The following is a 50,796-nucleotide window of genomic DNA, read 5'->3' on the forward strand; positions in this document are numbered from 1 at the left end:
AGTCAAGGCGGCAAAGTGACGCTGCAGGCAAAAAAAAGCCCCTTCGCCAAAGTGGTGAAAGCGTTGCAGTATGGCAAAAAAAAGCCCCTTCACCAAAGTGGCGAAAGGGGCAGGCTTTACCAGGTGCGCGGACCGATCAGGTCGGTCACGGTTGTTGTTTTGGGATATGACTTCGTAAGTCCCATGCCGCTGCGGGCCTGGGTACGAATAGCCGTAAGATTCGAGCTTGAGTAGAAGAACAGCATCTTCTCGTCCCTGCGGTCAGCAGGCTTCACCGGCTTGTCGTACAGTACAAAGGCTGCCCAGGCATCGGCGATATCCTCCTGTACCTGATAGGCGCTTGCTTCGCGGAAGAACAGCTTCGTATATAACGTTGTCATCGGTTTGCCAGCGCGGGCCGCCGATATAACCTCTGGCGTCCAGAACTTGGTATAAAATCGGGTCATGAGCGAGTTCTTGTGGTAATAGGCCCACTGGCTGCTGCCGGCGGCTGGACCGGCGAATGCGGAACCGAGCATCCCTCCGCCGCCATCTAGTCCACTGGATGCGCTGCCGATATGGTCGAGCTCCGCTCCAGCCGGACCTTGCTGGGTGACAAGCTTGCCAAGCTCGCGAACGAGCGCCCAGCGTGTCTTTTCCTTCGCAGTTGGAGTGAGGTCGGAGGGATCGATTACGAGCCTGACCTGACCTTTGCCGAGTGTCTCGACACGGGAGATTCCGCCGCGATGAACTTCAAGCCGTAGCTGCTTCACCAGTGACAGATAGGACTTTGGATAGATCAAGCGTACCTGCTTCCAAAGCTGATCGGCGGCAGTTTGCTGCGCGGATGTCATCGCATAACCCGTTTCTTTGCGAGCCTTCAGTAATCCATCAACCGTGATGTCATAGAGGCCGACGGAAAAAGAAGAGCCATAGATCTCGCCGCTCTTCACGCCGATGCGGCTCAGCTCGGTTGCGGAGAGCGCTTCGATAGAATCGAGAATTTCCTCATGAGTGGCTAACATCTCAGTGTAGCGTCCCTGCTCGTACTGCTGGAAGGCGAGGTTAGCCTTTTCTTCTAGACGGTTGTAAGTCGATGCGGACAAAATGGGCTTCGCTTTCGAGAGAAAACCCGTTATGCCCTTAAAGTAAGTCGTTGCGTGCATCGTCGAGCCTGCATTCGAGCCGGAACCACCGGCGTTGCCGTTGCTGGACCCGGAACCTGAGCCTGAGCCGGCATTACCATTACTGGAACCCGAACCGCTGCCGGCGTTACCATTACTGGAGCCTGAGCCGCCGCCAACGTTACCGTTGCCCGTCCCAGCATTCCCGCCGTCTCCTGCGGAGCCTCCCGTCATACGGCGGGCTCCCGCATAACGCTCCTGCCAATAAGGCGAGCTGAGTGCGGACAGCTTCACGCCGTCCACTGTGGCAGCCGCGAACTCGCGGTTGCCGATGTAGATACCAGCAAAGCTGACAGAGCCGTTATTATGGAAAAAGACGGCGTCGCCAGGGAGCAGCAGGCTCTGTCCGCCAACTGGCGAACCGCTCTTGAACTGTTCCGCTATCGTGCGGGGCAGTTCAATCTCCGCGGCGGAATTGCGGTAAATATAATAGAGGAAGCCGGAAGCATCCAAACCTGCTGGAGAGCTTCCGCCATATTTATATGGCGTGCCGAGATAGTCGAGCGCGTAATCGGCGATTGCTCCTCCGAGCGCTTGCAAGCTAAGCGGTCCCTTTTCGGAGATGGGGGAGTCGGATTCGGCTGACAGAATGCTTACGTTTCCGTCTGTTGTTTTCCCCGCCGACGAATCGGCAGTACCGCCGCCCGTTGCGGCTGGAGCTATTGTTGATGGGGCCATGCCCGCCAGTATGCGGGCTGTATCGGCATCGGCATAGGGAGCGGATGAAGCGCCGTGAGCGTCCGGTCCTGGAATGTTTTTTGCTCCTGATGAAAGTCTTGAGGGCTCCGCATAAACGGTTCCTCCTGCTGCTGCAAGCATGGCAAAAGCGGTTCCGGTCCATATCAAACGTCGCATGATCTCACTCCTGGTCCTAGTCTAGGTGCAATTGAATAGGCAAAATTCGCCAAAGTCTCCCGTATTATAACAGGATAATAGTTAGTGTTAATCGGACTTGCGACACATGAAATCTTTTATATCGATTTAATTCAATCAGCATCTAAAGTCCTTTATCTCGTCTTTAAAATAAATCCACGACCTTTCTTTCCTAAGATAATAGAAGTTTAATGGAAAAACTGAGTCTATAGGAGTGGGACTTGCGACATATTGGCGCAAAAAAGCGAGACAGAATTACATGGAAAAACAGTTCCAGCGATGGCGGATTAGGTTATAATGGTGGAATACATAGGCCCGTCTCTTCCTTGCCGGATTTTCTTGGCTTGGAGGGATTGACAGGCCGCAGGAGGAGGTAAGACTGCAGCATGAATCAGGTACCGGTCATTTCATTCCGGGGAGTAACCAAGCAATTTGAAGACGGGGTTCCCGTGTTGAATGATGTCTCTTTCGACATTGAGCGAGGCAAATTCTACACGCTTCTGGGCCCGTCAGGCTGCGGCAAAACGACCATTCTCCGGCTCATCGCCGGATTCATGGAGCCGACAAGCGGAGAAATTCGCATGGACGGCAAGCTTATTAATGACGTTCCCGCCAATAAGCGGCAGGTCAATACGGTTTTTCAGGACTACGCGCTGTTCCCGCATCTGAACGTTTTTGATAATGTTGCCTTCGGCCTGCGCATCCGCAAGCTCAAAAAGGACGATATCGAAAGAAAGGTCAAGGAAGCACTGCGCTTTGTCAATTTAGAGGGTTATGAAAAGCGGGAGATCCGCGAGATGTCCGGCGGCCAGCGCCAGCGCGTAGCGATCGCCAGGGCGATCGTCAACGAGCCGAAGCTGCTGCTGCTCGACGAACCGCTGTCAGCGCTTGACCTCAAGCTGCGCACGGAGATGCAATACGAGCTCAGAGAGCTGCAGCGGCGGCTTGGTATTACGTTTATTTTTGTTACGCATGATCAGGAAGAAGCTCTCGCCATGTCGGACGAGATTTTCGTGCTCAACAGGGGCAACATCGAGCAGAGCGGAACACCGACGGATATTTACGATGAGCCGATCAACCGCTTTGTGGCGGACTTTATCGGGGAGTCGAATATTGTGCCTGGGCGGATGCTGGAAGACTTCCGCGTGGAATTCGCGGGCAAGGCGTTTGAATGCGTGGACGGAGGGCTGCGGCGAGGGGAGCCGGTTGAGGTTGTACTGCGTCCCGAGGATTTGCAGATCACTCCTGCGGGAGCTGGCAAGCTTTCGGCAACGGTGGACACACAGTTGTTCCGCGGCGTTCATTACGAGATCATTTGCATGGATGACGCTGGCAACGAGTGGATGGTCCATTCGACGCGCAAAGCGATCGTAGGCGAAGTCATCGGCTTGGACTTCGACTCAGAGGCGATTCACGTCATGCGCTTTGGTGAGTCCGAAGAGGACTTTGACCGCCGTCTGGAGGCGTACGGGGAACTGGACGAGGAAGAGGAGCTGGATACAAATAGTTCCATTTCCCAGGGGGCCAGCACGGCCCGAGTTCAGACAACCGATCTAGGCGCGGCCGGAGCTGCGAAGGAGCCATCCCGCAGTGACAGCGGGCCGATGACTGGACCGTCTTCCGCTCAGACGGGCCGGCCGGGAGGGAATAGCTAGTGCCCGTTCGGAGCCGCAACTTTTTCCTCGTACCCTATATGCTGTGGATCATCCTGTTCGTGGCGGCGCCGATCGCGCTGATTGCGTACCGGTCGTTCTTCGACGTCGAGGGCTCATTGACGCTGGACAACTACGCGCGCTTCTTCACGCCGGTTTACTTGCGGATGACGTTCAGCTCGTTTTGGTACGCTTTTCTAATCACATTGTTCTCCCTTTTGATTGCCTATCCGGCGGCTTGGCTGTTGACGCGGACAAAACATAAACAGTTATGGCTGCTGCTCATCATTTTGCCGACCTGGATCAATTTGCTGCTCAAAGTGTACGCGTTTCTCGGCATTTTTGGCACATACGGTGCGATCAACAAGTTTTTGGAATGGATCGGCATCGGCACACAGCAAATTCTGTTCACCGACTTCAGCTTTGTGTTTGTGTCGGTTTATATTTTCATTCCGTTCATGATCCTGCCGATCTTCAACGCGCTTGAGGAGCTGAATCCATCGCTCGTGTTCGCTGCGCGCGATCTCGGTGCTTCCGCGTGGACGACGTTCCGCAGAGTTGTGTTCCCGCTGACGCTTGATGGTGTAAAAGCGGGCTGCCAGGCGGTGTTCATCCCCGCGCTGTCGCTGTTCATGATTACGCGGCTCGTCGCCGGCAACCGGGTTATTACGCTCGGCACGGCGATCGAGCAGCATTTTCTCGTGACGCAGGACTGGGGCATGGGCTCGACAATTGCCGTGTTCCTGATCATCGTCATGGTGCTGATCATGTTTGCAGCCGGACAGAGAAAGGCGGGATCTAGATGATCGAAGCCCGCAAATGGCGCTGGTCCCATCTGTACCTAATCGCTGTATTCGCGGTTATGTATGCGCCAATTTTCTATCTGATGTTCTATTCGTTCAACAGCGGCGGCACTATGCACGGCTACGAAGGTTTCACGCTGGACTGGTACCGCGAAGTATTCGCCGATACCCGTCTGCTGATCATCGTGTTGAATACGCTCGTTATCGCCCTGTTGTCGGGGCTGCTGTCCACAGTGCTCGGCGTAATGGGTGCACTGGCGATTTATGAGGTGCGCCGCCGGCGCACCAAAAACACGCTGCTCAGCTTCAACAACGTGCTGATCGTCAGCCCTGATGTGATTATCGGTGCTTCGTTTCTGATCATGTTCACGATGATCGGCATCAAGCTCGGTTTCATCTCCGTGCTGCTGTCGCATATCGCGTTCAGCGTACCGATCGTTGTTCTGATGGTGCTGCCTAAGCTGCAAGAGATGAGCACTTCGCTCATCGATGCGGCGCGCGATCTCGGCGCTAATCGCTGGCAGGTGTTGACTGGTGTTGTGCTGCCGTTCATCCGCCCGGGTATATTCGCTGGCTTTTTCATGGCGCTGACCTACTCGTTGGATGACTTCGCCGTGACGTTCTTCGTGACGGGCAACGGCTACTCCACCCTCTCGGTGGAAATCTATTCACGCGCCCGGCAGGGCATCTCACTGTCGATTAATGCTCTGTCCACGCTGATCTTCCTATTCACGACTCTGCTCGTAGTGGGGTATTATTTCATTACCCGGCGCAGCGCAACAGGTGCGCAGTCTGCTGCGGGACGCGGCGGATCAGCCGCCGGAGCCGGAAAGGGGGGAGCGCGATGAAAAGCCTGATTCGTTCGTTCGCGGCAATTCTCGTGGCTGCCCTCGGCTGCCTCTACCTGGCTACTTATCTTAATACCAGCGAGGGTTATTCCGGCTCTAATACGCTGACGATTTACAATTGGGGCGACTATGTTGATCCCGAGCTGCTCGAGAAGTTCCAGAAGGAAACGGGCATTACGGTTATCTACCAGACGTTCGACTCCAATGAAGCGATGATGACCAAAATCCAGCAGGGCGGCACGACCTATGATGTAGCGATGCCCTCGGAGTATGCGATTGACAAAATGAGGCAGGAAAACCTGTTGCTCCCGCTGGATCAAGCCAAGCTGCCCAATCTGAAGCATATCGACGAACGCTTCCTGGATCTGGGCTTCGACAAGGGCAATAAGTATTCCGTGCCTTACTTCTGGGGCACGGTAGGCGTTGTATTCAATCCGGAGCTTGTGCCCGAGGGATTGACGTTTGACAGCTGGGATGATCTGTGGGACCCGCGGCTTGGCAACAGCCTTATGTTGGTCGATGGAGCTCGCGAGGTGATCGGCTTTGGACTCAACAGTCTCGGCTACTCGCTTAACGATACGAATGAAGCTCATCTGCAGGAAACGTTAGCCAAGCTACAAACGCTCACGCCCAATGTGAAAGCGATCGTTGGCGACGAGATCAAGATGCTGCTAGCAGGCGAGGAAGCCGCTGCTGGAGTGGTCTGGTCGGGCGATGCCGCAGAGATCATGGACGAGAACGATAAGCTCGACTATGTAATCCCTAAGGAAGGGTCCAACGTTTGGTTTGACAACATGGTCATTCCCCGGACGGCGAGCAATCTGGATGGAGCACATAAGTTCATGAACTTCATGCTTGATCCCGCAAATGCTGCCCAAAATGCCGAGTACGTCGGTTACTCCACGCCGAATAAGGATGCAATTCCGTTGCTTCCGGAGGAGATTTCCTCCGATGAGCGCTTCTATCCGCCGGCTCAACTGACCTCGCGGCTTGAGGTTTATAACAACCTCGGCAAGCGCATGTTGTCGCATTACAACGAGCTGTTCCTAGAGTTTAAAATGCATCGAAAGTAAGCGGGGGCGGGTCGTAGCCCCATCCGCATAGCGACGCCGCAACAGCCATCCCGCTGTTGCGGCGTTTTCTTTTTCCAGAGCGCATCCTAGCTGTCAAAAGATGAGCCGCGTTGACAAAGCGAAAAGGGGCTGGGATAATATTGAGAATGATTATCAATTGGGAAATAATAATGACTCAAATAGGAATTCACGAGGAGGTTGTTCAATGGAAGCAGGTTTAACTTCTCCTCCGTCTGGAACGCTGCTCGGTATGCCGACTCGCTTGCATAAGCTGGAGGGAAAGGAACTGGAAGCGGGTGATCAGGGTTCATGCAGCCTGCTTTTTGTCTTATGGCGAGGCAGTTTACAGCTGCAATATGCAGAAGAAGATGATGGGATAGTGAATATGCCACTTAGGCTGGAGGCTGGCGAACTGTTGCTGCTTCCGCCCGGGCGTCCTATTAGGCTTGAGGCGACCGCGCCTCTTGCAACAGAAGGTATGCTTCTTGAGCTGGAGCTGTATGGCTCGGATAGCTTTGATGGTTTGCATGTGTCGCAGAGCGGACTACGGCTCAAACAGGCGGACGAAGGTTTGCTTGCAGCGGCCAGGCAGCTGCTTCACGGCTGGAGCTTGACCCGGCAGCAGCCGTGGCAGCTTCAGGCATTATTCGTCGAACTGATGCGCCGTGTGTATGAGGCGGCTGAGCGAAACGATAAGGGACTGGAAGCATGGATGGAAGATAGCCTTGCCTATATTCAGGCCCATTATCAGGGGGAACTGAGCCGCGATCTGCTGGCCAGGCGGGCTGGGGTCAGCCCGGAGCATTACTCTCGTTGTTTCCGCGCCTGGACAGGATCGACTTTGACTAATTATCTGTCGCTGCTGCGCGTGCGCCGTGCTCAAGAGCTGCTGCTGTCGGGACAGGGGAGCACTTTGAACCAAGTCGCGCGTGAGGTCGGGTATAGTGAAGGCTTGTATTTGAGCCGGAAATTTAAGCAAGTAACAGGCATGTCCCCTTCCCGCTACAGGAAATCTGTCTTACGTACGGCGGCGCTGAACATCAACCACAGCGCTTCTCTATGGGCGCTGGGTGTTGAGCCGCAGTGGGGTGTATTCTCCGATTGGTTCGCCGGGTCGCAGGGAGCGCGGGCGAATCACTCTGCGGATCAGCTGCTGGCAGGACGGGAAGGGCTTGATGGACTGGAAGGGCTTCAAGGACTGGAAAAAATGCGGGCTTCAAGCGAACAGCCGGATGTCATTTTGAGCTATGAGCTGTCCGAACCCGCGGGCAGGCTGCTCGAGCTTGCTCCTGTTGTGCAGCTGTCACATCTCCGAATGAGTTGGCAAAGCCAGTTCCGCCTAATTGCCGATATTATCGGGCGTCGCAGTCAAGCGGAGGAACTGCTCGGACCAATCGGTGAAGCAGCCGATCACTTGCGTCATCGATTATCGCAGCGTTATGGAACGGCGCGAAGCGCGGTCATCTGGGAGATCGGTCGTGACAATAAAGCGTACGCGATCGCCGCAAGTCATGGAAGGGGAGGGCAGCTTTTGTATGGAGAGCTCGGCTTGCGGATGCCTCAGGCTTTGCTGGAGTTAGGTGCGGAACGGACAGGTTTTGTGGAAATAACAATAGAAGACATCGCTCAATACGATGCGGATTTTATTATCATTACGGGACCTCCTAGCTGTAGGCAAGCGGCTCGCAAGCTAGGGGACATTTTTCGCTCGGAGCAGTGGCTCGGTCTGGAAGCGGTGAGAGCCGGCAATGCCCATTTGCTGGAGGCGGCGGATCTGTTCCACGGGTATGATCCCCTGTCCAGTCGGGAGCAGCTTCGCGTCCTGAAAAGGACATTGCTCTAATCCATCGGATCACAAAAGTCCATCCTGTCTTATCATGGACAGGCATGGTCAAAGGCTGCCGAGCTGTGTACCCTTAATTGAGAATCAATATCAGTTAGACATGGGGGCTTATGGATATGAAGAAGCGATTGGGTCAAGCAGCGAAAACAAGGAGTAGAACAGGACGAACAATGCTGCTGCTTGGCTGTGCGCTGCTGCTTATCGTGCTTACTGCATGCGGAGGCGGCTCGGATTCGACAACGAATGGAGCTAACCAGACGGCGACAACAAATAGCGCAACGAATGGAAGTAATCAGGCGGCGAATGCGGGAGGAGCAACGAATGCTGGAGAAGCAGGAGTGTCACCATCTCCGTCCCCGGCGGCTGAATCGTCCGAGTTTAAAAAAATAAAAACCGTAAGCGGCGAAATCGAAGTCCCCGTAAATCCGAAACGAATTGTAGCGGAGGAATATTTGGGCAGCTTGATCCCGCTGGGAGTCATTCCGGTCGGAGCGCCTGGACTGACGCTGCAAAACCTCTACTTTAAGGACGCGCTTAAAGGAGTTGCGGATACGGGAACCTATGGCAAGATGAACCTTGAGAAAATCGTTGAGCTGAATCCAGACCTGATCCTTTCCTCGAGCAGCGACAATTATGCTCAATTGAGCAAAATCGCGCCAACGGTCGTTGTTCCTTACGGTAATCTGAAAAATGCGCATGAGGAGTTGACCTATTTTGGAGAGCTGCTTGGCAAGCAAGAGGAAGCAGAAGCTTGGCTGAAAAATTATGATGCTCGCATTGCTGCTGCCAAAGAGCGGGTGGATAAGGCTGTACCGGCAGGAGCGAGCTTCTCGATCCTTGAAATTGCGGATAAAACGATATATACGTATGGAGACAACTTCGGCCGGGGCGGACAGCCGATCTATCAGGCGCTGGGTCGTAAGCCTCCTGCCAAAGTGGCGGGAGTGATCATGGAAAAGCAGTGGGCTGAGCTAAGTCAGGAAATGGTTGCGGAGTACGCTGGCGACTACTTAATCATTACCTCAAACAGCCGAACACTGGAAGAACTGAACAAGGATCCACTGTGGAGCACGCTGCCTGCCTTCAAGAACGGAAAGGTTTATGTTTGGAAGGAAGAGCGCTCTTGGTACTATGATCCCATTGCCGTACTTTCCCAGACGGAAGAGCTGGCCAATTGGCTCGCCCCTGCAAATTAAGTCCGGAGTAGATGAGAGCTGTCGGCGGCTCAGTGACTTAGTGATTTAGTCGTCGAGAGGAAGAGGGATCTCCTTGAACCAGAGTTTGTGGCCGGTATCCATTTCGTTTCCGTGTGCGTAATACAGTCGTACCTTTTGGACGTCCGTCCCCGGCGGAAAGGAGAAGGAAACCGTTTCCGGCTGCCGCGCGTTGACGGGAATCATATAAGCAGGAGCGCCTTCTGGAGCATCCGGCGACGATTTTAAATAGCTGGAAATGCTGCTGCGCAAATAGCTTGTTACCGAGTTTTCTTGCAGCGGCTGCGGCTGGGCTTCGAGCGGTTTTGTTCCATAAGGCAGGTAAAACAGGATGTGATCCTGTCCGCTGTTGTCAGAATCCCACTGGCGAATCCATTGGAAGCGGATTTCATACTTTGCTTTTTGCTGGCTTACGCTGAATTTGATGTCCTTCGGCTTGGCCGGGTTGTCGTCTGTAGCAAGGATAAATTGGAACAGAAAATGCCATAACACGGCGAAGCCAAGAAGAAGAAACAAAAGAATAGCGATAAATGAAGGACTTATAATCAGCAGCGTCCTGGCAAAACCGGGCAGTCGACTGTTTTCGCCGTCTGAAGGTTCTCTTTTGAGATCATGCAGATGCAGCAAGCGGAAGAGGAGCCAGTTTGCTGCCGCGACGAGCAGCAGGATAACTGCAACGAAGATGAGGATAAAAAACATCGGACTCATGATGAGAAACTCCCCTTTGTAACCTTTGCTGGTATGGATTGATTTGATGAAATTATTTCTAGTATTGAACGCCTTGATGCGTCAAATGGTTTTAATGGCCACGAAGACCGGTAGCTTTACCACCACCGCCTAACGAAAAAAGCTTGCTCCCTGCCCATTCAGCGGGGAAGCAAGCTTTTTGCGGTGGAATGGGATTACCGGACCGAATACAAAGAAGGACAGCTCCCATAGTTGCTTTTTCTCGCAGGTTAAAATGGTAAGTAGGAAACTAACCATTTCAGAGCTGCAAAGCAAAGGGAGCCGTCCTACTATGCAGTCTCTCCCCTAATTCATAGATTTATACCAAGCTATATAAGATGAATAAGGCTGGTTGGCGACATCATCCGATTGAGGTAGGATATAGTCTGGAGTAATTAATGGACGAGAGAAACGAGGTAACGGAACATGTCATCATCATCTTCTAATACAGCAGACGGCGTGGAGTCGGCATCCCCTGCGCCAGCGGCCCGCCGTTGGGGGCTGGCCATCATGCTCGGTTCGCTTACGGCCATCGGCCCATTTTCGCTGGATATGTATCTGCCTGCGCTGCCAGAACTGACTCGGGAGCTTGGCGCGACGGACTCGCTCGGTCAACTGAGCTTGACCGCTTGCCTGATCGGTCTGGCGCTCGGCCAATTGCTGGCTGGACCGCTCAGCGATGCTAGAGGCCGCCGAGGACCGCTGCTCGTTTCGCTCGGAATCTATGCAGCGGCTTCGCTGTTTAGCGCATTCAGCAGCTCGATCGCCATGCTGCTAGTATGCCGCCTCGTACAGGGGCTTTCCGGTGCAGCCGGTATCGTCATCGCGCGCGCGGTCGTCCGCGACTTGTATTCCGGCAAAGAGATGACGCGCTTTTTTGCCCAGCTCATGCTTATCAACGGCGCGGCGCCTATATTAGCACCGATCTTCGGCGCACAACTGTTACGGTTCGTGAGCTGGCGTGGAACATTCGTTTTCCTGGCGCTGCTTGGTGTTGTTTTATTCGTATCGGCTATGATTGCGCTGCCTGAAACACTGCCAAAAGAGCGCCGCGTCACCGGAGGACTGAAAGGGACGGTAGGCAACTTCGGCTTGTTCATAAAGGACCGCTCCTTCATGGGTGTTGTCTTGACGATGAGTCTTGTTTCCGGCGCTATGTTTGCGTATATTTCGGGGTCATCCTTCGTGCTTCAAGGTGTATATGATGTTTCTGCTTCTACGTATGGCTTTATTTTCGCTGCGAATGGCGTCGGCATCATCCTTGCATCACAGCTGACCGGCAGACTGGCGCTGCGTTATAGCACGGAGAGACTGTTCCGAATCGGTGTTCTGATTGCACTGTGCGGGGGCGTTTCGCTGCTGCTGTCTGCACTGCTGGATGTCGGACTATGGGCCGTGCTTGTCTCGTTATTCATCGTTGTGTCCAGCGTTGGTATCGTCGGCACCTGTGCTTCATCGCTAGCGATGGAAAATGCCGGCAGTGCCGCAGGCAGCGCCTCGGCACTGCTCGGAATGCTGCAATTCCTCGTCGGCGCGCTGCTCTCGCCGCTCTCTGGACTTGGCGGTAGCGGTAGTGCGCTGCCTCTTGCACTAGTTATCGCCTGCGCGCATGTACTGGCGCTGGCCTCGATGTTCCTGCTGCTCGGCCGCCAGAAAACGGCCCGGCAGTGAGCAATGCCATAAAGTGATGATCTAGCGGCGCCTTTGGGCGTCGTTTTTTTGTGCAACAACTCGCATCTGTCGCAACCTTTGCCGCTAAAAACATCCAGAAAACGGAACTTATCCTGCTACAGGATGAGATCGCGGGCCGACTTCGGTTGGAGGGCAAGTTCAATCTCGCGCCCCTTAAGCATGCCTGCAAACCATCCTATACTTAACATACAAATTAACCAAACGAGTCCGATTATGAAAGGATGGTTTGAAAGTTATGATGGAATTGTTCCGTAACCGCGCCTTTACCCGGCTATTTTTTGCTACAGTCAGTTCGCAGCTTTCTTCTACGATCGGCGCGATGGCATTCGCTTTTTATCTCCTAGACCGCTTCTCCAGTCAGCCGGCCTATGCTTCTATTGCCGAAATGTTATACTCGGCCCCAACGGTTCTTGTTTTCCTCTTCATCGGCGTGTTTGCCGACCGCTTCGACCGAAAGCGCATTGCTGAGAATACCGGATGGATTCGAGCCGTACTCTCAATCCTTATGCTGGCTGCTCTGGCCGCAAATGTATGGATCCCGATTGTGTTCCTGCTGCTGTTTCTGCGCAGCGCGGTAACCAAGTTTTATTTCCCAGCTGAAAGCGCTATGATCCAAGGGTTATTAAGAGAAGACCAGTATGTAAAGGCAGCTGGCCTCAACCAATCTTTAAATGGGGTTTTCACCCTGTTCGGTACGGGACTCGGAGCTCTTGTTTATCATTCGGTCGGCGTGCTCGGGGCTGTAACAATTGATGCGATTGGCTTCCTCATTACGGCTCTGTTGGTGCGTTCCGTTAGTGTACCGGTCCAAGTCAGGCTACCTAATGGCCCCACCTCGTTTTCCTCACTCAAAATGAAATCAATCTGGGGAGATTTCCGAGACGGCTTCCACTATATTGTCAGCAACAAACTTCTCTTGTCCCTGATCAGCGGCTTCGTTTTGTTCGGCCTAATCGGCGGTTCCTTCACGATGCTTCCGATGCTCACCATGAAATATGATTTGGCTCCTGACAAATATCCCTTTTTTGTTTCGCTCTACTCGGTGTTTCTTGGTGCAGGTTTCGTCGTTGGGAGTGCTCTCGGTTCCAAGCTGGTGGAAAAATTCAAGCTCTATCAAATTCTGATCAGCAGTTTATTTTTGACCGGCTTCTTAATCCTCTTGCTCGGTTTCACATCCTCTCCTTGGGCCTACTTGGTTTTAGCCTTCGTCACAGCCTGTATTTTGGCTCCGCTCAATATGGCTATCGGTGGATGGTTGCCTAAGCTGGTCGAACCTCATAAAATGGGCAGGGTTTCCGCTTGGATCGATCCCGTTATGATGGCTGGGCAAACGCTTATGCTGGGCTTGATTGCTTGGTTGTATCCGTCCTCTTTCACCCTGCTCGGACTTTATATATTCATTGCCGTTTTGTTGTTCCTGACTTCTCTGATTTATGTTTTGACACTGCCGAGATTCGCTCGTCAGGAAGAAAGTGCTCAAGGCCAGACAAAGCAAGGCGTGAGTTTGGGAGCCTGATTCTTGAAATGGAGCTTCTTTTTCCTCAACTATAAGAGCTGCACGGAAGGTCGTCCGCTTTCCTATTGAGATATGGTACAATAAGGAAATAAATTGAATGAGGTTAGCGGCAGAAAATTTGCTCTAGCCTCGTTTAAGTAACGGAGCGGATGGGGGAGCGGAGCATGGCCAAGGCGAGGGTATTTATCAGTTCGGTGAACGAGGACGGCCTGAAGCCGCTGCGACGCAGCGTGTTCCGCGTATTAGAGGGACTCGGCCATGAACCTCTGATGTGGGAAGAGAATTTGGGGCCGTGGCCGTCTTACCAGAATCCGGTTGAAAAATGCTTGGAGGCTGTGGAGCAGTCCGATCTCTACCTGCTGTTCATCGGTACGAGGGGCGGAACTTTCGATGCCGCCGCAGGCGTGACGGTGACTCATTCGGAGTTCATTCGTGCGGTTGATAAGGGCAAAACGGTGTTAGTCTGGGCAGATGCGGAGACAAAGGCTATTTTCTTTTCCGGCATCGCCTGGAAACTAGATGAATACATAGCACATACAGTGCAGGAGAGCGGTAGTTATCCGGCTCCTATGCAGGCACTGGATTTTCTGCGCTCCTGCCAGGAAGCGCCCCCTCACATCGATCCCTATGTCTGGTTGCTTCTGCATGATATTCGCCAGCGGGGCATATACGTGGAAGATCTGGCGCGAGGCGTCGAGACGGATTGGAGAGGTTATTTCAGTGACCTGTTGCGCCGAGGGCTGCTGCTTCTGCCGCTTGAGCCGACGATTGCTGAGAATAGCAATAGGCTTGAGGAGGCCGAAACGAGTTTTGATTTGCTCGCGGCTTTACTCCCACAAGTGACGCTTGAACCGCCGCATGATTGGAAGGTGTGGCTGAACACGATCCGCGAGCGGCTGCAAGGTCGAACGATTGAGCATCGTTATGGACGTTGGAACCGAGAAACCGTTGGCAGCTATGAAGCTTGCAACGCGGCCTCGTTGTATCGGCGGGATGGCGATTCGATGCGTTTCATCTCCTGCTGTGGACGGGCTTCCGCTGTGCGGAGCTTTGCGCTGAACGACCAAAGTTCCTATATCGCTCTGACTTACGCCATGGGACCGCGCGCAGAGCAGGTCTATTACACGGAGTCAGGGCAGAAATTTTTTTACTGCGTCAGAAGCGGACCTTTTGTGGCGACTTTTCATTTTCCGGCAGGATCTTCCTGGGATCAACTCCGCTATATCCGCTACAAAGACAGTGTTGTTAGTGCTATAATAGGACCAAACACGAGATTGGTGAAGCTAGTTCGCTTATTGCTGGGAGGGATGAGGGCATGAAGAACGGCATATGGGTATCCAAGAACGGCCGTGTCAGCGAAGCATCCGGGCTGCAGCCCAGAGACGCGCTTTTGTTCGCACCGCACGGTATGACCTCGGAGGATCTGTTGCAAGAGCAGCGCTCCGCATTACAGCAGAATATTAAGCTAATCCGAACAAGGCTCGCCGAGGCGACCCGTCGGTAGCGCTTCCATTAATCCGTCCTTGGGCGGATTTTTTGTTGCGTATCGGGTTGGCAGATGAGGAAGTCAGGGGGCAATGGGATGGAATCCAGGCTTGAGCTGGTCGTCCGCTCTACCGAGATCGACGTGAACGGGCATGTGAACAACGCTAAATATTTGGAGTATTTGGAATGGGGCCGGGAAGACTGGTATGAGAGTGCCGGTCTTGATTATGCCGCGTTTCTGGAAATGGGAATACAGACGGTGACAGTTAACATCAATGTGAACTATCGCCGCGAATGCGTACAAGGAGAGCGGCTCATCGTGCGTACCGAACCGCTGCGCGCGGGTCGTACAAGCTATGCGCTGAAGCAGGAGCTGCTGGACAGCAAGGGCGTGGTTCGCGCCGATGCGGAAGTGACCTGCGTTTGCATGGACTCGGTCGAGCGGCGTAGCCGCGAGCTGCCTCAGCGGCTGCGCGAGGTTCTGGAGCGCGGCGGGCATGAGGATCAAGTAGCGGAAGCTACTTGAAAGGCGGGATCTGGGCTGTGCGGTTGGGATCAAGTAGTCGAAGCTACTTGAGAAGCGAGTGCAGAGCCTCGTGGTTGGAAGCAAGTAGTCGAAGCTACTTGAAAGGCGAGCCCCGGGCGAAAAAGCCTGAAGCAAGTAGCCAAAGCTACTTGAAAGGCGATGCCCCAGACCGAAAAGCCCGAAGCAAGTAGTCAAAGCTACTTGAAAGGCGAGCCCCGGGCGAAAAAGCCTGAAGCAAGTAGTCAAAGCTACTTGAAAGGCGAAGCCGCGGGCCAAAAAGCCTGAAGCAAGTAGTCAAAGCTACTTGAAAGGCGAGCCCCGGGCGAAAAAGCCCGAAGCAAGTAGTCGAAGCTACTTGAAAGGCGAGCCCCAGACCGAAAAGCCCGAAGCAAGTAGTCGAAGCTACTTGAGAAGCGAGTTTCAGGCCGCGCAGCCGTAAGCAAGTAGCCAAAGCTACTTGGAACGCACATTCGAGGCCGCGCAACCCGAACAAAGTAAAACAATTCATTCAGACATAAGGAAAAGGGGAATTCTCACTATGACGGGCAAACTTATTTTTTTTGATGTAGACGGTACACTTCTGGATCATGACAAGCGGATTCCGGCTTCGGCGAAACAGGCGGTACGTGAGCTGCAGGATGCCGGACACGAGGTGGCCATCGCTACGGGACGAGGTCCTTTCATGTTCAAGGAGATTCGCGAGGAGCTGGGCATCGACTCTTTTATAAGCTACAATGGCCAATTCGCAGTCCGCAAAGGTGAAGTCATCGTGCGAAATCCGATCCAGCCGGAGTTGCTCCAGCAGATTACGGACCGTGCGGCTGAGCTGGATCACCCGATTGTATACATGAACGATGTAACGATGAAAGCGAATATCGAGCGCCATGACTATATCGAAGCGAGCATGGCTTCGTTATCGTTGAAGAATAAGGTCATGGAATGGGACAAGGAGTTTTACCTGGGCCGCGAGATTTATCAGTGCCTGTTGTTCTGCACGATCGGCGACGAGAAGGGCTATCGTGAGGCATTCCCGAATCTCGGCTTCATCCGCTGGCATCAGTTCTCTATGGACGTGCTGCCACTGGGCGGTTCCAAAGCACAGGGTATTGAAGAATTCGTTCGTCGCGCCGGCGTGCGTCCAGAAGATGTGTATGCATTTGGCGACGGCTTGAACGACATCGAAATGCTGCAGTCCGTGCACAACAGTGTGGCGATGGGTAATGCAATCGAGACGGTGCAGAAAGCCGCCAAACATGTGACGAAGGATGTAACTGAAGATGGTATCCGTCACGGGCTGGAACTTGTCGGACTGCTGTAACCTATCGCTTCGCTTCAACACTAGCGCTTCTGCTTGTCCACGAACATCCTTACGGAACTGAGAGAGCTTATTTCGCCTCAAAACAGGCTACAAATGATGTAACGGAACTGAGAAGCGTTATTCGAGTAAAAATGATGATAGTCCCGAGAAATACCCTCAATTAGTGTCTCTCAGTTTCGTTACGGCTTGAAAACCCTCCATTTGGTTGAAATAGGGCTTCTCAGTTCCGTTACGCTACCGAGGGAGCGGTTTGAATTAATGGACGAGCGGAACTCAGAGCGTGAGCGTATAGCTTGACCATTCCTATAAAAATGAAAGCTCAAGACGCCTCAGATTCGAAAACGATGCAGCGCCGTCCGCCTAGATTAAACTGGCGGCCTAAATAGGGGCAGCTCCGAAATCATCTAATAGATGACTTTTGGGGCTGCCCCTTATTTACCATAAAATCTTGTCACCGCAGGTTACAGTCAGTAATTGAAATTCCCCTTAACCTGCTCCTAAGCTCGTTCCGCCGCCAGCTCCGCATGCCGTTCCAAGTGGCGGCTGCGAATCAGCAGAGCGGCGATGATCAGCATCGTGCCGTTGAGCACGAATACCCAGCGAATTGGAATGACGCCGCCCAGCGCGCCGCCGATAATCGGCCCCATCATCGTTGCAAGCTGCGTCGCAGATTGGTTCAAGGCAAAGGCGCGGCCGCGGAACTCCGGCGCAGTCACTTTTACGATCAACGCGTTCAAGGAGGGGTACACTCCAGCGAAACATAACCCGTATAAGAAGCGCAACGCGCCGAAAGCGACAAAATTATGCGCGAAAAATTGCAGCAGATTGCCAATCCCTCCGCCCATCAGGCCGATGACGAGCACATTCGTGTAGCCGATACGCGGGCCGAATTTACCCCACTGCGGCGCTGCAATCAACGTGGCGATACCAACTGCGGAGAAAACAACTCCAGCCAGCAGGCTCGCATTGCCGTCGCTGCCGCCAATATCCATCATATAAACCGTAAGAAGAGGCTCCAGAATCATCACGGAAAACGTGCCAAGCGATACCAAGCCGAGCATCGTTACTAACACTTTGTTGGAGAATGCTTCCTTTAAATCCTCACGGATCGGGGAACGGACAGCACTCCGGTTGAACTTATGTTCCTTGACGAAAAACACTGCGATCAGCGCGGACACAAGTACGATGAAACCGGAAAAAATAAAGCTCTCCCGATTGCTGAAATAATGGCTGACCAAGCCACCAATCAGCGGACCGATGATACCACCTGTCGCACCAGCAGTAGCCATTATGCCGAGCGCATAACCTGCCTTGTTCTCGGGTGTATTCGTGGCGACTAGAGCGATTGCCGCCGGGACGAATCCAGCGAGCAGACCTTGGCCGACGCGCACTCCGAGGAATACATAGGGATCATGCACGAAATAGGTGACCATATAAAGTGCTGCGAGCGCGAAGCCAGAGCGGATCAGCATTGGCCTGCGGCCGTATTTGTCCGAGAGAGAACCCCAGTAGGGAGCGATTAATGCGCTGGCGAGGAAGGTGATGCCAAAGGCGAATCCCGACCAGAGCGTGAGGTTGTTCGTGATTCCGAGGTCATTGCGCAGAAACAAGGGCATGAAGGGGATGGATACGGTATAAGCGGTGCTGCAGAAAAAAACACCGATCCATAAAACGAGCAGATTTCGTTTCCATAAATATGAATCCGCCATGTAAACATCAAGTCCTTTCCGGGGCTGGCCGGACCCTGTTGCAAAGCCGAAACTAAGCCGAAACTAAGAAGCATGTTCAAGGAATAAAAGTGGTTTTCCGCACATTTCTGTCCCTTATATTGTACTCCTCCTCTCCGAATAATCCAAGTTGGATGCGGAAATTCGGGCTTAACGCTCAAGGAGGGCTCGGATTAGAGGGGGGCATGATACGGTAATAATACGAAAAAGGCAGGTTCGGAAAGGGTGTAAACGATGCGTTATGATGCACTCATTGTCGGCGGCGGGCTGGCGGGTTTAAGCGCTGCGGTGCAGCTTGGACGGTATAACCATAAGGTTCTTGTCATTGATTCGGAGGACGGGCGGTCGAGCTTTTGCCTTCGTTACCATAATTTAATTGGCTGGCCGGATGGGGTGAGCGGACCGGAACTTCGCAAGGCGGGGAGAATCCAGGCGGAAAAGGTAGGCGTGCATTTTGTACATGACAAGGTAATTGAGGCTTCGGCGCTAAACGGTGAGGGCTTCTCCGTCCACACGGAGGCTGGCGAAACGTATGAGGGCCGGCGGTTGCTGCTGGCGACCGGCGTCATGGATCGGCTTCCGCCGCTAGAGGGGCTGCGCCCCTGCCTTGGCATCAGCATTTATGTATGCCCGGACTGCGACGGTTACGAGCTTACGGGCAGGCGCGCGATTGTGATGGGCTCGGGTAACCCCGGGGCGCATATGGCGGATATTTTGTCCTACTGGACCAATGAACTTGTCTACATCAACCACGAGAACGCGGAGGTAAAGCCGGAGCTGCTCGCTAAGCTGGAAGAAAAGGGCGTTCGGATCGTGGCAGAGCGAATCGAGCGATTGGTGGCAGAGGGCGATCAATTGCAAGGCGTAACGCTCGCTACGGGTGAATGGGTCGAAGGTGGCCGGGCTTTTGTTGCTTTTGGCGGCAATGAGGTGCGCTCTGGTCTCGGCGCGCAGCTTGGGGTCAAGCTTCATGGCAACCGTCATATCGAAGCCGACCCTCGCACCAAAATGACCAATGTGAAACATGTGTGGGCGGCGGGAGATGTGCTGGCACACTCCGAGCAGGCGTCTATCGCTATGGGCGACGGCTCGCAGGCAGCAATCTGGATGCACAAAAGTCTGATTGAAAAGCCAGGAAGCCCGGCGCTGCGGCCGCTCCAGGATGCTGTGCGGCATGCACAGCAAGAGGGCATTTAAGCGCTAGCTTCAGATCCGCCGACTTTCCTCTACAGAAATGGCTTGCCGAGTTAACCATGCTTCAATGGAGGGACTGCGCCGAAAGGTCAGCAGAGACAGCAGCGACAGGGCGACTAAAGTCAGGTAACGGCCATCAAAAATGCTTGGTTGGCATGCATCCTTTTCGATGAGATACTGCTTGGGCATAGGAGTGTTCCCCCTCGTATTAGGAATGGGCAGTTAGAGCCTCCGACAATGTTCACTATTCTGTAAAAGTATACCAAATGACGGCGTCGTCTGTCTTTCCTTTTCCGGCAGCCGGGGGTACAATTAGGTTCCTGGAACATGTGTTTGGTTCACATGCTGTCATGGCATGAGCGGACCGACAATTTTACGGAGGAGGACTCAGACGATGCCGTTTGTGTTCAAGGCCGGCGATTATCCCGAGAAGCCCGGTTGTTATTTGATGCGCGATGCGTCAGGTCGCCTGTTATATGTCGGAAAGTCCAAAAATTTGAGGAGCCGTCTGCGCTCCTATTTTTATAGTAACAAGAAGATCAGGAGATTGCAGGAGCTGGTGGAGAACATCGCTGACATCGAGGTGCTTCTCGTTAACAATGAGACGGAGAGCCTGCTGCTCGAAAATAATTTGATCAAAATCCACAAGCCCCCGTACAATCGTGCGCTGAAAAAGGACAATAGCGGTTATGCGTATTTGATGCTTACCACAGAACGGATTCCGCGGTTGGCGGTTTATTACCGTGACCGACGGGAGCCTGAGGTGAGGCCGAGTGAGCACTTAGTACAAGTGTCCTCTGTTGCGGAACCGAAGCGTTTCGGCCCTTTTGCCAGTGCACGATTCCGTAATGAACTGCTGGAATTTGTCGCGGATCATTATAAATTGCGGTCCTGTACCAAGCTCCCCAAGCGGGCTTGTCTGCTGTATCACATAGGTAAGTGCAGCGGAATTTGCGAGGGACATCATAGTGAGGAGGATTATGCGAAAGATGTGCGCCAAGTATCGGAGCTGCTGTTTGACGGTGGCAAGGATGCACTTATCGCCCGGATGTACGCACAGATGTCGGAGTATGCCGAGGAACTGAAGTTCGAGAAGGCCCAGAATATGCTAAGCCATATCCGCAACCTGGAAAAGACGCCCGAGAAGCAAATCGTTGATCGGGAAACGAATCTCAACCAGGAGGTGCTCTACTTCGGCGAACAAGGCGTAATGGTCGCAAAGGTGCAGGAGGGCATGCTGCGCGAGCTTCAAATGGTTGAGCTGGAGCGTGGTTATGACGAGGCGGCATGCGATCGTTTTTTAATTCGCCGCTACCGCGAGCAGAACCGGCCGGACGAGCTGATCGTCAATCGAATCGCTGATCCGGCAGCGGTGCGCCGCGCACTTCGTCGTCCGGGCGACCGGTTGGCTTCTCCGCTTACCATCACGCAGCCGAAGCGCGGTTTGAAGCATTCACTGCTGCAGTTGTGCAAGGAGAACTACGATTTCCGCGTGAAAGGTGTAATCGTAGGCGGGAGCGGCAGCGAACGAGAGGTTGCAGCGAGCAGCGAAAATGAGGGGAACTAGCCATAAGTCAGCCGATCATGCTTGTAACCGGAGGTAATGCCGGAATGGGATTCTAAACGGTCATCGGGCTAGCGACCTCTGGAGCCAAAATAGTGCATCGTGCTGACTTTTTTGTGCTTCAAGGCACTCTTAAGGCGAATTGCACCAGTTCTTGCTGAAAGCGCTCCGCCTCATCTTGGAAAAGCCCATGACCGCTCTTTTCGAAGCGAATCACGTCAGCGTTCGGAAGCGCTGCTGCCAGTTGCAGGGAAGCCTCCGCCGGGACGATGCGGTCATGCACGCCATACATGATCGCAATTGGAACTCGGATATATGGCAGATCCTCGAGTTGATCCTCGTCCCGTAGTGAACGGGCTAGGCTAAGCGTAGCGCTGAGCGAACCGTCCATCGCAAGATTGGCGAACCAGCTCATATATTCGGGGCTGTGATAGCGATAAAACATCTGGCGCGCAAAGGTTGCGGCCATCTGAGGACGATCCAGCCCAGCATGCTGGATTAAGCGATCCAACTGTTCCGGGGGCAGGCCGAAGGGCCAGCCGTCACGCTTGATGAGCGATGGCGTTGCAGGAGAGATCAGCGCGAGACCAGCGACACCTTTTCCGCCATGACGGCTCATGTAGCGAACGGCAGCTGCAGCACCTGAAGAAAAGCCTGCCAGGATTACCTCATCCAGGCAGAGCGAGTTGATGACATCGCGCAAATCATCTGCGAGACGATCGCAACAGTAACCGCCCGAGGGCGCATGGGATCGCCCGAAGCCGCGCAGATCCGGTGCGGCACAGCGCAGTCCTGACTCCGGCAAAAAAGCTAGCTGGCGATCGAACATGCGGTGGTTCAGCGGCCAACCGTGAAGCAACAGCACGGTCCTGCCTCGCGCTGGACCGGATTGGTGGACGTAGAGCGTGACGCCGTCGTCCGTAGTTACCCAGGACATGGGCTTCATCCTCCTTTGTTTTCTAGGCTGTCAGTTACTTTATGAACCGCATATTCAGCTTATGAAGCTTACTGACAGTAGCATGATGTCGAGTTATACTGGGAAGCATGTCCACGCATGAGCGGCAGTGTGGTTGTTGAGATGATTGACTGCGAAATTGGAGCAGGGGGTTATCGCGATTGCTTATGAAGCGGGAGGAGCGCATCATTCCGCTTTTCGGCGAATATATTGGTTGTCCGTAACGAGAATGGGGAGATGTAATGGCCCAGAATTCAAATGAGTCGAATACAATAGGCCGAGGAAACCCGGGTCGATGGCTTGCAGCTCTGTTGTATGTGGCTGCTCTCGTGTTAGTTCTGCTCTATCGGGTGCCGATAGGAATATGGCTAGACAGCGGACAGCCCTCACCCTTGCTCATGCTGGCGGCGGCTTTAGTGCTGGCGCTGTTCCCGGTATTCCCCTATGCGATTGTCATTGGTGCGCTTGGGTATATGTTCGGGCCACTTGGCGGCAGTCTGATCAGTCTGGGCGGAACTTGGATCGCATCATTGCTGACATATGCGGGATTTCGGTTATTTTTCCAGGATCGTGGACGGGTTTGGATCGCCAAAGCTGGCCGGTTGGATAGATTCGTGCGACTCACGGACCGGAGCCCGTTTTTGTTCCTGCTCATAGCACGTGTACTGCCTGTCATCCCCGAAATGAGTGTGGACGCCTATGCGGCGATTACCGGCATCAAGCTGCGAGTCTATGCTTCGGCTTCCTTGCTCGGCAAGGCTCCCGGCATGTTGTTTTTCGCGCTGCTTGGCGGCAGCCAGGGCAGTAGTCCCCTGCGAATAGCGGCACTCGTTATTGCTTATCTCGCATTCCTCGCTGCGGCGCTTATCGCGTACCGGATGCTGACATCCCGTCCGTCACTGCCTCCCGACTCTTAACCCAAGCTGAATGAATGCAGCGCCAAAAGGGTATAAGGTAGTCATGAGAGGCAAGCTTTTATGCCTCTTGGAAGAAGAGAGGGGCACCCGATTTTGGGATTTTTATTTATTCTTATTTACTTTATTCTCATCCTGCTTGTGCTGAGAATTAGCACGGTGTTGCTTGTTATGACAGGCTTGGAACCGAGTCAGTCCAGCTTCCAGGCAGTATCCATGCTCACTGGAGCCGGTTTTACTACATCGGAATCCGAGCTTATTTTACGCCACCCGGTGCGCCGCCGCATTGGTATGGTGCTCATTCTGTTCGGCGCCTTCTCCCTCGCTGTGTTGATCTCCGTCATCAGCAGTTTGTTGTCGGAGAATCCCCATTTGACGCTGATGATATCGATTGCCTTGATGCTCGCAGTTGTGCTGGTCAGCCTGCGTATCCCTAGTGTGAACCGAAAGGTGTCGCGTTGGATTACAAGCCGCTTGCCCTCGCATACCGAGGGAGGGCCGATGCCGATGGAAGAGCTGGCGGATGACGAGCGTAATGAGGATGTCGTCGGTCTGCATATCGCAAGCGATTCCGCGTTGATTGGCAAAAAGCTGCGCGAACTGCTGCCCGAGGGCGAAGAAGTCGTGCCGTTAGTCATTAAGCGGGATGGCGGTAAAATCCGTAGAAATGTCTCGGACACCGTGCTTGAAGAGGGCGATTTCATCCTGCTTTATGGTGACGAATCGATTATCGAGTCCAAGTTCTGTGTGAAGCTGGGCAATCATGGTATGGTCACTGGCAAGGAATAACGTTACCATCAATACACAGGTAAATTTACATGAAGGAGCGGCATGTCCATGAGTATGGGCAGAATGGCTTAGCCCTGGACTTTATGTCGAGGAAAGGATAGGCGAGATGAGTCTGACGGAAATAAGTGAAAAATCATTTCTTTCGCTAGGGAGGCTGCACCGTAAAGAAGCCTTATTCTTCTCAACTCCGCTATGCGGAACCTGCAAAGTAGGGGAAAGAATGCTGGAAATTGCAGCTGCGGCGCCTGGAGCAATGCCGGTGGCGAAGCTTAACGTAAACTTCGCACCGCAACTACGGGAGCGTTGGCGAGTGGCCAGTGTGCCGGCGCTGGTTGTGTTGGAGGACGGCAAGCCGGTACGAATTGTGTATGCGATGCGATCGGCGGGAGATTTATATGAGGCTCTGAGACTTCAGGAGCAGGACTAAGCTAACGGGACAATAGGAATGGAAGCAATCTTTCGACATATATCGCGTTAATCTACCTGACATATCGGGTAGATTTTTTTGTTTTTTTTAGGTGTAAAGTCGCATAAATCTATAAAAATCGAAAATTTGGTTCAAAGTAGCGGACATTTGAGTTATTATAATTAACATGACTATAACGTTCCCTTTCCGGGATCGGGTCGAAATTGGAATTATCCTTAGGCGATTGGAGGCCAGGCATGATCTCTTTCCAACAGGTCAACAAGCATTACGGCAGCTTTCATGTGCTGAAGGATATTGATCTGGATATCGCTGAAGGCGAGGTCGTCGTCATTATCGGACCATCCGGCTCGGGTAAAAGCACATTGTTGCGCTGCATCAACCGTCTTGAGGAAATCTCGGCTGGCAACTTGATGGTGGATGGCCAGGCAGTCCACAACAAAACGACGGACATCAACGCCTTGCGCCGGGGTATCGGCATGGTATTTCAGCATTTCAATCTATATCCGCATTTGAAAGTGATCGACAATATTACGCTGGCGCCGGTGCAAGCCGGAGGGATCAGCAAAGAAGAAGCTCAGAAGACAGCCATGCTTTATTTGGAGAAGGTCGGTATTCCTGAGAAAGCGCAGAGTTATCCTTCGGAGCTATCTGGAGGCCAGCAGCAGCGCGTGGCGATTGCTCGGGGACTGGCGATGAAACCAAAAATCATGCTGTTCGACGAGCCGACATCAGCGCTTGATCCAGAAGTAATTGGTGAGGTGCTGTCCGTCATGAAGCTGCTAGCTCAGGAAGGCATGACGATGGCTGTTGTAACACATGAGATGGGCTTTGCCCGCGAAGTGGCGGATCGCGTCGTGTTTATGGACGAAGGCCGCATCGTGGAACAGGCCGCTCCGGCAGACTTTTTTGCTCGGCCAGAGTCTCCGCGTGCGCAGGATTTTCTCAGCAGGGTCATTAATCATTAACTTTTAGCGACGAAGACGAGAGGGGTTAAAGACGATGAGAAAAAAGAAATGGCTTGGCATGGGCGTGTCCCTGATGCTGCTGCTTACTGTTGCTCTATCCGGATGTGGCGCGAATAAAAGCGAGGAGAACAACTCTGGTGGAGCGGCTGGATCTCCTGCTCCAGGAGAAAGCGGCGCTGTAGGCAAGATCAAGGAGCGCGGCAAGCTTATTGTCGGCGTGAAGTATGACACTAATCTGTTCGGACTTAAAAACACTAAAACGGGCGACGTGGAAGGCTTCGACGTTGACGTTTCCAAAGCGATTGCCAAAAAGCTGTTCGGTGATGAAAGCAAGCTTGAGCTCAAGGAAGTAACGAGCAAAACGCGTACTCAGATGCTGAACAACGGCGATATCGATCTCATCGTAGCCACGATGACAATCAACGAAGATCGCAAGAAGCAGGTCGACTTCTCGGATGTTTATTTCAACGCAGGACAGTCGCTGCTGGTGAAAAAGGGCAGCCCAATTACGAGCATTGAAGATGTGACCAAGGATACAAAGGTAATCGGACAGAAAGGCGCTACTTCCATTAAAAATATCGAGGAAAAAGTTCCGGGCCTCCGCGTACTGCAATATGAGAATTACCAGGAGGCGTTCACCGCCCTCAAGGCAGGGAAAGGTGATGTGCTTACGACAGATAACGCGATCCTTTTTGGTATGAGCCAGCAGGATCCGAATTATGTTGTTGTCGGAGGTATTTTTACGGATGAGCCATACGGCATCGCTGCCAAAAAAGGCAACACGGACCTAGTGACCGCGGTCAATGAAACCATTAAAGAGCTAAAGGACAGCGGTGAATACGCTGCTCTCTACGAGAAGTGGATGGGCGAGAAACCGCCGGAGGCATAAGTATGGACTTTTCCTTTGTCGGCGCTTACTGGGGAGATTTCACCGAAGGGTTTAAAAATACGATTTATGCCAGTTTGCTCGCGCTAGCGGGAAGCTTTATCCTCGGCATTCTATTGGCGGTGTTTCGAATATCGCCTTGGAAGGTTTTAAGGATTCTCGGAACCGCTTACGTGGAGTTTTTCCGTAATATCCCGTTGCTGCTCGTTGTTTACGTATTTTATCTCGGCCTACCTTCTATGGGCGTGGATTTGGATGGCTTCACTTCCGGCACGCTGGGGCTGATGGTGTACACGTCGGCCTTCATTGCCGAAGCGATTCGGGCGGGAATTCAGTCGGTACCGACGGGCCAGATGGAGGCGGCGCGTTCATCAGGTTTGTCTTATGTGCAAGCGATGCGTTTTGTCGTTCTGCCGCAGGCCGTGCGAATTGTTATTCCGCCAATCAGCAACCAGTTCCTGAACCTGGTCAAAAACTCCTCCATTTTAGGCGTTGTGGCCGGATTCGACTTGATGTATTTTGCTGATAATGTCAACAGTTACTCCTTCCAGACGATCGAGACGTATATGATCGCTGCTGGCTTTTATCTCATTCTGACGATCCCGCTGGCCTATGCGACGAATGTGCTTGAACGCAGGCTGGCGCGGACGAACTGAAGGGAGAGAGTACGATATGGATTTTGCAGGCGCTTACTCTCCCCATAATCTGATGTTCATGCTTAAGGGTTTTGGTTTGACGCTCGTTATAGCTGGAGTATCGATTGTACTGAGCTTCCTGTTTGGCACTCTTCTGGGTGTCATTCGTTATAGCCGGATTCGATTACTTTCGCCGCTGGCTATGATCGTGACCGAAATGATCCGAAATTTGCCGCTTCTGTTGCTCATATTTTTCGTCAAATTCGCTTTGCCAGAGGTTGGGATCAAGTTTTCCACCTTCTGGGCGGCGGTCGTCGCTCTGACGATATTCGAGGGAGCGATGATTGGCGAGATCGTGCGCAGCGGTCTGCAGTCGGTCAATAAAGGACTGGTCGAGGCAGCGCGTTCTTCCGGGTTAACGGCGGTTCAGACGTTGCGACATGTGGTGCTGCCAATCGGCCTGCGCCGCATGGTACCTCCGCTTGTGAGTCAGTTCATCTCGCTGCTCAAAGATACCTCGCTGGCTGTCGTCATCTCGTTACCGGAGTTAATGCACAGCTCCAACATTGTCATGGGACAAAATATCAGTCAAGTATTCCCGGTTCTGCTGCTTGCCGCAGCACTTTACTTCACGGTCAACTATAGTCTTTCGCTACTATCGCGGCGTTTGGAAAGCCGTGAGGGCGGACGCCGTCGCACGCCAGGAGCGGGTACACCAACCGTGGCGGGCAAAGTGAACACAGGCAATGCATATGTTGGAAACGAAGTCTGAAGTGAATGCAGGTAATGCAACGGCTGGAGCTGAAGGCTGATTGGTGAGGTACGTTAGTTAAAACCTGCCATGTATTCTGAGTGTATGGGTATGAAGGCCTGATCTTGAGGCAAAGGGATGGGATTGCCCGGTATCCAACATCGGGTTTTATGCGACTGGAACAGGCTTTGCCGATTGCGGCAGAGCCTGTTTTTTGATGTTATACAGTTGTCAGAAAGTGTGCATTCATGGCCTAACGGAACTCAGAGAGCTTATTCTCTCTCAAACACAGGCTCTGAATGATCTAACGGAACTGAGAAGCGTTATTCGGAGCAAAAATGATGATTTGACCGCGAAGCGGGCTGGCCCCCTAATTCTGGAGAGTTCAGAGCGAAATAGGTTTGAATCGAAGTATAGCTTCCTTTTTCTCGCAAATACGCTCATACGGCCCGTTTGTACGAGGAGACATCGGGATTGCTTCGGCACGGCGCTGGGGCAAAAGCCCCGCCTAGCAAAGCAAGTAGTCGAAGTTACTTGCTTGGGACGAAAACTGCACCCCGCACCTCTCACCTCTTACTAATAGTGCATCTATTTCCCGTGGTGCTCTCCAATTCAATTAGGGGGCTTGAAAGGAAGACCCCTCAATAGCGTCTCTCAGTTCTAAGCTTTACCCACAGCACAGGAAATAAATTACAATAAATAGCGATAGCTTTCGAAGACAGTTTGGAAGGCTCGAATGCCGCGCCAGAGCACTTTGGCTCCGGGATCGCCGTCACCTTTTCGTCCCAAAAAGCCACCGAGTTTGGCCAGTGCCATTACACTTTCATGCAACGTAGGTGGATTTGGGGGGAGCGTGTTGGTCTTATAAGCAATGCGGTGAAGCACCTTCCATTCCTCGTCGTTCATGACTTCAGTACACGGCGCGTCTGGCTGTTGACGAGCCAGATAGGTCAGATGCAGAAGTTGAGCGGCAATAATGGAATAGAACAAGATGAGTTTCTTCAGCCGATCCCCATCACGTGCTTGCATCTTTTCAATTTCGCAACCGCTCTTCAAAATGTAATGGAATCGCTCGATCTTCCAGCGTTGGACGTACCACGCCACTTTTTCGCTCGCCTCGTCTACCGTCGTGATCGGGAGGTTGGTGAATAAAAACCATTCGATGGGCGCTTGTCCCTCAAGCGGTGTCGTTTCCACGGCATGAATGATGGTACAGGTGAGCGGTGAATACCCGGCGCGCTTTTGTTTCAAGTGGGCCGGTACCTGTACGGTATCGGTCAAGAAGCGGATTGCCAGAGTCGTTTCCCGAGTGGGCACCCCGCGGCGCGTATCTCGCGGAATGGATACGACAATCTCACCCGCTACCGGCTGCTTGCACACATCGTCCCACATGCGTCCTTCGGCTTCTGTGATGCGGTTTTGCATGGAACGAATCACATACGATTGGTTGTCCGCCTGCAACGTAGACAAGAACTCAAAGAAATCCGCTTCCCGGTCTCCCACATGAATGAGGTGCATGTCCGAAGGGAGACCCTGGACGCTGGCTTGCGCTGTCTCGGTCCACTTGTAATTTTCTTTTTCTTCGTAGGGACGACTGACTTTCCGCTGAGCTTTGAGCCCCAGTTCGCGCGCCCAAATCTTTTGATGGAGGAGGCCCATCGGGAGTCCGGATGGCGTAAGTACTAGTGCGGAATGCACCAGCAACCCTTTGGTTTGCTCGCGGTTATACGCACCAAGTCCAGGCGTCTTTCCCCGATTTCCAAACTTGATTTCGGTCGTATCTTGCACGCACAGGAACATATATTCGCCTGTTTGCTTCATCTGCCGAAGCGTTTCGGTCCGATAGGCATTCATCACATTTTCTTCGTTTATCTCTGAATTCTGCAACAAACGAGAGATGGCTTTGGCTTCCGCTGCATCCTGACTGACCTCTGCAATGGAGGCGCCCGGATTATGGGATAGCGTCTTCATGGTCTGAATGAATCGGTTCAGCGTCCGTCCGCAATGGATGTACATGCGACGAAAAAATTCAAAGTCCGGTGTGAGTAAAGAGGAAGTTGCTCGGGTATTCGACATTTCATCCGCCTGCCCTTATCTTCTTTTTCACTTATCATACCGACTTTGTCTGCGAGGGGACACCCTTTTATGATTTTCAATTTCCTGGAAATGTTGTGGGTAAAGCTTAGCTCTCAGTTTCGTTACGGCAGTTGCTGAAGCGAATTACGGAAGCAATAACGATAGCGAAATACGGCAGCGAGTTGCTGTAATTTCATGCACAAGCGAACCTCGGAGCACTTCAGTTCAACCGTTCAACCCGACCGTTCAACTCGCCGATTCGTGAAAGATGCTTACCAATTCAAGCTTGGAATAGACTTGCGATTAATAAACGCCTAAAATGTCGATAGAAAGAAGATTATAAGCAATCGAGGTAATCTAATAGGATGACATGGGAACTGTTTTTACTTATTGCGGTTGGCGGGTTTCTTGCTGCTTTTGTAGATTCTGTTGTAGGTGGAGGCGGACTAGTGTCGGTGCCTGTGCTGCTTACGGCCGGGTTGCCGCCCCATCTTGCCCTTGGCACGAACAAGCTTGCTGGGACGATGGGCTCACTTACTAGCATGCTGGCGTTCATGCGCTCCGGCAAAGTTGAGCTGCGTGTCGTGCTCTGGCTGGTTCCGCTTACGGTCGCCGGCGCTGCCGGCGGCACATTGCTGTTACAGCAGATACCATCGGATTGGTTGCGCCCACTCGTCATCATTTTGCTCATTCTCATCACCCTGTATACCGTGTTCAAGCGCAGTTGGGGGAAGGATGGAGAGCAGCGCGCAGCCTTCAGCCGTCGAGCCATCCTATTACTTGTTACGGCCGCTTTCATTCTAGGCGGATACGACGGCTTTTTCGGTCCGGGGACCGGCTCGTTTTTGATCTTTGTATTTCTTTTTGTGGGATATGACTTTGTACATGCGGCTGGCAACGCCAAGGTGCTTAACTTCGGCAGCAATATTGCCAGTCTGGCGACCTTTGCTTTGCTACAGAGCATCGATTGGCGCATCGGTCTTACGATGGGGGCGTTCATGGTGCTTGGCTCACTGGTCGGCTCTAGACTGGCTATTCGTCAAGGTGCGAAGTATATTCGGCCGCTATTTATTGCGATTAGCTCACTACTGATCCTCAGACAGGCCTGGGAGTTACTTACAAGCTGAGGATACGGTTAATCTTGGCTGCATGTGTGATTACTTGGGGTCACTTATCGAAAATAAATTCTCTGATTCCCCCCTGAAAGGATGTTGAAAATGGCGCTTGCTCAGTGCAGCTTTTTCTCCGACGTGCTCGGACTTTCCTGCTCCATGAATGTAATTATTCCTCAACAGACCCGTCGTCAGATCGGCATGGAGGGCAAAGCTTCCACCGGTAAATTCCCTGTGCTGTATTTGCTGCACGGCCTGTCGGATGATCATTCCATCTGGCTGCGGCGCACCTCGATTGAGCGCTATGCAGCCGACTATGGAATTGCAGTTGTCATGCCGACCGTACATCGCGGCTTTTATACTGATATGAAGGTCGGAGGAAAGTACTGGACGTTTATCAGTGAGGAGCTGCCGTACATTGCGAGCTCGTTGTTTCCTTTGTCCGAACAGCGTGAGCAGACCTTCGCGGCAGGGCTGTCGATGGGCGGTTACGGTGCCTTCAAGCTTGGCCTGAGGAAGCCGGACTGCTTCGCTGCTGTGGCCAGCCTATCAGGAGCGCTCGATATTGGCAGCATTTATGAAAGACAGGATATTATGCAGCCTTGGGAAATTGAGTCGATTTTCGGTAAACGCGAGGAAGCGGCTGGCGGACTTGATGATTTGTTTCATCTTGCGGAGCAGGTTGCTCTTTTGCCGCCAAAAGATCAGCCGCTGTTTTTTCAAAGCTGTGGTACGGAAGATTTTTTGTACCCGGACAATTTGGCTTTCCACACACATGCGGTCAAGCTTGGGCTGAGTCTGCATGTTGAGTATGGTCCTGGAGACCATAATTGGAGCTACTGGGACGAACAAATCAAACGGGTGCTGGATTGGTTACCCTTGAATGGACGCTAACCAAGAATGTACGAGCTCAAGGTAAGACACAGCCGGTCCGGCTTGAATCAACTGCTTCGTGTGCCCTAAGGTCCTTATCTACCATCCATTCCCTGCAACCTAGCAGTTGGAACTCCCGTTGAATAGTAAACAGCAAAAAAGCCTTCCCGAAGGAAGGCTGACTGGCTCCAGAACTATTACCTAAGGCTTTCTTTCAGGAAGGCTCCAGAGTAGCGCCAATGCGCACTAAATGTTCCCCTAAATAAGGCTTGTCCCTTTAACTACAGTACGCGGCGTGCTGTCGTGTAGTTTTTGCTCCACCAGCCGGAGTTGATCGTATCGATCGTAACGCCCGGATCACCGTAAGTGTGGACAACCTTGCCGCCGCCGATGTACAAGCCGACATGCGAGATTGGGGAGTAGAAGAAGACCAGATCGCCAGGCTTTAGATTGCTTTTGGATACATACTTGCCGGCTTTGGATTGGGCTTTGGAAGTACGCGGCAAGTTGATTCCAACTTTATTGAAGGCATATTTCATCAGGCTGGAGCAGTCGAACATTCTTGTTGTACTCGTAGATGCTCCGAATTTATATGGCTTGCCAAGCTGTGCCCGGGCTGCAGAAATCGCTGTGTTCGCTTTAGATGTAGCAGAGGCTGCATGAATTTCTGTTGTACCGAATGATTGGGAAGCTGGAAGTACGGCAACTCCTGTCACGGCGATGGAAAGGGCAACAGTAGCAGCGGCAATTTTATTAGTGAGAGTATTTTTTCTAAGGATGAAGTTCATGATGTAAATTCCTCTCTTCTTATGGAAGTTTTGGAGTGCAGATGTATATTGGCTTCAGCTGTGTTTAAGCTGTTGGTTATCCGGTACAACAAAGATACCACACTCCGAAACTTCCAACCCTTTCCTCTGAGACTATTGAATCAGTGTTATCATGCCTTTTTACCTATTTGTGAGAAAAAAATGAGAATGCTCTCATCCTTGTTTAAGATTTTCTTCATGCTGGTTTAAGCCTTTGCTGGACGCGCATCCGGATATAACCGGTGCACCGCTTCCTCGAAGGCAGCTTCACGCATTCTTGCGTCCTCCAGCTCCCCGAACGTCTCCAGCTCACGCAGTATATTCATGAAGCTCCGCTGTTCCAGGCTGCATTCCACGATGATTGTACGTTCCTGCAACTGTTTGCCTCCGAAGCTATCTGCACCAGCGCCCTGCAAGTGCGCCCACGCTGCATTCGCCTGCTCCAACGTACGGAACGTCGCTTCAATTTGGGCAGGCATCCCGATCCGGGAGCGCAGCCCATCTAATGAACCATCATAATGAAGCGTGCCTTCCGTTATAACCAGCACCCGGCTACAGAGTTGCTCAATATCATCCATGTCATGCGTCGTTAGCAGGATCGTAGTACCGAGTTCCTCATTGACGCTGCGCAAAAGAGAGCGGATGTCCCGTTTGGCGGAGGCATCCAGCCCAATCGTCGGTTCATCTAGGATGAGAATAGAAGGCTCATGCAGCAGAGCCGCAGCGAGATCGCCGCGCATCCGCTGTCCCAGCGAGAGCTTTCGCACAGGCGTATCCATGAATTCACCCAGTCGCAGCAAGTCGTCAAGCTCCTGAACCCGGCGTATTCTCCGCGTTTCTTCCATGCTGTACATCGCTCCGAGCACCTCGAACGAGTCCTTCAGCGGCAGATCCCACCACAGCTGCGTCCGTTGGCCAAATAACACACCGAGTGAGCGGGCGGCTTCTCTGCGCCTGCGATGAGGATTGATACCGCTCAGCCGCACTTCTCCTGAGGTCGGGTGCAAAATGCCGGACAACATCTTGATCGTCGTTGATTTGCCTGCACCGTTAGGCCCGATGAAGCCGGTAAACTCTCCTTGTCCAATTGTAAAGCTGACGTCGCGTACAGCTTCCTTAATCATGCTACGTGGTCGGAGCAGATTGCGAATGGCGCTTCCAGAGTCTTTTTTGCCGGCTCGCAGCCGGAACGATTTACTTAGATGACTTGCTTCAATCATGCCTTTCATTCCTCCTTAAGCGATGCTGCTCGCTTGTCAGCTGCCTGTACTCTGATAGCGACTTATTCCCCATTTCCATAAAAACGCGCCAGCACCAAGCACAACAAGCGAAGCTGCCGCGCTAAGTGCAAGCATCCACGGCCCAGCCTCACCTCGCACGATGTACAGAGCGGGCATGTAATTAACAAAAGCAACCGGAAGTATGGAAGTCAAAATGCCCTTCAACCAACCGGGATAGATGGAGAGCGGATAGCGAATTGCGGTATGGGTCGCGTCTTCCGTTAAATTTTGCAGCATATCGATGCGAGTCAGCCAGAAGCCGGTTGCGGCGGTCGCAAGTCCAATGCCAAACAGCAGCAAGCCACCGTTCAGGCAAATAAGCACACTGAGCGGAATTGCGATCCATAGCTGGATTTGGTCATCCGCTGCAAGGCTGCTCAGGCTGTAAGCCAGCATACCTAGGCCGAGTAAGGTTTCACCGAACCGAACGGACACGTTCTGGGTCATCAGCACAAGCAGCACTGGAAGCGGTCGCAGCAGCAACCCATCCAGGTCTCCGCTTAACAAATACTTTTCAAGATGATGCACATCGGAAGCAAAGGTTCGGTAAATCGCTTTGGAGAGAATCAGAATGGAATACAAATAGGCAGATTCCTGAACACTCCAGCCCTGAATCGTGCCGAAACGGCTCAAAATAACGGCCAATAGAGCAAATTCAACAAATGCGATAAGTGCTGCAATTGTCGAGCCCAACCAAAAATTAAAACGGTATTGCATGCTGCTGCGGAAGCTGAAACGGATAAGCAGTTTGTACATAGAAGCCATACCTTTGAGGTCCCGGATCATCCGCCCTGCACCTCCGTTTTGGTCCGCATCAGCGCTGTTGCCGCGAGGCATAACAGGGTTAGGCCGGCGCACCAGGCAAGCGAAGGAAGCAGCGAGCTAATTCCGTCCATTCCAAGATAAATGCGCGTTGGTATGTACTGCAGATAGGGGTAAAAAGACCAGCGGCTAAACCAGCCAAGCCAGCCCGGCAGCCATTCAATAGGAATAAGAAAACCGGAGAACAAGGTGAGCATTGCATGATTAAGCCAATGCAGCCACTGGGACTCTGTTGTCCATAGAGATACAGCGCCGATGAGATACTGGACACAGAGGGACAAGTAGGCCGCGCAGACGAGTGCAGCAAGGAAGGCAAATGCAGTACTAATGCTGTGTGGAAGGCGTAGCGGAATCACAACTAGATACAACAAGTAGATCGGTACGCTTTTGTAAAGGAACTGATACCCGATATTGCCCCATTCACGGCTCATCATGTTGTAGAAAAGATGGACGGGACGAGCGAGCTCGATCGCAATGCCACCAGTCCGTACGAGCTGAGGGAGTCCCAGGCCATAATTCGTAAATGCGGTCACCCAGAGCAGACATTGGTTGAGTGCAACGTACGAGATGAGTCCGGCCATGCCGTATGAGCCGAGGTCGCGGCCTTGACCTATTCCGGTCCATATGGACAGATAGATGAAGCCGAATAGAGCGCTTGCAATATTATGGAGCAGATGCGAAGCCCGGTACTGCAAGTTGCGAGAGTAACTGGCGCGCGCGAGCGCGAAAAAAAGCATGAGGCACCTCATTTCTTCAGATTATTGGAACATCTTCAAAAAATAAGGTGAAATGCGCTAGAGAGCGGATGAACATCGTACCAGTACTTCCTGCATTAGGCAACAACTTTTTTCCATTAAGAATGGCTAGTTAACAATTGGAGCAGGATAGGAAACATACGGAAGGGAAGGAGAGAGAAACATGCCGTTGTGGGTGGAGGTCATTCTACGTACTTTAAGCTCGGTTGTTGTGCTGTTTCTGGTAACCAAGCTGCTCGGCAAACGTCAATTATCGCAATTGTCGTTGTTCGAGTATATTACAGGTATTACGATAGGTAATATTGCGGGTTATATCTCACTCGATACCGATTCAGAATGGTACCTCGGTTTCGTCGCGATAGCCGCTTGGGCCGTTGTATCAATCGGAATTGAGTTCTGGACGATGAAAAGCCGCTTTATTAGCGGAATTGCGGACGGCAAAGGAACCGTTCTTATTAAAAATGGAGCCATCCTCGAACAGAATATGTTCAAAGTAAGAATTACGATAGATGAGCTGTTGGAACAGCTTCGCAAAAAGAGTGTATTCAGGGTAGCAGATTGCGAGTTTGCAGTCATGGAGAAAAGCGGCGAAATCAATGTGTTGTTGAAAAAAGAGAACCAGCCGCTTACACCAGCGATGCTGGGCTGGAAGATGACGACCGAAACCGAGCCTCAGACCGTCATTATGGATAGCGAAGTTATGCAAGAGCCTCTGCACAATACAGGCAAGGATGAGGACTGGTTGCGTCATGAGCTGGCAAAGCTGAAAGTGAAGCCGGATGAGGTGTTTCTTGCACAGGTGGACACTCAAGGAAAACTGACCGTGCAGACCGGCTACCAGGATGGAGCGCTGGAGCCGAAGAAGGAGACGCCTCGTCAGCAGCTGCTTAGCTCGCTGGAACAATGCCATGCCGATTTGGAGCAGTTCGGAAGGTTCTCTCGCAGCGACGAAGAAAGGGAGGCACTTCTGTCCTGTTCGCGCCAGCTGAAGCAAGTCATTCGAGAGGCGCAGCCAGAACTAAAGTAACCTCCTTTAAAAAAGTCTCTATATTATAGAAGAAAAAATACAAAGCGGGTCATTTTCCTTGCTTGACCATGCCCGAATTTCCGACACTGCCGCTGTTCTGATCGCTCATGGACGGGCCGCTTCCGTTCAGTTCTTTAATGCTTTTGCCCTTGGCCGCTCGTTCTTTAATGAGGTTCAAGGGCACAGGCATCGCGTTCCCACCTGCAAAATGCTTCTGCACGAGTATATTGAACGGCTTAATGTAGCGATTAAGCTCTCGGCCGCCCCATGCTTCCCGAGCGTATTCTACGAATTGATTCACTACATCGCGGTTTGCTGTAATGTGTACCTCCTGCACGGCTGGAGCGAGCTTTCGTACACGCACGGCAATCGTTTGTTTTAGCTTGGAGGATAACTCATTATGGTCATTGACCGAGAAGTAGGAATTGTAAGGCGTAACAAGCTGGCGGTTATTCCAAGTATCGCTGCCTGTCTTATTATTGTAGACACCTTCCGTCCAGCCCCCATTATCCTGCTCATTCAAAATAGGTCTGCCGTTTTTGAGCGTATGCGTCGCAGTCGCATCCAACACAAGGCCGACATAAGCATTACGGTCTGTAAGCATGACAACCCCTTGACCAATCCCATTTATGTTGGTAACTTCCCGGGACAAATGGGAACTGAACTCAACGAATTGATTGTTATGCTGACCCGAACCCGAGCCGGACTTGCCGTACATCCGTCCTCCATACATCTTAGGATCATTTTTCTGGCGGGTTCCGTAATTTTGATCGCTGTCCTGCACGAGTTTCTTATAGCCGCAGGCAGAGGTAAGCAGAGTTAAAATCAGCAAAGCGCTGAGCAAGACAATTTTGCGGTTGAATGGCATCGATCATCAGGCCTCCTTCAGATATTAAGCCGTGATCTTAGGGTTAGCCGGAGGGAGACAAATATGCGTCTTTTGCTCCATACATAATTGCCCATGGGTTTGGTGCAAAATGAGTAGGAGTACAGGGTAGAAAGGAATTGAATGACAGTTGAAACAGGGTAAAAAGCCTTTTTTGACATCTTTGAGAACAATTTGTGAACTCTCTGTGGAACATTGACAATTAAGGGCTTCAACTTTATATTTAATTAAGTATTTGACATGCAGGAGTTGCCAATTTACAGCTAAGTATGAAGCATTTGCCAAGACGTACATAAGGAAGAGAAAGCGTTTAACCGGCATATTCCGGGGTGTTTTCCAACTTCTAGCTTGATTCCGTAAACGGATAGCTGCCGACTGGCGGTTCTCCGTTTTTGCTTGGGCAAATGCGAAAACGTCAAAAGTGGGGTTGATAATGATGAAAAGGTGGCACCTTGCACGACGTCTCCTGCCGCTGCTCGCAGGGATGGCTTTGCTCATGGCCGGATGTGGACGAGAAGATCTGTCCACTATGAATCCACAAGGTCCGGTTGCAGAAGAGCAATTCGGGCTGATGAAGCTCTCCATTTCCATCATGGTGCTTGTCGTTATTGTCGTTTTCGCGCTGGCATTCTATGTGATGGTGCGTTACCGCAGACGTCCCGGCGACAAAACAATTCCCGTTCAAGTGGAAGGCAATCACAAGCTGGAGATTATCTGGACGGTCATTCCGATTGTGCTGCTGCTGATTCTCGGCGTACCTACAGTCAAGTCTGTTTTCGGACTGGCCAAGGATTACACGAAGGATCCCAATGCGGTGCAAGTCATTGTAACCGCTAAACAATATTGGTGGGAATTCGAATATCCCCAGTACGGTATCAAGACATCCCAGGAGCTTATGATTCCTACAGGCAAGACGGTTTCCGTTCAAGTTAAATCCGCCGATGTTATCCACTCGTTCTGGATTCCGGCGCTAGCCGGTAAGATCGATGCTAACCCCGGCGCGAATGTGAATACGATGTATTTCAGCGCAGATCAGGATGGAGTATATCTCGGCAAGTGTGCCGAGCTTTGCGGACCTTCCCATGCTCTGATGGATTTCAAGGTCAAATCGGTTAACCAAGGTGCTTTCGATCGCTGGGTAACAGCGATGAAGGAGCCTGGCAAGCTGCCAGCAGATCCTGAGATCGCTGCCGTCTTCGAAAAACAATGCCTGACCTGCCACGCTGTTGGCGATAAAGGTATGCAGCTCTTCCCGAACCTCACCGGAATGGGTGACAAGGGAACGGTTGCGGGCATTCTTGTTAACACAGATGACCCCAAATATTCGAATGAAGGCAGTACGTACGATAACCTTAAAAGGTGGATCGAAGATCCACAAGCGGTTAAGCCTGGCAACTCAATGCCGAAGGTTGACCTGACTCCGGAGCAGATCGATGGCATCGCCAAGTATCTGTCGGAATACAAGCTTGACGTGGAGCAATAACCTATCGGTAATTGAAGGGGGTACCAGCCTTGGCTCATGCACATCCGGTCAAACGTTATACCGGTCTTATGGACTGGCTCACAACTGTTGACCACAAAAAAATCGGCATCCTTTATCTAATTGCCGGTGGATTTTTCTTCCTGATTGGCGGCTTTGAAGCCTTGCTGATCCGGATTCAGCTTTGGAAGCCGTTGAACAACTTTGTAAGTGCCGACACTTACAATGAGTTGCTCACGATGCATGGTACGACGATGATCTTCTTGGCAGCGATGCCGATTATCTTCGCTCTAATGAATGCCATCGTACCCCTGCAGATCGGAGCGCGTGACGTTGCCTTTCCATTCGTCAATGCGCTTGGCTTCTGGACATTCCTCTTCGGCGGGCTGCTGCTCAACGTCAGTTGGATTGCAGGCGCCGTTCCTGATGCGGGATGGACTTCCTACTTGCCTCTCGCAGACCCGACCTATAGCCCAGGCAAAGGGGTAGACTTTTACGTGCTTGGTCTGCAGATTGCCGGTATCGGTACTCTCGTAGGCGGTATTAACTTCCTTGTTACAATTATCAACATGCGCGCCCCGGGCATGAGCTTCATGCGTATGCCGATGTTCACCTGGAGCGCATTCATCACCTCGGCTCTGATCTTGTTCGCTTTCCCGGCTCTGACAGTTGGTCTCGTTGCCCTTATGTTCGATCGCCTTTTCTCGGCGAACTTCTTTAATGTAAGCGGCGGCGGCAACACTGTACTCTGGGAGCATATCTTCTGGATCTTCGGACATCCTGAGGTTTACATTCTGATTCTTCCGGCCTTCGGTATTATCTCCGAGGTCATCAGTACCTTCTCTCGCAAACGGCTATTCGGATACAGCTCGATGGTATTCGCGACAGTGCTGATCGGCTTCCTCGGCTTCATGGTATGGGCTCACCATATGTTTACGGTTGGTCTTGGACCTGTTGCTAACGCGCTGTTCTCAATCGCAACGATGCTCATTGCCGTACCAACAGGCATCAAAATCTTTAACTGGATCTTCACGATGTGGGGCGGCTCCATTAGATTCACGGCAGCTAACTTGTTCGCTGTAGGATTCGTACCTACCTTCGTTATGGGTGGCGTTACCGGCGTTATGTTGGCAGCGGCTCCGGCCGACTTCCAATACCATGACAGCTATTTCGTTGTAGCCCACTTCCATTACGTTATTGTAGGCGGCCTTGTTTTGGGTCTGTTCTCCGGTCTTCATTACTGGTGGCCAAAGATATTCGGGCGGATGCTTAGCGAGGGACTTGGCAAGCTGACGTTCTGGACTTTCTACATCGGTTTCCATCTGACCTTCTTCGTCCAGCATTTCCTTGGTTTGCTTGGCATGCCTCGCCGGGTTTACACGTATCTGGATGGATTAGGCTTCAACTCGATGAACCTGATCAGCACCATCGGCGCTTTCCTGATGGGTATTGGTACGATCATTTTCATTATCAATATTATTGTTACAGCAGCTAAGCCAAAAACAGCGAGCAACGATCCTTGGGAAGACGGACGGACTCTGGAATGGTCTATTCCATCTCCAGCTCCGGAATACAACTTCCTGCAAACGCCTCTGGTTCGCGGTTATGACGCTCTATGGAAAGAAAAAATGGATGGCAATACCGGTATGTCGCCGGCAGAGCCAATCGGACCGATTCATATGCCTTCTGGATCGATTCTACCATTCATCATGTCGTTCGGACTGTTCGTGGCTGGTTTTGGATTCATGTATGCCAACAACGAGTGGACCGGGTTTGTTAAAGAAATCTTCGCATCTCATGCAGTAGCGGGTCTTGGACTGGGAATTACACTGACTTGTATGATCATCCGTTCCCTCAAGGATGATCACGGCTTCCATATCGAGCCGGAAGAACTGACGAAAAAGGAGGTTAAGGAATGAGTGCGCATTCCCATCTAGACGGCGAGCTGCCTCATGAGCCGGAGCGCGCAACCTTGGAAGGACGCAACAAGGTTCTTGGCTTCTGGTTATTCCTTGGAGGAGAGACCGTATTATTCGGTACCCTCTTTTCCATCTTCCTGGCGCTTCGCGATCAAGTAGGCGACGGCAACCCGACGGGTCAAGAGCTGTTCAAGCTCGGAACGGTCGCCATCGCAACGTTCATCCTACTTACCTCGTCTCTGACAAGCGTATTCGCTATTCAAGCGATGCATCGCAACCATGTCAAAGCAATGCAGGGCTGGCTGATTATAACCGTTATTCTCGGTCTGGGGTTCCTGGGTCTGGAGATTTACGAGTTCTACGAGTACATCCATGAAGGTCATAGGTTCAGTACGAGCGCATTCAGCTCATCGTTCTATACCCTAGTCGGCTTCCACGGAGCGCATGTATTGTTCGGGATTGTTTGGATATCGCTGCTGATTTTCCAAGTGGCTCGTAAAGGCCTTAACGTCGTAACCGCTCCTAAAGTTTATGTAGCGGGTATGTACTGGCACTTTATCGACGTAGTATGGGTGTTCATCTTCACCGTCGTCTACTTGATGGGAAAGGTGGGTTAACTGATGGCAGCTAATCATTCGTCTCATTCCGAACAGCCGGCCAAGCGCCACAAGCATGAAGGTCCAAGGAAACATGTTGTCGCCTATATCTTCTCCCTGCTGCTTACGCTTGTCGCATTTGCAACGGTTATAGGTGGAGAAATTAATACTTCCTTCATTTATATCCTGCTGTTGGTCATGGCCGCTCTTCAGGTCGTTATCCAGATGGGCTTTTGGATGCATATGAAGGATCGGGGACATCTCTTCCCGATTGTAGGTATTATGACCGGCGTGTTCGTTGTGTTTACGATTGTCATTATGGCGGAATACTGGACTTGGTGGTAAGCCGCGTATAAAGGGGAAGAGGAGCGTCTGCCTGCAGACCTCCTCTTTTGTTGTTTTAATTATTGAAGCGCTTTACAATGCTCTATCAGGCAGCGCAACTGTTCGCAATATTGACCTTTGCCATGTACGACCGCTTCCGGTAAAGTAAGGCTTATCAACCCATCTGCTGCCTTTAATTCTGGTGGCTGCCTCTCTGTCGGAGAGGATGTAGGGAAGGAGATTATCCGCAATGCTTGGATTGGAATACTTCGATTTCAAAGCTTTATGGAGCCCGTGGATGCTCTTTGCGATGCTAGCGATTATTATTGGCTACTTCTATTTGATCGGTCCATGGCGGGAGCAGCATTATCCAATGGAGAAGCGTCCAGGTTTCTGGCAGCAAGTCATGACTGTCTCCGGTATTGTACTGCTCTATATGGCTCAAGGTGGTCCGATGAATCTGCTTGGCCATATGATGTTCAGCTTCCATATGGCGAATATGTCGATCAGCTATCTAATTGCTCCGCCGCTGATCATCATGGGCATCCCAGCTTACGCTTGGCGCTCGGCGTTCCGTGCACGATTTTGGAAGCGGCTGAGTCCGGTTATGAACCCGATCTTTACGCTTGTTTTGTTTAACGTCCTGTTCTCGTTCTACCATTTGCCGAATGTCCAGGATTACGTCATGACCCGTTACTGGTTGCATGAGGGCTTTAACTTGCTTCTATTAATAGCGGCTATGATCATGTGGTGGCAAATTACTTGCCCGGTTCCGGAGTGGACCCGTCTCAATGGCCTTCGCAAAATGGCCTATGTTTTTGCTAGCGGCGTATTGCTCACTCCGGCTTGTGCCTTGATTATTTTTGCGGACGAGTCGTTGTATGCCGTCTACAACAACCCGGTCGTATGGGCGCAGGCGATGAGCTACTGTGTATCCGGCGATACAGCTTGGTTGCTGCAGAAATTTGAAGGACCAATGTTCTTCAATCTGTTCAGTGCCAAGGAAGACCAGCAGATCGGCGGTATTCTGATGAAGCTCGTGCAAGAAATTATGTACGGCTGCATTCTCGTATTTATTTTTAGACAGTGGTACAGTCAGGAAAATGCAGAGAACGACAGCGATCTGCGTGGTGTTGACCCGGTTTAAACGCCGGGTTGCGGGAGCGCTAGATTGGAAAGTGGGGGAGACAGCTTGGATCGTTATACAATATTTCCGACCATCAGCACCTTTTTCATCGTTTTGAGCGCGATTTTGGTTGCCTTCGGCTGGAACCTAGCTATTAAGCGCCGCTTGGAAGCACACAAAAAAATGATGATTGCCGCTGCCATTGCTGCCATTATCTTTTTTATCATCTACTCCTCACGGACGCTGCTTGCTGGAAACACGGACTGGGGAGGTCCGCCTAGCCTAGCACCCTATTATTATGTGTTTCTCATTTTCCATATTGTATTGGCGACGGTTGGGGCGATATTCGGCATTACAACGTTAGTTCTCGGCTTTAAGGAGAAGTATGCCAAACATCGCAAGCTGGGCCGTGTCACCTCCGTCATCTGGTTTGTTACCGCCATTACTGGCGTAGCTGTTTACGTCTTGCTTTACCTCATGTATCCCGGAGGACATACAAAGCCGGTATTCGATATACTGTTCCCTCAGTAGTAGACAGGAGGACTGCAACAATGGCAAAGGTATTTACGATCGGTGAAGCACTCATCGATTGGATCCCGGCAGAGCGGGGAGTGGAGCTGAAGCAAGTGGACAGCTTTACCCGTGCCGCTGGAGGAGCGCCTGCAAATGTGGCCAGCGCGGTAGCCCGTTTAGGGGGCAGCAGCGCTTTTATCGGCAAGCTCGGGGAGGATGCGTTCGGCGACTTCCTGATCGAAACGATGGCGGCTGTCGGCGTGGATATATCACGCGTGCTGCAAACGAAAGAAGCAAATACGGCGATGGCATTTGTCAGTCTGCGTGCTGACGGCAATCGTGATTTCAGCTTTTACCGCAACCCGAGCGCAGATATGCTATTGGAGGCGGATGAGATCGGCGACTGGTTCAGCACAGGAGATGTGCTGCATTTTTGTTCCGTTGATCTGATCGAAGCTCCGGTCAAATACGCTCATCGCGAAGCGATTGCCAAATGCCGCGAAGCAGGCGGGATCATCAGCTTTGATCCTAATGTGCGGCTGCCGCTGTGGACCTCTCCGGAGGATTGCCGCCGGGCCATTCTGGAATTTTTGCCGCTAGCTCATCTGGTTAAAATCAGCGATGAGGAGCTGACTTTTATTACCGGCATTGAGGACGAGCAGGAGGCGCTTCAGTCGCTTTTTGTTGGAGATGTCCGCCATGTCATTTATACCCGGGGCCCAGCTGGCGCGATGTGGCTGAGTCGAGAATTTCAAGCCGAGGTTCCGGGATACACCGTGAAGACGATCGATACGACAGGAGCTGGGGATGCCTTTATCGGGGCTTTGCTCTTTGGCGTCGTTCAGCAAAGGGAGTTTCTCCAGGGCATCCCGCAAGAGACGGCGCTCAGGCTGCTCGCCTTCGCTAACGCCGCTGCTGCGATTACAACGACAAGAGCAGGCGCGATTTCTGCTCTGCCGACACCTCAAGAGGTTGAGGCGCTGCTAGCTCAGAGTGTTTGAGATCTAAGGAGCTAAAGTTTACGCGGACGCATTCCGATATTTCCCTATTAGAATGATTTAGGCCTAACAGGTGAAATGAGGGAACCAAACGTGATTTCAGTATCTGAAATGAGACAGAAGCAACTGGATTTTATTCAACTTACGGATGAGGATCTCAAGCGGCTAAGCGAAGCTAGACCCGTATTTGAAGGGGCCGCGGACCGGATCGTAGACTCCCTTTATGAGAATATTGTGCGTCAGCCGGAGCTGAAAGCGATGATCGAGAAGCATAGCACTTTAGATCGCCTCAAGCTGATGCAGAAGCAATATTTTCTGTCCATGACAGCCGGGGTAATCGATGAGCAATATTTTCAATGGCGACTGAAGGTTGGAGGGATCCACTCGCGCATTGGCTTGACCAGCCAGTGGTATCTCGGTACCTACATAACTTATCTGGATCTGACCTCTTCCCATCTGTCGGCTGCCATGCCGGAAAAGTGGACCTCTGTGCTCCATTCCCTAGCCAAAATGTTCAATCTCGACTCCCAGATCGTGCTGGAGGCATATGAGAAGGACGAGAAGGCCAAGCTGCAAAGTGTAACCGATATGCAGAGAGAGATTCTGACCGGTGTCAGCACCGCTGTGCAGGAGCTGGCGGCAGGCATGGAACAGGTTGGACGAAGCGCGGATACGGTCGGCCGACTGGCGGTCCGAACCGTAGAATCCCAAGAGCAGACCAATGCAGAGCTGTCCAGTCTCGGCGAGCAGATTAGCGTCATTGAATCCATGGGCTCCCTGATGACCAACATATCGGATCAGACGCATTTGCTCGGTCTCAATGCAGCTATTGAGGCGGCGCGTGCTGGTGAAATGGGACGGGGGTTCGAGGTCGTAGCTGGCGAGGTGCGCAAGCTGGCTCGGCATTCCAAGGAATCGCTGGAGTTGATCCGCGAAAAGGTAGAAGCCATCAACAGCGCTCTGAGCAAGGTTCAGGCACTTTCCCATGAAACCGCGGAAGCGGCTCAGGAACAGGCTGCCAGCTCATCGGAGCTGGGATTGTTCATCCGCATGATCGAAAATGTATCACAGGAGCTGGAGCACCTGAGAGACAAAGCCCAGTCTGCAGGGGGCTGACACTAAGACTGCTTCCGCTTTACTGCACTGAAATTATACCGTATGTTGCTAGACGTCCTCATTTGGATGTTTTGGCAACATACGGTATTTTATTTCCAAAATATTCTTGACAGTGGAACGTACAGTGTATATATTGTATATAAAGATATATACAGTATATACACTGTGCTTATCTTAAAAGCCTCGCACTAATTTCTGAAAAAGTCATCTTGCAGGGGGAACGTCATGAGTACTTGGAGAGGGGCTAAGCTCCTGACTCGATATGAGTGGGCAATGGCCGGTTATGGAGTCATATTCAATCTCATCTTAATTTTATATTTTCTTCTTTTCATGACGCCGTTGTTTATCGAGCTTCGGGACGTCAAGGATAGTAGTCATTTCAATGGATGGATGCCCAATTTTATTATGCTGGCGCTCATTCCCTGTTTCGGATTCTTTATGAACCGAGCCTCGTTCAATAGTTGGCGGGTTGATCATATGTCACATCGTCTGGCCGACTTACGCCGGCTGCCGATCAGCTACCGCCAGATCGCAGCTGGCAAGCTGCTCACCGTCGTAAGTTTGCTTATTCCATCGTTGGTACTGATACTGCTCCTGCATTATTTACTCTTTCTCCATCAGATTCTAACTCCGCTGCAGATGCTCAACTACTCCTTGTTTTGGTTAGGTTACGGGGTTCTCGGTTCTTGTATCTACGCTCTCTTCGAAATCATGATGACTGGAAAACAGTACACTATACTGTGCATAATTTTTGTAGTCGTTTTTTTAGGGACATGTTTTGCCATGATGCAAGCTCAGTGGAGCATCGTTCTGTGGACCCTGGAATTTGCTGAAAGCGGCAATTGGCTACCGTCGCTGCTTGCCATCGCAGCTGGAATTATGACCGCAGCATTTATATACAAACTGATGGCGAAGCTGCTGAGCCGTCGCAGTCTGATGGGATAGTTCCAATCCGATAATAAAGAGCAAAAAAACATAGATTTTTTAAAGCGAGGTGCAGTCGTGCGGCTACCCATACAAATCAACGAGAATAGCGCCGAACCGCTGTACCATCAGATTGAATCTCAGCTGCGGGCACTGATCGTAAGCGGCCAACTGCTTGAGAATACGCTGCTTCCCTCGAACCGTGAGTTAGCGCAGTCGTTGAACTGCAGTCTCATTACGATTCGCCGCGTCTATCAGGATCTAGAGGCAGAAGGACTGCTGCGCACGCGTCAGGGCAGCGGCACCTTTGTAGCCAAGGTCGATACGGATGCAGGCTCCAAGAAGTTGCTTCAGACAGCGGAGGCTGCGGTTGAGGCCGCAATCGAAGCCGGAATGGCAGCTGGCCTGACGCGTCATGAGCTGGAGGAAGTAATACGCCACGAGCTGGACCGGCGTTACGGCAAGCAGCAATAAACAAGATCCATTCCACTTATCGTGTAGAATAGGCAGGGGGAGAAGGCATGAATAAAGCGATGGAGCAGGAGAAGGGCCGCATAGAGCAGTCGGCTGAAGGCAATGCGACGGAAGCCAATCCTGCTAAAGGCAATCATGCGACGGAAGCCAATCAGAGCGAGACCAGCTTAACCGAAAAAGAGCCTTCGTCGGCGGTAACATTGCGCTCTGTCATGCAGAAGCGCAGCCGCTTCAAGCTTGGGCCGCTGACGCTGAACGTCCCGATCGGCCATGTGACGGCCATCGTTGGTCCTAACGGTAGCGGCAAGAGTTCAACCTTCAGGTTACTGATGGATCAGTCGCGGCCCGATGAGGGAGAGTTATGGCTGCTCGGCGAGCAGGTAGGCATAGGTTTGGATGATTCCCTTTTGAAGCAAAGAATCGGTTATGTGCCGGAAGAGGATAACAAGCGTGACGCGGGGCTGCGAGGCACATTCAAGGCAGATTTCACCGCTGAATGGTATCCGAGTTGGAACGGTAACGAATTCGAACGTTTGCTTCGCGAGTTTGAAGTGGACCCTTCGTTGCGACTCGGCAAAATGTCCAAGGGAATGAGACGCAAATACGAGCTCGCGCTTGTTATGGCGCACGGCCCTGATCTGCTGTTGCTGGATGAGCCGTCCTCCGGGCTTGACCCCATTTCCTGGCGTAAGCTGGTCGATGAGCTGCATCGCTATATGAGGCGCGGCAATCGAACGATTTTGATGGCTACGCACATCATGGACGAGGTAAAGCGATTGGCCGATTACATAGTGGTCATGTCAGGCGGGCGGATCATCGGCATGTATGAAAAGGATGAATTGCTGTCATCCTGGCATACGTTCTATGTAGGCCCGGCAACGGTAGGGCTGCCCGCACATGGAGCAGGTTCGGCAACACAACTTGCGCCCGAAGCTGTCCAGGCATTGCCGGGACTCGTGAATGCCGAGGAGGCGGGCGGTGGAACTTGCCGAGTGACCACCTGCAAGGCTTGGGAAGCGGAGCTCTGGTGCCGCCAGCAGGGATTCGCCATTACGGGACAGCGAGCACTTGAGCTGGATGAAATTATGGCATTGCTCATTCGCGATAGCTTGTAGATTGAGCTCATTTATTTTCGCATGAGAATGGCAGTAATGTAGGAGTCAAGGTTCAATTTGAATGGGGGAGCAGAATATGAAGCCGCTAGTAGTAGATCGAGTTGTTAAGCAATATGGAGATAAAACGGCTGTCAACGGCATAAGCCTGGAGGTGGACCGCGGAGAAATCTACGGTCTGCTCGGAGCCAATGGCGCGGGAAAAACGACCACGATGAGAATGGTGCTGGGGCTGATTTTCCCGGATGAAGGACAGATTCTGTATGATGGTAAGCCTTACGCTAAGGAGCAATTACAGCGAATTGGCTATCTGCCTGAGGAACGCGGCCTGTATCCTAAGGTCAAAGTAAGCGAGCAGCTTGTTTATCTCGCTCGTTTGAAGGGAATGACGGCATCCGCTGCCGATAAGAGCCTCAAGAACTGGCTAGAGCGTTTTAACGTGCCAGAATACTATGACAAGCGGGTTGAGGAGCTGTCCAAGGGCAATCAGCAGAAAATCCAGTTCATCGCTACGATTATTCACAGCCCGCAGCTACTCATTCTTGATGAAGCGTTCAGTGGACTTGACCCGGTTAATGTTGAGCTGCTCAAAAGCACGGTCAAAGAGCTGCGCGACAATGGCTCAACGATTCTGTTTTCTACCCATCGCATGGAACATGTCGAGGAGTTATGCCGCAACATTACGATCCTGCATCGATCCAATGAGCAGGTCAAAGGCAGCTTGAAGGAGATCAAGGGCAGATTCCCACGGGAGCGGGTGCGGCTGACGGCGGAGAGCGAGATTACAGGGCTGGAGGAACTGCCCGGAGTGCTTGGCGTAAAGCTGCTGGAGCAAGGCGGTTATGAAATCCGGATCGCTGATGAAGCATCTGGACGGGGCATCCTGCACCACGCCATGTCGCAGTCAGAGATCAGTCGATTCGAGATTATGGAGCCAACGCTCAACGAAATCTTTATAAAAACGGTAGGTGAGAGCCATGAGTGATTTTTGGACAGTAACCGGGTTTACATTCCGCAATAAAACGAAGGGTAAAGCCTTCATTGTGACGACGCTGATTCTGGTCATTATCCTTTCCCTAGTTATCAATCTGCCTTATATCATCTCGCTGTTCAAGGGAGATGGCGGGGCGGACGTCAAAAATGTCGGTTATGTCTCCGTTCAGAGCGAGAGTATAGAGAGCAAAGTTACACCAACACTCGTTGGGGCTTGGCTCAAGGAATATTATGCCTCGCAGCCTGAGGATAGCCGGAAGCTCGCCATGGTTGCAATCGAAGGCAGCGGAGATGCGGCGGCCGACGAGGCAACGCTCAAAAAAGCGATTGCCGATGGAAGCATCGACGGATACTTACAGCTGAAGCCTAATGCAACAACCGGCTTCTACGATGCCATTTACAACTCCGAGAAGATGATGGATAACTCTGCCACTGAGGAGCTGCGGACCGGCTTACAAATTGTTAAGTCCAATGCAGCGGGACTGACCGACGAGCAGAAGAAGCTGCTCTATACACCAGTCGAGGTTTCGGCGCTGCAAATCAATGCAGGCAGCGGCGAGGGAAGCGGGCGCACAGCTACTCAGCAGGGCGTCAACATGGGTCTTGTGTATGCGATGCTGTTCCTGCTCTTCATGACGATCATGGCGACAGGAACGGTTATTGCAAGCGAAGTGACAACGGAGAAGAGCTCCCGCATTATGGAGGTGCTCATCACGAGCGTGTCGCCGCTAAACAGCATGTTCGGGAAAATCTTCGGCATGTTCCTCGTTGGTCTTTTGCAAATCGCGATTTATATAGGAGTAGTAATCATCAACGTTAATATTCCAACGAACACAGAAGCACTCGGCAATTTGAACATCAACCTGAGCGATGTCAGCTATGATCTGTTAATCGTCTCGCTGCTGTTCTACCTCACAGGATTTTTCCTATACGCAACGTTGTACGCGGCAGTTGGCTCCATCGTCAGCCGCACGGAGGATCTCGGTCAAGCGGTTATGCCGCTCACCTTCCTGTCACTCGCCGGTTTCTACCTTGGTATGTTCAACCTGACGAATCCAGATAGCATGTTGGTCAAAGTTACCTCGTTCATCCCGTTTTTGTCCCCCTATGTAATGGTTGTTCGCACTGGTGTTGGCAGTGTGGAATATTGGGAGATCGGTGTCTCACTGCTCATCATGCTCGTCAGTATCTATTTGCTTGGCTGGCTGTCGGCGAAGATATACCGGACCGGTGTTCTGATGTACGGCAAACGCCCAACGATCAAGGAACTTCGCAAAGCGATGAAGGCTTACAAATTTTAAACTTTGGAGGAATTCAAATGAAAAACGTAATCCGAATGATGAGTCCATTGTTGCTTGTATCTTACCTGCTCCTTTCCCATTTTGAGCTTCCTGTACCCGATTTTGTCAAAGGAACGATGCTTGGATTAATCGTGGTAGGAAGCTGTTATACGGTGGCGCAGTTCGGTCTTAACAAGAAGGTAAAAACAATTTAATTGGGACTAGGTGAAATGCCTGATCCAAAATATGGGACCAGTAAGAACAAGGGTACTTGTTCTTACTGGTTTTTTCGTTGTGGAGTGCCGCTTTATACGGGTAAACGGATAAGAATTCTCTCATATAATAATGAAGCTCATCAAGTATGTGTTATTGTTAAGGAAAATTGCTAACCATTTAATAGTTGCGAATTAAATTAAAGGAGGTGGGAGACTTAACAATGAATGGATTTGAGACTAATCAAAAGAACATTTTCTAAGGAGGATTATTGTGAACGGTTCAGTTAAAGTAAATAAGTTATTCATCGTTCTTTTTTTAATTTTAGCCATGGTGGTTTCGTTATTTTCGCCGATTGGAGCCTTATATAAAGCGGAAGCGGCTGCTATTACGGTAGATGGCAAGGCAGCTGACTGGAGTGGAGTGAATTCACTTTCAACCAATACAGGAACGGCTAAGAGCTTAAAAGTAACAAATGATGGAACGAACCTGTATCTGCTCGTTGAAGGTACGGGACTCAGTACGACAACAAGCCACTTCTGGCTGGATACA

50 protein-coding genes and 2 pseudogenes are annotated in these 50,796 nt (G+C 51.8%); 40 read left to right on the forward strand and 12 right to left on the reverse strand.

Annotated elements, in window-relative coordinates; translation table 11 throughout:
- Positions 1-116 precede the first annotated feature (116 nt).
- Complete coding sequence (locus CGZ75_RS20865; protein ID WP_089526201.1) at positions 117-2,018, reverse strand: C40 family peptidase; 1,902 nt, start codon at positions 2,016-2,018, stop codon at positions 117-119.
- 404 nt (positions 2,019-2,422) lie between these two features.
- Between CGZ75_RS20865 and CGZ75_RS20870 the strand changes: the two are divergent.
- The 6 genes and pseudogenes from CGZ75_RS20870 to CGZ75_RS20895 all read left to right on the forward strand — a co-directional run.
- Positions 2,423-3,520: pseudogene (locus CGZ75_RS20870) on the forward strand (ABC transporter ATP-binding protein); the annotation flags it as partial.
- A gap of 209 nt (positions 3,521-3,729) precedes the next feature.
- Complete coding sequence (locus CGZ75_RS20875; RefSeq protein ID WP_425436557.1) at positions 3,730-4,494, forward strand: ABC transporter permease; 765 nt, start codon at positions 3,730-3,732, stop codon at positions 4,492-4,494.
- A complete protein-coding gene (locus CGZ75_RS20880; protein WP_089526204.1) occupies positions 4,491-5,339 on the forward strand; it encodes an ABC transporter permease in 849 nt (282 codons plus the stop codon). Before CGZ75_RS20875 ends, CGZ75_RS20880 begins: the two co-directional genes overlap by 4 nt.
- Positions 5,336-6,412, forward strand: coding sequence for an ABC transporter substrate-binding protein (locus CGZ75_RS20885; protein WP_089526205.1), 1,077 nt, complete (start codon positions 5,336-5,338; stop codon positions 6,410-6,412). The genes CGZ75_RS20880 and CGZ75_RS20885 overlap by 4 nt, the downstream gene beginning before the upstream one ends.
- A gap of 205 nt (positions 6,413-6,617) precedes the next feature.
- Positions 6,618-8,255 carry a helix-turn-helix domain-containing protein gene (locus CGZ75_RS20890; RefSeq protein ID WP_176444943.1) on the forward strand — a complete coding sequence of 546 codons (1,638 nt, stop codon included), beginning with the start codon at positions 6,618-6,620 and terminating at the stop codon, positions 8,253-8,255.
- A 116-nt stretch (positions 8,256-8,371) separates the two neighbouring features.
- Entirely contained in the window at positions 8,372-9,451 is a 1,080-nt protein-coding gene (locus CGZ75_RS20895; RefSeq protein ID WP_245851015.1) for an ABC transporter substrate-binding protein, read from the forward strand.
- A gap of 45 nt (positions 9,452-9,496) precedes the next feature.
- Here the strand turns inward: CGZ75_RS20895 and CGZ75_RS20900 are convergent, their stop codons facing one another.
- Positions 9,497-10,177 carry a hypothetical protein gene (locus tag CGZ75_RS20900; RefSeq protein WP_089526208.1) on the reverse strand — a complete coding sequence of 227 codons (681 nt, stop codon included), beginning with the start codon at positions 10,175-10,177 and terminating at the stop codon, positions 9,497-9,499.
- Between the two features lie 444 nt (positions 10,178-10,621).
- Between CGZ75_RS20900 and CGZ75_RS20905 the strand changes: the two genes are divergently transcribed.
- The 6 genes from CGZ75_RS20905 (at position 10,622) to CGZ75_RS24825 (ending at position 15,605) form a co-directional block, all read left to right on the forward strand.
- Positions 10,622-11,866: a multidrug effflux MFS transporter gene (locus CGZ75_RS20905; RefSeq protein WP_089526209.1), complete on the forward strand. Its 1,245-nt coding sequence runs from the start codon at positions 10,622-10,624 to the stop codon at positions 11,864-11,866.
- A gap of 256 nt (positions 11,867-12,122) precedes the next feature.
- Positions 12,123-13,403: an MFS transporter gene (locus CGZ75_RS20910; RefSeq protein WP_089526210.1), complete on the forward strand. Its 1,281-nt coding sequence runs from the start codon at positions 12,123-12,125 to the stop codon at positions 13,401-13,403.
- Positions 13,404-13,567: 164 nt separating this feature from the next.
- The gene (locus tag CGZ75_RS20915) at positions 13,568-14,722 is read left to right on the forward strand and encodes a DUF4062 domain-containing protein (protein WP_176444944.1); all 1,155 of its coding nucleotides are present in this window, start codon (positions 13,568-13,570) and stop codon (positions 14,720-14,722) included.
- A complete protein-coding gene (locus CGZ75_RS20920) occupies positions 14,719-14,907 on the forward strand; it encodes a hypothetical protein (protein ID WP_089526212.1) in 189 nt (62 codons plus the stop codon). Before CGZ75_RS20915 ends, CGZ75_RS20920 begins: the two co-directional genes overlap by 4 nt.
- A gap of 78 nt (positions 14,908-14,985) precedes the next feature.
- A complete protein-coding gene (locus tag CGZ75_RS20925; protein WP_089526213.1) occupies positions 14,986-15,414 on the forward strand; it encodes an acyl-CoA thioesterase in 429 nt (142 codons plus the stop codon).
- Positions 15,411-15,605, forward strand: a complete 195-nt coding sequence (locus CGZ75_RS24825; RefSeq protein WP_141136852.1) for a hypothetical protein — start codon at positions 15,411-15,413, stop codon at positions 15,603-15,605. Before CGZ75_RS20925 ends, CGZ75_RS24825 begins: the two co-directional genes overlap by 4 nt.
- 57 nt (positions 15,606-15,662) lie before the next feature.
- Here the strand turns inward: CGZ75_RS24825 and CGZ75_RS24830 are convergent, their stop codons facing one another.
- Positions 15,663-15,884, reverse strand: coding sequence for a hypothetical protein (locus CGZ75_RS24830; RefSeq protein WP_176444945.1), 222 nt, complete (start codon positions 15,882-15,884; stop codon positions 15,663-15,665).
- Between the two features lie 68 nt (positions 15,885-15,952).
- Between CGZ75_RS24830 and CGZ75_RS20930 the strand changes: the two genes are divergently transcribed.
- Entirely contained in the window at positions 15,953-16,732 is a 780-nt protein-coding gene (locus CGZ75_RS20930; RefSeq protein WP_089526214.1) for a Cof-type HAD-IIB family hydrolase, read from the forward strand.
- A gap of 497 nt (positions 16,733-17,229) precedes the next feature.
- Here the strand turns inward: CGZ75_RS20930 and CGZ75_RS20935 are convergent, their stop codons facing one another.
- Positions 17,230-18,441: an MFS transporter gene (locus tag CGZ75_RS20935; RefSeq protein ID WP_089526215.1), complete on the reverse strand. Its 1,212-nt coding sequence runs from the start codon at positions 18,439-18,441 to the stop codon at positions 17,230-17,232.
- 252 nt (positions 18,442-18,693) lie between these two features.
- Here CGZ75_RS20935 and CGZ75_RS20940 point away from each other — a divergent pair, with 252 nt between their 5' ends.
- A complete protein-coding gene (locus CGZ75_RS20940; protein WP_089526216.1) occupies positions 18,694-19,656 on the forward strand; it encodes an NAD(P)/FAD-dependent oxidoreductase in 963 nt (320 codons plus the stop codon).
- A 9-nt stretch (positions 19,657-19,665) separates the two neighbouring features.
- Here the strand turns inward: CGZ75_RS20940 and CGZ75_RS25440 are convergent, their stop codons facing one another.
- A complete protein-coding gene (locus CGZ75_RS25440; RefSeq protein ID WP_176444946.1) occupies positions 19,666-19,842 on the reverse strand; it encodes a hypothetical protein in 177 nt (58 codons plus the stop codon).
- 205 nt (positions 19,843-20,047) lie between these two features.
- Here CGZ75_RS25440 and CGZ75_RS20945 point away from each other — a divergent pair, with 205 nt between their 5' ends.
- Positions 20,048-21,220 carry a GIY-YIG nuclease family protein gene (locus CGZ75_RS20945; protein WP_089526217.1) on the forward strand — a complete coding sequence of 391 codons (1,173 nt, stop codon included), beginning with the start codon at positions 20,048-20,050 and terminating at the stop codon, positions 21,218-21,220.
- Between the two features lie 118 nt (positions 21,221-21,338).
- Here CGZ75_RS20945 and CGZ75_RS20950 read toward each other — a convergent pair whose 3' ends face one another.
- A complete protein-coding gene (locus CGZ75_RS20950) occupies positions 21,339-22,154 on the reverse strand; it encodes an alpha/beta fold hydrolase (RefSeq protein ID WP_176444947.1) in 816 nt (271 codons plus the stop codon).
- Positions 22,155-22,414: 260 nt separating this feature from the next.
- On the opposite strand from CGZ75_RS20950, the gene CGZ75_RS20955 reads away from it, so the two are divergent.
- From CGZ75_RS20955 to CGZ75_RS20985, 7 genes are all read left to right on the forward strand, one after another.
- On the forward strand, positions 22,415-23,089 hold the full coding sequence (locus tag CGZ75_RS20955; RefSeq protein WP_089526219.1) for a TVP38/TMEM64 family protein: 675 nt from the start codon (positions 22,415-22,417) through the stop codon (positions 23,087-23,089).
- A 93-nt stretch (positions 23,090-23,182) separates the two neighbouring features.
- Positions 23,183-23,875, forward strand: coding sequence for a TrkA C-terminal domain-containing protein (locus CGZ75_RS20960; RefSeq protein WP_176444948.1), 693 nt, complete (start codon positions 23,183-23,185; stop codon positions 23,873-23,875).
- A 106-nt stretch (positions 23,876-23,981) separates the two neighbouring features.
- On the forward strand, positions 23,982-24,302 hold the full coding sequence (locus CGZ75_RS26300; protein WP_089526221.1) for a thioredoxin family protein: 321 nt from the start codon (positions 23,982-23,984) through the stop codon (positions 24,300-24,302).
- Positions 24,303-24,538: 236 nt separating this feature from the next.
- The gene (locus tag CGZ75_RS20970; protein WP_089526222.1) at positions 24,539-25,267 is read left to right on the forward strand and encodes an amino acid ABC transporter ATP-binding protein; all 729 of its coding nucleotides are present in this window, start codon (positions 24,539-24,541) and stop codon (positions 25,265-25,267) included.
- Positions 25,268-25,301: 34 nt separating this feature from the next.
- Positions 25,302-26,156, forward strand: coding sequence for a glutamate ABC transporter substrate-binding protein (locus CGZ75_RS20975; RefSeq protein ID WP_089526223.1), 855 nt, complete (start codon positions 25,302-25,304; stop codon positions 26,154-26,156).
- Positions 26,157-26,158: 2 nt separating this feature from the next.
- Positions 26,159-26,809 carry an amino acid ABC transporter permease gene (locus tag CGZ75_RS20980; RefSeq protein WP_089526224.1) on the forward strand — a complete coding sequence of 217 codons (651 nt, stop codon included), beginning with the start codon at positions 26,159-26,161 and terminating at the stop codon, positions 26,807-26,809.
- Positions 26,810-26,825: 16 nt separating this feature from the next.
- Complete coding sequence (locus CGZ75_RS20985) at positions 26,826-27,560, forward strand: amino acid ABC transporter permease (protein WP_089526225.1); 735 nt, start codon at positions 26,826-26,828, stop codon at positions 27,558-27,560.
- A gap of 669 nt (positions 27,561-28,229) precedes the next feature.
- Here the strand turns inward: CGZ75_RS20985 and CGZ75_RS20990 are convergent.
- Positions 28,230-29,615 (reverse strand): IS4 family transposase, encoded by a 1,386-nt coding sequence (locus CGZ75_RS20990; protein WP_245850652.1) that lies wholly within the window; start codon positions 29,613-29,615, stop codon positions 28,230-28,232.
- Positions 29,616-29,980: 365 nt separating this feature from the next.
- Here CGZ75_RS20990 and CGZ75_RS20995 point away from each other — a divergent pair, with 365 nt between their 5' ends.
- The gene (locus tag CGZ75_RS20995) at positions 29,981-30,742 is read left to right on the forward strand and encodes a sulfite exporter TauE/SafE family protein (protein ID WP_089526226.1); all 762 of its coding nucleotides are present in this window, start codon (positions 29,981-29,983) and stop codon (positions 30,740-30,742) included.
- A gap of 90 nt (positions 30,743-30,832) precedes the next feature.
- Positions 30,833-31,621: an alpha/beta hydrolase gene (locus CGZ75_RS21000; RefSeq protein ID WP_089526227.1), complete on the forward strand. Its 789-nt coding sequence runs from the start codon at positions 30,833-30,835 to the stop codon at positions 31,619-31,621.
- A gap of 260 nt (positions 31,622-31,881) precedes the next feature.
- On the opposite strand, the gene CGZ75_RS21005 is transcribed toward CGZ75_RS21000, so the two are convergent.
- The 4 genes from CGZ75_RS21005 to CGZ75_RS21020 all read right to left on the reverse strand — a co-directional run bounded on the left by CGZ75_RS21005 (position 31,882) and on the right by CGZ75_RS21020 (position 35,245).
- Entirely contained in the window at positions 31,882-32,388 is a 507-nt protein-coding gene (locus CGZ75_RS21005; protein ID WP_089526228.1) for a C40 family peptidase, read from the reverse strand.
- Between the two features lie 224 nt (positions 32,389-32,612).
- Positions 32,613-33,626, reverse strand: a complete 1,014-nt coding sequence (locus CGZ75_RS21010; protein WP_089526229.1) for an ABC transporter ATP-binding protein — start codon at positions 33,624-33,626, stop codon at positions 32,613-32,615.
- 36 nt (positions 33,627-33,662) lie between these two features.
- Positions 33,663-34,472: an ABC transporter permease gene (locus CGZ75_RS21015; RefSeq protein WP_245851020.1), complete on the reverse strand. Its 810-nt coding sequence runs from the start codon at positions 34,470-34,472 to the stop codon at positions 33,663-33,665.
- Positions 34,469-35,245, reverse strand: coding sequence for an ABC transporter permease (locus tag CGZ75_RS21020; RefSeq protein ID WP_089526230.1), 777 nt, complete (start codon positions 35,243-35,245; stop codon positions 34,469-34,471). Before CGZ75_RS21020 ends, CGZ75_RS21015 begins: the two co-directional genes overlap by 4 nt.
- A gap of 181 nt (positions 35,246-35,426) precedes the next feature.
- Between CGZ75_RS21020 and CGZ75_RS21025 the strand changes: the two genes are divergently transcribed.
- The gene (locus CGZ75_RS21025; RefSeq protein ID WP_089526231.1) at positions 35,427-36,290 is read left to right on the forward strand and encodes a DUF421 domain-containing protein; all 864 of its coding nucleotides are present in this window, start codon (positions 35,427-35,429) and stop codon (positions 36,288-36,290) included.
- Between the two features lie 49 nt (positions 36,291-36,339).
- On the opposite strand, the gene CGZ75_RS21030 is transcribed toward CGZ75_RS21025, so the two are convergent.
- A complete protein-coding gene (locus CGZ75_RS21030) occupies positions 36,340-37,158 on the reverse strand; it encodes a hypothetical protein (protein WP_089526232.1) in 819 nt (272 codons plus the stop codon).
- A gap of 451 nt (positions 37,159-37,609) precedes the next feature.
- On the opposite strand from CGZ75_RS21030, the gene coxB reads away from it, so the two are divergent.
- The 15 genes and pseudogenes from coxB to CGZ75_RS25450 form a co-directional block, all read left to right on the forward strand.
- Entirely contained in the window at positions 37,610-38,659 is a 1,050-nt protein-coding gene (gene coxB / locus CGZ75_RS21035) for a cytochrome c oxidase subunit II (RefSeq protein WP_089526233.1), read from the forward strand.
- Between the two features lie 29 nt (positions 38,660-38,688).
- A complete protein-coding gene (ctaD, locus tag CGZ75_RS21040; RefSeq protein WP_245851022.1) occupies positions 38,689-40,575 on the forward strand; it encodes a cytochrome c oxidase subunit I in 1,887 nt (628 codons plus the stop codon).
- Complete coding sequence (locus CGZ75_RS21045; protein WP_089526234.1) at positions 40,572-41,192, forward strand: cytochrome (ubi)quinol oxidase subunit III; 621 nt, start codon at positions 40,572-40,574, stop codon at positions 41,190-41,192. The genes ctaD and CGZ75_RS21045 overlap by 4 nt, the downstream gene beginning before the upstream one ends.
- A 3-nt stretch (positions 41,193-41,195) precedes the next feature.
- Positions 41,196-41,516: a cytochrome C oxidase subunit IV family protein gene (locus CGZ75_RS21050; RefSeq protein ID WP_089526235.1), complete on the forward strand. Its 321-nt coding sequence runs from the start codon at positions 41,196-41,198 to the stop codon at positions 41,514-41,516.
- Positions 41,517-41,745: 229 nt separating this feature from the next.
- The gene (gene ctaG / locus CGZ75_RS21055) at positions 41,746-42,642 is read left to right on the forward strand and encodes a cytochrome c oxidase assembly factor CtaG (RefSeq protein ID WP_089526236.1); all 897 of its coding nucleotides are present in this window, start codon (positions 41,746-41,748) and stop codon (positions 42,640-42,642) included.
- Between the two features lie 45 nt (positions 42,643-42,687).
- Positions 42,688-43,152 (forward strand): DUF420 domain-containing protein, encoded by a 465-nt coding sequence (locus CGZ75_RS21060; RefSeq protein ID WP_089526237.1) that lies wholly within the window; start codon positions 42,688-42,690, stop codon positions 43,150-43,152.
- 20 nt (positions 43,153-43,172) lie between these two features.
- Complete coding sequence (locus CGZ75_RS21065) at positions 43,173-44,135, forward strand: carbohydrate kinase family protein (protein WP_089526238.1); 963 nt, start codon at positions 43,173-43,175, stop codon at positions 44,133-44,135.
- 90 nt (positions 44,136-44,225) lie between these two features.
- Positions 44,226-45,248: a globin-coupled sensor protein gene (locus CGZ75_RS21070; RefSeq protein WP_089526239.1), complete on the forward strand. Its 1,023-nt coding sequence runs from the start codon at positions 44,226-44,228 to the stop codon at positions 45,246-45,248.
- A gap of 225 nt (positions 45,249-45,473) precedes the next feature.
- The gene (locus CGZ75_RS21075) at positions 45,474-46,193 is read left to right on the forward strand and encodes a hypothetical protein (protein ID WP_141136855.1); all 720 of its coding nucleotides are present in this window, start codon (positions 45,474-45,476) and stop codon (positions 46,191-46,193) included.
- Between the two features lie 57 nt (positions 46,194-46,250).
- Complete coding sequence (locus tag CGZ75_RS21080; protein WP_089526241.1) at positions 46,251-46,646, forward strand: GntR family transcriptional regulator; 396 nt, start codon at positions 46,251-46,253, stop codon at positions 46,644-46,646.
- Between the two features lie 47 nt (positions 46,647-46,693).
- Entirely contained in the window at positions 46,694-47,761 is a 1,068-nt protein-coding gene (locus CGZ75_RS21085; protein ID WP_245851024.1) for an ABC transporter ATP-binding protein, read from the forward strand.
- Positions 47,762-47,837: 76 nt separating this feature from the next.
- Complete coding sequence (locus CGZ75_RS21090) at positions 47,838-48,743, forward strand: ABC transporter ATP-binding protein (protein WP_089526536.1); 906 nt, start codon at positions 47,838-47,840, stop codon at positions 48,741-48,743.
- Positions 48,736-50,052: an ABC transporter permease gene (locus CGZ75_RS21095; protein WP_089526242.1), complete on the forward strand. Its 1,317-nt coding sequence runs from the start codon at positions 48,736-48,738 to the stop codon at positions 50,050-50,052. The genes CGZ75_RS21090 and CGZ75_RS21095 overlap by 8 nt, the downstream gene beginning before the upstream one ends.
- A 17-nt stretch (positions 50,053-50,069) precedes the next feature.
- The gene (locus tag CGZ75_RS25445) at positions 50,070-50,246 is read left to right on the forward strand and encodes a hypothetical protein (protein WP_176444949.1); all 177 of its coding nucleotides are present in this window, start codon (positions 50,070-50,072) and stop codon (positions 50,244-50,246) included.
- A gap of 271 nt (positions 50,247-50,517) precedes the next feature.
- Positions 50,518-50,796, forward strand: a pseudogene (locus CGZ75_RS25450) (DUF4832 domain-containing protein); the annotation flags it as partial.

This window comes from Paenibacillus herberti (genome assembly GCF_002233675.1).
In the GTDB taxonomy this organism is placed as follows: domain Bacteria; phylum Bacillota; class Bacilli; order Paenibacillales; family Paenibacillaceae; genus Paenibacillus_O; species Paenibacillus_O herberti.

Coding starts and splice junctions, on each gene's coding strand:
- CGZ75_RS20865 (WP_089526201.1), bottom strand. CDS start 2,018: ATGCGACGTTTGATATGGACCGGAACCGCTTTTGCCATGCTTGCAGCA.
- CGZ75_RS20875 (WP_425436557.1), top strand. CDS start 3,730: ATGCTGTGGATCATCCTGTTCGTGGCGGCGCCGATCGCGCTGATTGCG.
- CGZ75_RS20880 (WP_089526204.1), top strand. CDS start 4,491: ATGATCGAAGCCCGCAAATGGCGCTGGTCCCATCTGTACCTAATCGCT.
- CGZ75_RS20885 (WP_089526205.1), top strand. CDS start 5,336: ATGAAAAGCCTGATTCGTTCGTTCGCGGCAATTCTCGTGGCTGCCCTC.
- CGZ75_RS20890 (WP_176444943.1), top strand. CDS start 6,618: ATGGAAGCAGGTTTAACTTCTCCTCCGTCTGGAACGCTGCTCGGTATG.
- CGZ75_RS20895 (WP_245851015.1), top strand. CDS start 8,372: ATGAAGAAGCGATTGGGTCAAGCAGCGAAAACAAGGAGTAGAACAGGA.
- CGZ75_RS20900 (WP_089526208.1), bottom strand. CDS start 10,177: ATGAGTCCGATGTTTTTTATCCTCATCTTCGTTGCAGTTATCCTGCTG.
- CGZ75_RS20905 (WP_089526209.1), top strand. CDS start 10,622: ATGTCATCATCATCTTCTAATACAGCAGACGGCGTGGAGTCGGCATCC.
- CGZ75_RS20910 (WP_089526210.1), top strand. CDS start 12,123: ATGATGGAATTGTTCCGTAACCGCGCCTTTACCCGGCTATTTTTTGCT.
- CGZ75_RS20915 (WP_176444944.1), top strand. CDS start 13,568: ATGGCCAAGGCGAGGGTATTTATCAGTTCGGTGAACGAGGACGGCCTG.
- CGZ75_RS20920 (WP_089526212.1), top strand. CDS start 14,719: ATGAAGAACGGCATATGGGTATCCAAGAACGGCCGTGTCAGCGAAGCA.
- CGZ75_RS20925 (WP_089526213.1), top strand. CDS start 14,986: ATGGAATCCAGGCTTGAGCTGGTCGTCCGCTCTACCGAGATCGACGTG.
- CGZ75_RS24830 (WP_176444945.1), bottom strand. CDS start 15,884: ATGTGCGTTCCAAGTAGCTTTGGCTACTTGCTTACGGCTGCGCGGCCT.
- CGZ75_RS20930 (WP_089526214.1), top strand. CDS start 15,953: ATGACGGGCAAACTTATTTTTTTTGATGTAGACGGTACACTTCTGGAT.
- CGZ75_RS20935 (WP_089526215.1), bottom strand. CDS start 18,441: ATGGCGGATTCATATTTATGGAAACGAAATCTGCTCGTTTTATGGATC.
- CGZ75_RS20940 (WP_089526216.1), top strand. CDS start 18,694: ATGCGTTATGATGCACTCATTGTCGGCGGCGGGCTGGCGGGTTTAAGC.
- CGZ75_RS25440 (WP_176444946.1), bottom strand. CDS start 19,842: ATGCCCAAGCAGTATCTCATCGAAAAGGATGCATGCCAACCAAGCATT.
- CGZ75_RS20945 (WP_089526217.1), top strand. CDS start 20,048: ATGCCGTTTGTGTTCAAGGCCGGCGATTATCCCGAGAAGCCCGGTTGT.
- CGZ75_RS20950 (WP_176444947.1), bottom strand. CDS start 22,154: ATGTCCTGGGTAACTACGGACGACGGCGTCACGCTCTACGTCCACCAA.
- CGZ75_RS20955 (WP_089526219.1), top strand. CDS start 22,415: ATGGCCCAGAATTCAAATGAGTCGAATACAATAGGCCGAGGAAACCCG.
- CGZ75_RS26300 (WP_089526221.1), top strand. CDS start 23,982: ATGAGTCTGACGGAAATAAGTGAAAAATCATTTCTTTCGCTAGGGAGG.
- CGZ75_RS20970 (WP_089526222.1), top strand. CDS start 24,539: ATGATCTCTTTCCAACAGGTCAACAAGCATTACGGCAGCTTTCATGTG.
- CGZ75_RS20975 (WP_089526223.1), top strand. CDS start 25,302: ATGAGAAAAAAGAAATGGCTTGGCATGGGCGTGTCCCTGATGCTGCTG.
- CGZ75_RS20980 (WP_089526224.1), top strand. CDS start 26,159: ATGGACTTTTCCTTTGTCGGCGCTTACTGGGGAGATTTCACCGAAGGG.
- CGZ75_RS20985 (WP_089526225.1), top strand. CDS start 26,826: ATGGATTTTGCAGGCGCTTACTCTCCCCATAATCTGATGTTCATGCTT.
- CGZ75_RS20990 (WP_245850652.1), bottom strand. CDS start 29,615: ATGTCGAATACCCGAGCAACTTCCTCTTTACTCACACCGGACTTTGAA.
- CGZ75_RS20995 (WP_089526226.1), top strand. CDS start 29,981: ATGACATGGGAACTGTTTTTACTTATTGCGGTTGGCGGGTTTCTTGCT.
- CGZ75_RS21000 (WP_089526227.1), top strand. CDS start 30,833: ATGGCGCTTGCTCAGTGCAGCTTTTTCTCCGACGTGCTCGGACTTTCC.
- CGZ75_RS21005 (WP_089526228.1), bottom strand. CDS start 32,388: ATGAACTTCATCCTTAGAAAAAATACTCTCACTAATAAAATTGCCGCT.
- CGZ75_RS21010 (WP_089526229.1), bottom strand. CDS start 33,626: ATGATTGAAGCAAGTCATCTAAGTAAATCGTTCCGGCTGCGAGCCGGC.
- CGZ75_RS21015 (WP_245851020.1), bottom strand. CDS start 34,472: ATGATCCGGGACCTCAAAGGTATGGCTTCTATGTACAAACTGCTTATC.
- CGZ75_RS21020 (WP_089526230.1), bottom strand. CDS start 35,245: ATGCTTTTTTTCGCGCTCGCGCGCGCCAGTTACTCTCGCAACTTGCAG.
- CGZ75_RS21025 (WP_089526231.1), top strand. CDS start 35,427: ATGCCGTTGTGGGTGGAGGTCATTCTACGTACTTTAAGCTCGGTTGTT.
- CGZ75_RS21030 (WP_089526232.1), bottom strand. CDS start 37,158: ATGCCATTCAACCGCAAAATTGTCTTGCTCAGCGCTTTGCTGATTTTA.
- coxB (WP_089526233.1), top strand. CDS start 37,610: ATGATGAAAAGGTGGCACCTTGCACGACGTCTCCTGCCGCTGCTCGCA.
- CGZ75_RS21045 (WP_089526234.1), top strand. CDS start 40,572: ATGAGTGCGCATTCCCATCTAGACGGCGAGCTGCCTCATGAGCCGGAG.
- CGZ75_RS21050 (WP_089526235.1), top strand. CDS start 41,196: ATGGCAGCTAATCATTCGTCTCATTCCGAACAGCCGGCCAAGCGCCAC.
- ctaG (WP_089526236.1), top strand. CDS start 41,746: ATGCTTGGATTGGAATACTTCGATTTCAAAGCTTTATGGAGCCCGTGG.
- CGZ75_RS21065 (WP_089526238.1), top strand. CDS start 43,173: ATGGCAAAGGTATTTACGATCGGTGAAGCACTCATCGATTGGATCCCG.
- CGZ75_RS21075 (WP_141136855.1), top strand. CDS start 45,474: ATGAGTACTTGGAGAGGGGCTAAGCTCCTGACTCGATATGAGTGGGCA.
- CGZ75_RS21085 (WP_245851024.1), top strand. CDS start 46,694: ATGAATAAAGCGATGGAGCAGGAGAAGGGCCGCATAGAGCAGTCGGCT.
- CGZ75_RS21090 (WP_089526536.1), top strand. CDS start 47,838: ATGAAGCCGCTAGTAGTAGATCGAGTTGTTAAGCAATATGGAGATAAA.
- CGZ75_RS21095 (WP_089526242.1), top strand. CDS start 48,736: ATGAGTGATTTTTGGACAGTAACCGGGTTTACATTCCGCAATAAAACG.
- CGZ75_RS25445 (WP_176444949.1), top strand. CDS start 50,070: ATGAAAAACGTAATCCGAATGATGAGTCCATTGTTGCTTGTATCTTAC.